The organism is Vibrio hepatarius (assembly GCF_001274785.1).
GTDB classification, from domain to species: domain Bacteria; phylum Pseudomonadota; class Gammaproteobacteria; order Enterobacterales; family Vibrionaceae; genus Vibrio; species Vibrio hepatarius.
In genome coordinates this window covers 1-57,671 of the sequence record NZ_LHPI01000002.1, presented here as the reverse complement: position 1 = coordinate 57,671, position 57,671 = coordinate 1, and the positions used below count along the sequence as shown (strand labels likewise).

The window sequence follows — 57,671 nt, the reverse complement described above, 5'->3', positions numbered from 1 at the left end:
GTGAAGTCGCCAGTTGCCCAACTGGCCTTTTAAGCTGTTCATATTTAGCTTCCTTGTTGGTTATATATCATTCCATTTTCTTATGTATCCAATTGATTAAATCATAATTACCACACTAGAACTAATGCTATATAACCAACGTTTTGTTCTAAAAAAAGCAACATAAAACATAATATCGTTGCATTAAATGAACACGAAAACGTTTACGCCCAAGCGAAAGTAGAATCAGACGATTCAACCATACCAAGAGCAAATACTAAGGACTTTGTTCTGTTACACCGCTTGCGCGGTCAATTGCTTCAACAGGCGATCCATCGCTCGATAACCCAATGCTTCTGCGAGGTGAGCGCGTTCGATGTCCGCCTGCCCTTCCAAATCCGCGATGGTTCGCGCCACTTTGATGATGCGATGATAAGCGCGAATCGATAAGCCTAACCGATGCAAGGCACTTTCCAGAAACTGCGCATCTGGCTTATTTAGCGGGCAATATTTCTCGATTTCTCGGCTGCCAAGCAGCGCATTGGATTTATTTGCTCGGTGTTGCATCCTTGCCCGTGCTTCCAATACCCGCTCTCTGACCACGACCGTCGGCTCACCGCGATCTCCCCCCTCGGCTAAGGTGCCTTTAGGTAACGACGGTATTTCAATCGACATATCAAAGCGGTCGAGTAATGGTCCTGATAAACGACTGAGATAACGTAAAATCGACTGAGGGTTAACGCGTGATTGGTTGCCTTCATAGTAGCCTGTTGGGCTCGGGTTCAGAGCCCCCACCAGCTGAAATCGGGCGGGAAAACGGGTTTTACCCTGCGCGCGCGAAATAATGATTTCACCGGATTCTAGTGGTTCACGCAGTGAGTCGAGCACTTTTCTCTCAAATTCGGGCATTTCATCGAGAAACAGCAAACCATTGTGAGCCAGCGAGATCTCACCCGGTCTTGGAATGGTTCCCCCACCGACCAGTGCCGCCATCGAACTGGAGTGGTGCGGTGATCGAAATGGGCGCTGCTTCCAGTTGTTAACGTTGATTTCTTGCTGCGTGAGCGAGGCGACCGACGCGGTTTCCATTGCCTCCTCATCATCCATCTCGGGTAACAAGTCACACAAGCGAGAGGCCAACATGGTTTTTCCCGTGCCGGGAGGCCCGAGGAACAAAAGATTATGATTACCCGCTGCGGCAATTTCCAACGCGCGCTTTCCTTGCTGTTGGCCGATGATATCTTGCAGATCGCGCTGATTAGACGCTAACTTAGTGCGTTTTTGCGTTTGATGGAGCGTGAGTGACTGCTGGTCACATAAGTCAGCGCACACTTCCAATAAACTTTGTGCCGATTTATGCAAATGCTTACCGACTAGTGCTGCTTGGTCACCGTTCTGCTGTGGCACCACCAAACAACGCTCGGCGCGATTCGCCGCAAGCGCGGCAGGCAACACGCCTTTTACCGAGCGTAGTTCACCCGACAGAGCCAATTCACCAATAAACTCCTTACTTTCTAAGTCTGTCATCGGGATTTGTTGTGACGCCGCCAAAATGCCTAGCGCGATTGGTAAATCAAACCGGCCGCCCTCTTTGGGGAGATCGGCCGGTGCCAAGTTGACCGTGATCCGTTTCGCGGGAAACTCAAACCGTGAATTAATGATCGCACTGCGCACCCGATCGCGCGATTCTTTGACGGTGGTTTCCGGTAAACCGACTAACGTAAATCCCGGCATGCCGTTACTGATGTGCACTTCCACCGTCACATTGGGCGCTTCTACGCCAACCGAAGCTCGACTATGAATTACCGCTAATCCCATAAAACCATCACTTTTTCGCCATTCACTATTTATCTCCTTGATAAATTGTCTAAATCACAATCAAGGTTGTTATATAGCTTGATCAGTTGCTGATAGAATGTGAAAAAAGTATGAGTTTTTGCTTGTCATCTAACGGATATGTGACGTCCCTAGTGTTCGACCTCACTATATCTCTATAGCGAGTACATTAGTAAATACAATCTCTGATACTTACAAGTACGTAGAGTTAAAACTTAGCTTTAAATTGACCGTAAGAAATAATACATCTAGTAATCATCATGCATCTAATAGTCTTGTTGATTTCCCTATAAGCTTATATAAGAAAAGCGACCTAATAAGGTCGCTTTCTCTTTAAATATTTAGTTTAAGACTTACTGGAAAGAAGCTTTTTCTTCAATGCTTCTTCGTATTGTTTGAGTGAGTAGATGAACATGTCAGGCTGCTCTTTTGAACGAATCATACCTGCTTTCTCATAAAAATCTTCACGCCCCTCACGAGCGTGAAGAAATAGAGCGTAAACACCTACGTCCCTAGATGAAAGATATGCTTGACGGATTGCTCGACCAAGAAGCCATTTTCCTAAACCCTGGCCTTGTACAGATTTACATACAGCTATTTTACTAAGTAATATACATGGTACTGAACTGTAAGGAAATTTGCGTCTTTCTTTGTTTGATACGTGCTTCTTATCAAATGAACTACTAGCTAAAGTGAAATAGCCCACTACTTTCTTGGGAATTCCCTCATCATTTGAGACGATACAAAGATGAGGAATCGACACTCTTCTGTCGTGCTCTTTAGCCATATTCTTTGTTAGGTAGTCATTTAAAGAACAAACACCACAATCAAACTGTGAAAAATCATATTTCACGTCAGGGTCATAGCGTTCAACTTCTAGTTTTTGATCTTTACCGTCCAAGATTCCTCCAACGACATTCCAATGATTTCCTGCATCAGATCAGTTGGTTCTGCTGGATTTTCCAGTGCGTCCATTACAGACTCCCACTGACTTGCTTCTATTTGCAATCTTTTATGTTCGCTAATAACTTCTTGCGCTTTAGCTACTGTTGTTTCTGATACAAATTTACTTATTGTAGTATTAGAAAGTAGCGCAGCTTCCTCTAAAACGCTTTTCTCACTTTCAGACAGACGAAACTCAACTCTCTCTTTTTTAAGTGCACTCATTTTTTACTCCTTGCACTGCTTAGTGCGTCGGAAACTCCTAATTTACTTAGTAGATGTTCCAAAGAACTATCTATATACCTATATTTTTGATGAACTATTAATATAACCACTAATTACTATTTAAATGTACGGGTTAACACCGTACATGTTGGAGTCTGGTATGCTTTGACTACAAAGTCAACAACTTTGTACGGGGTTTTACCGTAACTTCACATAGTATAAATAACTCTTAATGAAGGTTTTCACTAAGATGTTGATAGCAATAATGAAGTTATTTTTGGCTTTCAAGAGTAGATGAAGATGATAGTGCCATCTGTGAAACATCTTTAGCGCACACTTCCTAATTACTGTTGACCGATAATACTCTGAAGATCGTATTACGCACCCGATTACGAGATTCTTTGACAGTAGTTTCCGGTAAACCGACTAACGTAAATCCCGGCATGCCGTTACTGATGTGCACTTCCACCGTCACATTGGGCGCTTCTACCCCAACCGAAGCTCGACTATGAATTACCGCTAATCCCATAAAACCGTCACTTTTTCGCCATTCACTATTTATCTCCTTGATAAATTGTCTAAATCACAATCAAGCTTGTTATATAGCTTGATCAGTTGCTGATAGAATGTGAAAAAAGTATGAGTTTTTGCTTGTCATTTAACGGATATGTGTGATACCACTAGAGACGCAAATAATTTCGTACCATATTGCATAAACACAACATTAGAAAACGAAGATGAACTTTACCGCCCGCACTAACGCACTGATTGCCCTGATTATCGTGGTCATTATTGATTCCGCGCGGGGGCTGGTGGGCGAAAGATAACCACAAATTCTAAAAAACCCCCGCACTGAAAAGTCCGGGGGTTTTTTTACAATTAACAGTTCAAAAAATTAAATTAAAACAAAGTTCATCCTGACCAAAGTCGTTCAAAGGTCAGTTATGACAGGAAGAATGGGAGCGCACATGAAGTGCACAAGAAAAAATAATCGCCAATGCGATACACAGGGAGGCTTACGATGACAGGTGCAGAGTTAGTCGTAGCCGCATTGCAGCAGCAAGGGATCAAGACCGTATTTGGTTACCCTGGTGGTGCAATCATGCCAATCTACGACGCATTATACGATGGCGGTGTTGAGCATATACTTTGTCGTCACGAGCAAGGCGCAGCAATGGCTGCAATCGGCATGGCTCGTTCTACTCAAGATGTTGCCGTATGTATGGCCACATCCGGACCGGGAGCCACCAACCTAGTGACTGGTCTAGCCGATGCCTTTATGGATTCCATCCCACTGGTTGCTATCACAGGTCAGGTTGCCAGTTCCCATATCGGTACCGATGCGTTTCAGGAAATGGACGTGATCGGTATGTCACTTTCCTGTACCAAACACAGCTACTTAGTTACCGATATCAACGAACTCGCGCCAACCATGGCCGAAGCCTTCGAAGTAGCAAAAACTGGCCGCCCTGGCCCTGTTATCGTTGATATCGCTAAAGATGTACAGCTGGCTCAAGCTCCTGTTGAACTCCTTCCTCCTTTTACTCCACCTCCTATGCCAGCCGCGACGTCTGGAGCGATTGCTAAAGCGCAAGAGCTATTATCACAAAGCTCCCGCCCGGTACTGTATGTCGGTGGTGGTGTGCAGTTGGGTCATGCGACGCACGCGGTACGCGAGTTCTTACGCCTAAATCCAATGCCTTCCGTAAGCACACTAAAAGGCCTAGGTACGATTGAGCGTCACGACCAACACTACTTGGGCATGCTGGGCATGCACGGCACCAAAGCGGCCAACTTGGTGGTACAAGAGTGTGACCTGCTGATCGCAGTGGGTGCGCGTTTTGATGACCGAGTAACAGGTAAGCTAGATACCTTCGCACCAAACGCGAAAGTTATTCATATCGATATCGATGCGGCAGAAATCCACAAACTGCGTCAGGCGAACGCACCCGTTCGTGGTGAAATTCCACAAGTGTTGTCGCAGCTAGAGTTAGTGAAAGACATCACCCCTTGGGTTAAACACAGTGAAAGCCTACGTAGCGCGTTCAAATGGCGTTACGACCATCCGGGCGAGCTTATCTATGCGCCAGGTCTGTTAAAGCAGCTGTCAGATATGATGCCAGACAGCGCGATCGTGTCGACCGATGTTGGCCAACACCAGATGTGGTCAGCGCAGCATATTCAGCCACGCGAACCGCAAAATTTCATCACTTCAGCCGGTCTTGGCACTATGGGTTTTGGTCTTCCAGCGGCGATGGGCGCTGCGGTCGCTCGTCCTGATGACCAGTCTATCCTTATCACTGGTGACGGTTCATTTATGATGAACGTACAGGAACTGGGCACACTAAAACGCCGCCAGATCCCGGTCAAAATCGTTCTACTCAACAACCAGCGTTTGGGCATGGTGCGTCAATGGCAATCACTGTTCTTTGACGGCCGCCACAGTGAAACGATTCTCGATGACAACCCGGATTTCGTTATGCTGGCAAAAGCGTTCGATATCCCGGGCAAAACCATCACAAAGAAAGAAGAAGTAGAACCGGCGCTTAAAGAGATGCTAGAGAGCAAAACGTCATACATGCTTCACGTACTGATCGACGAAGAAGAAAACGTATGGCCGCTAGTACCGCCAGGTGCTTCAAACAATGACATGCTGGAGAACACGTAACATGGAAAGATATCTACTAGACATCAAAGCGGATGACAAACCGGTACTTTTAGAGCGTGTTCTGCGAGTGATTCGCCACCGTGGTTTCATCATCAAACAGGTAGCCGCGACACAAAATCACGAAAGCAAAGTAGCGAGCGTGGAAATTATCGTAGATAGTGATCGTCCAATCTCTTTCATTACCAATCAGATTGAGAAACTCTGGGATGTTCGCACCGTCGAGGTGACACAAATCGCGAACGACGAACTACCAAATAACAACTTACAACAAAAGATTTGTGCATAAGGAAGGCAATAATGGCTACAAAAACTGCAGATTACATTTGGTTCAACGGTGAAATGGTTCCATGGGCAGACGCTAACGTTCACGTTCTGACTCACGCGATGCATTACGGTACGTCGGTATTCGAAGGCGTACGCTGCTACAACACACCAAAAGGTCCAATTGTCTTCCGTCACCGCGAACACGCACAGCGTCTTAAAGATTCTGCGAAGATCTACCGTTTCCCGATCCCGTTCTCAATCGACGAGATCATGGAAGCGACACGCGAAACACTGCGCCAAAATAAACTGGATAGTGCTTACATTCGCCCGCTCGGCTTTGTTGGCAACGTTGGTCTGGGCGTTTGTCCGCCAGTGGGTACCGAAATGGACCTGATTATCGCCGCGTTCCCATGGGGTTCTTACCTTGGCGAAGAAGCGCTAGAAAAAGGCGTTAGCGCGATGGTTTCAAGCTGGAACCGTGCAGCGCCAAACACCATCCCTACAGCAGCAAAAGCAGGCGGTAACTACCTATCTTCTCTACTCGTCGGTGGTGAAGCTCGTCGTCACGGTTACGACGAAGGTATCGCGCTGAGCGTAGACGGTTACCTATCAGAAGGTGCTGGCGAGAACATTTTCGTTGTGAAAAACGGCGTTATTACCACGCCACCAGCAACCAGTGCAATCCTACCGGGCATCACCCGTGACTCGATCATGACACTGGCGCGCGACATGGGTTACGAAGTTCGCGAAGCGAATATTGCCCGTGAAGCCCTCTACCTCGCGGACGAAGTGTTTATGACAGGTACCGCAGCAGAAGTCGTACCGGTTGCGACAATCGACAAAATTGAAGTTGGCAGCGGTAAACGTGGCCCTATCACTAAAGCGCTACAAGAAGCGTACTTTGGCCTGTTCAACGGCACCACTGAAGACAAGTGGGGTTGGTTGGATTACGTTTACCCGCAAGATGCAAAATAAGGAAGTAGCACAATGCCTAAATACAGATCAGCCACCACCACACACGGACGCAACATGGCGGGTGCTCGTGCCTTGTGGCGCGCAACCGGCGTAAAAGATGAAGACTTTGGTAAACCAATCATCGCGGTGGTGAACTCATTTACTCAGTTTGTTCCTGGTCACGTTCACCTAAAAGACTTGGGACAACTCGTCGCGCAAGAAATCGAAGCAGCAGGCGGCATCGCCAAAGAATTTAACACCATCGCCGTCGACGATGGCATCGCGATGGGTCACGGCGGCATGCTTTACTCGCTACCGTCACGTGAACTGATCGCAGACTCGGTCGAATACATGGTTAACGCGCACTGTGCGGACGCGATGGTGTGTATCTCTAACTGTGACAAAATCACTCCGGGGATGCTGATGGCGTCGATGCGCCTGAATATCCCAGTAATTTTCGTCTCTGGCGGGCCAATGGAAGCGGGTAAAACCAAGCTTTCAGACCAAATCATCAAGCTCGACTTAGTCGATGCGATGATCCAAGGCGCAGACCCGAAAGTCTCTGACGAGCAGAGCGAACAGATCGAGCGTTCAGCGTGTCCAACTTGTGGTTCATGCTCGGGCATGTTCACCGCGAACTCAATGAACTGTCTAACCGAAGCGCTTGGCCTGTCTCAGCCGGGTAACGGTTCTTTACTTGCCACTCACGCAGACCGTAAAGAGTTGTTCGTTAACGCAGGCAAACGCATCGTTGAACTGACGAAACGTTACTATGAGCAAGACGATGAAACCGCGCTACCGCGCAATATCGCAACCAAAGCGGCGTTTGAAAACGCAATGGCGCTGGATATCGCGATGGGCGGCTCAACCAACACGGTTCTGCACCTGTTAGCTGCCGCGCAAGAAGGCGAAGTCGACTTCGACATGACCGATATCGACCGCATGTCTCGTCAGGTTCCACACCTGTGTAAAGTGGCGCCGTCCACGCAGAAGTACCATATGGAAGACGTACACCGCGCAGGTGGCGTGGTCGGTATCCTTGGCGAACTAGACCGCGCTGGTCTCCTACATAACCAATCCAAAACCGTATTGGGTCTGACTTGGGAAGAGCAATTAGCGCAGTACGACATCATGCTGACTGAGTCTGAACAGGTGAAAGAGTTCTACCGTGCGGGCCCTGCAGGTATCCGTACAACCCAAGCATTCTCACAAGACTGTCGCTGGGACACTCTAGACGATGACCGTGCTGAAGGGTGTATTCGCACCAAAGAAAACGCATTTAGCCAAGATGGTGGTCTTGCGGTTCTCAGAGGTAATATCGCGCTTGACGGTTGTATCGTCAAAACCGCGGGTGTTGACGAAAGCATCCTAAAATTTACTGGTCCGGCAGTCGTATTTGAAAGCCAAGAAGACGCGGTAGAAGGCATCCTTGGCGGTAAAGTGAAAGCGGGCGACGTCGTGGTGATTCGTTACGAAGGACCAAAAGGCGGACCGGGCATGCAAGAAATGCTCTACCCAACCACTTACCTTAAGTCGATGGGCTTAGGTAAAGAGTGTGCGCTGTTAACCGACGGTCGTTTCTCTGGTGGTACATCAGGCCTGTCTATCGGTCACGCGTCTCCAGAGGCAGCAAACGGTGGTGCGATTGGCTTGGTTAAAGATGGCGACCTGATTGCGATTGATATTCCAAACCGCAGCATTGCTCTAGAAATTTCTGAGCAAGAGCTTGCCGAGCGCCGTGCGAAACAAGACGAGCTAGGCTGGAAACCCGTTGCTCGTGAACGTGAAGTTTCTTTTGCACTGAAAGCATACGCAAGCATGGCAACCAGTGCTGACAAAGGTGCAGTACGAGATAAATCTAAGCTAGAGGGCTAGCTTATGAGCGATTCTTCAGCCCTCAAACCACAATCTGGCGCAGAGTACCTGCGCCAAATCTTGCGCGCACCTGTGTATGAAGTTGCGACGGTAACCCCGCTGCAAGATATGCCGCGTTTATCGGCGCGCCTGAAAAACCAAGTGCAAATCAAACGAGAAGACCGCCAGCCGGTACACTCGTTTAAATTGCGCGGCGCATACAACATGGTGGCGAGCTTATCCGAGCAGCAAAAAGCCGCTGGCGTAATTGCAGCATCGGCAGGCAACCACGCTCAAGGCATGGCACTATCAGGCACTAAGCTTGGCATTAAAACTACGATTGTGATGCCAAGAACCACACCCGACATCAAGGTCGATGCAGTACGCAGCTTTGGTGGTAATGTGGTGCTTCATGGCAGCAACTTTGACGAAGCCAAAGCGGAAGCAGAACGTTTATCTGAAGTTAACGGTTATACTTTTGTGCCCCCTTTCGACCACCCATTGGTGATCGCTGGGCAAGGCACCATCGGTATGGAAATGCTGCAGCAAAACGGCCATCTTGATTACATCTTCGTCCCTGTCGGGGGCGGTGGTTTGGCTGCGGGTGTCGCGGTATTAGTCAAACAACTGATGCCGGAAATCAAAGTCATTGCGGTGGAACCTGAAGATTCGGCGTGCCTAAAAGCGGCACTAGACGCAGGAGAACCTGTAGTTCTTGACCAAGTCAGCATGTTTGCCGACGGCGTTGCGGTAAAACGCATCGGTGAAGAGACATTTCGCCTATGCCAAAAATACATCGACGGCCACATTACAGTATCGAGCGATGAAATCTGTTCTGCGGTCAAAGACATTTTCGAAGATACCCGTGCGATTGCCGAACCATCAGGTGCGTTAGCCCTGGCGGGTCTGAAAAAGTTTGCTGAAAAGAACCAGCTGGAAGGCAAAAAATTGGGTACGGTACTTTCTGGTGCCAACACCAACTTCCACGGATTGCGTTATGTATCTGAACGTTGCGAACTGGGTGAAAAACGCGAAGGCTTGCTCGCGGTGACAATACCTGAGCGCCAAGGGGCATTCTTTGAGTTTTGTAACCTGATCGGTGGACGTGCAGTGACGGAGTTTAACTACCGCTACAGCGACGACAGCCTAGCGAATATCTTCGTCGGTGTCCGCTTGCAAGGCGGCCAAGAAGAACTGGACCACATCATTCACGATTTGCGTGACGGCGGCTATCCGGTGGTTGACCTTTCTGACGATGAAATGGCGAAACTGCACGTACGCTACATGATTGGTGGTAAACCATCTAAACCACTCAAAGAGCGTTTATACAGCTTCGAGTTCCCAGAATATCCGGGCGCGCTACTGAAGTTCTTGAGCACGCTTGGCACGCATTGGAATATTAGCCTGTTTAACTACCGTAACCACGGTGCCGATTACGGGCGGGTCCTGTGTGGCTTTGAGTTGGATGAAAGTGACTTATCACAATTTTCGGCTCACTTACGTGAACTGGGTTATCAATGCAAAGACGAAACGGAAAACCCTGCGTATAAGTTTTTCCTTTCTTAACCCGCTTTATTGTTCCTAGTCATCAAAGCCAGTCGAGAGACTGGCTTTTTTATCGCCACAATAACCTTAGTAATAATGCGTGATATGCATAGATATAATGCTAAAGTTTCATTTTAGTCATAGTCGTTTTGAGACTACACTCAACAACAGTTTTTAAATATTGCTGCACACAGTGGAGACCACTTATGTTTAACGCTCTGATTCTAAACCAAGAAGAAAAACGCACTATCGCGAGTATCGAACAAATCGACGAAGCCCAGTTACCAGAAGGCGACGTACTTATCGAGGTTGATTACTCGTCACTGAACTACAAAGATGGTTTGGCGATCACTGGTAAAGGAAAAATCATCCGCAACTTCCCTATGGTTCCGGGTATCGACCTAGCAGGCACTGTGCTGGATTCGCAAGACGCGCGCTACAACGCAGGCGATAAAGTGGTTCTGACTGGCTGGGGCGTGGGTGAAAACCATTGGGGCGGCATGGCGCAGCGTGCGCGTCTAAAAGCCGACTGGCTTGTACCACTACCACAAGGGCTAGACAGCAAAAAAGCCATGATGGTCGGCACTGCGGGCTTTACAGCGATGCTGTGTGTTCAGGCGCTACTAGATGCTGGCATCAAACCGGAAGACGGTGAGGTTTTGGTTACTGGCGCAAGCGGCGGTGTGGGTTCCGTTGCGGTCACGCTGTTGGCTCAACTCGGCTACAAAGTCGCAGCGGTTACTGGCCGTGTTGAACAAAATGGCCCTCTTCTGGAAAAACTCGGGGCAAGCCGCATCATCGACCGTGTTGAATTTGAAGAACCAGCGCGTCCACTAGAAAAACAAATCTGGGCTGGCGCCGTGGATACCGTGGGCAGCAAAGTGCTGGCAAAAGTATTGGCACAAATGGATTACAACAGCGCAGTGGCGGCGTGTGGTCTGGCGGGCGGTTTTGACCTACCAACAACGGTCATGCCATTTATCCTGCGTAATGTGCGTCTGCAAGGTGTGGACTCGGTGATGTGCCCGACCGAAAAACGTATCGCGGCATGGGAAAAATTAGTCGAACTACTACCAGAGAGCTACTTTGACCAAGCGTGTACCGAAGTGGAATTGGCAGAAGCGCCGAAATACGCCGAAGACATTACCAACGGTCAAGTGACTGGTCGCGTGGTTATTAAGCTGTAATTATCAGGCTGTAAGTGCAGACCGAACACTAATGACAAAGAGCCAGCACTGCTGGCTCTTTTGTTATCCATTCAGCCCCATGTCTTCAATCCGCTTAGCAATCAAACGGCCGCACTCTTCCTTAACAATACTGCGCAACCATTCCTGTGCAGGAGAATGCTCACAACGTGGATGCCAAATCATCGAATAGTCAAACGGAGTAAACTGGAACGGCAATGGTTTCACCACCAAGTCATACCGCTCGGCAACCAAATAAGCCAAGTCTGCAGGCACGGTGATGATTAACGGCATGGTGTCGACGATCGCCAGCGCTGCTTCGAGGTGATAAGCGCGCAGAACCATTCTTCGCTCTGGGTACTCAACCAAAGCCTGCTCAATTAACGCTTTTACCCCGTCACTAATCGCGATCATAGCGTGTGGACAAGTGAGGTAGTCTTGCAAACTCATCTCGCGATCTGCCAAAGGATGCTGTTTAGACAACAAACACAGTACTCCCACTCGGCCAAGAACTTCACTGCGCAGCGGTTCAACCGGACCAATCGGACGACAGATCGCCAAATCCGCACTTTCGTAAGTCAATTGGTCGTCTAGCCTGTCGTGCTGTAGCGGCAGAAAGTTAAACGAAACTTTGGGCGCTTCTTGATAAATACGCGGTAAAGCAAATGGAAGAATAGTCTGCATCGCGTAATCGGTGGTCGCGATGGTGAAGGTCTGCTCGCAACTACTGGGTTCAAACTCAATCGGCGAGAGGATTTGTCGCAGCGATTCCAACGGCTCACCCAAAGCCCTATCGATCTCAAGCGCTTTCTCGGTCGGAATGAGATGCTGCCCTTGGCGGGTAAAAAGTGGGTCACCAAGCATGTCACGCAGCCGCCCGAGCACTCGACTCATCGCCGATTGGCTTAAGTTGAGCCGATGCGCCGCCTTGCTCACGCTGGATTCTTCAATCAGCACGCGCAAAGCCACAAACAGGTTTAAGTCGCGTCGGTAGATCTCTTCTAATTCCACAAAGTAGCCACTTCTTTTACGGGGTATTAGTCAGATTCTACTCTTTAGGCAAAAAAAATCCCGCCTTTCAGCGGGGAAGCCCAAGAAAAATGGGGATAGTGTCGGAATGTATTTGAGCGTAGTTACAAATGTTGAAGGATGTTGGAAGGTCATCCATCAATGTTCTTGCTCTTCTGATGCTCTCGGCCAGCGATGCATCTCGAGCCAAATCCCTACGACCGTCGCAGCCATGCCAAGTAACGGCATAAACGACGGTTCAGTTGGAGAACGTAAAACAAGGGCGCAGAAAGAGATAAAACACAACACAGAATAGATTGTGAGACGATCTAAAGCTGTCATAATCGCTGCTCCTTGGCTTAATTGTTACCAACTTGTTAACTAAGTTAAAACAAATTGATCTGTTTGCCAAGTGCTTATTGAATATTTTTTCTTCAGCAGTATTATCTACGCCCAGATCAGAGCAAAAAAGATATGACCATGACATTCAATCCAGAGCAGGCAACACATACTCTCGAAGCGGAAGGACTACGCTGCCCAGAGCCAGTTATGATGGTCAGGAAGACAATTCGAACCATGAACGATGGGGATGTGTTGTTGGTGAAAGCCGACGATCCCTCGACAACTCGCGATATTCCGAGTTTCTGTCGTTTTATGGATCATCAGTTGATCGCAGCCCAGACCGATGAACTGCCATACCAATACCTTATCAAGAAGGGTGTTGAGTAACGCGTGTGCGTCAAACAAAATAAAACGGCAGCCTGAGGCTGCCGTTTTTTAATCTTCGTACTCTAGGGTGCGTACTTCTGACTGGAGCTTATTAAGCTGCTTTTGCATCGCACGCATTTCTTCGTGCATCGGGATAATATGCGCAACCCGAATCCATGCCTCGACCGTCAAACCAGTGAGAATAAACGCACCTGCTACAATCGGGATCCACATATCCGTTAGCACCATCGCCAACAAGCACAGCGCCAAACCGAAGGTGAACAAATAACTCTGACTTTTTGGGGACATCCCCATATAACGTGTAAGCATAAACTTGCCCTCTCGCTACACTCTTCATACTTAAACCATCGCCAAAATAACGAAGTTTCAACTAATTCGAGTAACATCATTCACATGATTAAAGTAGCATGACAACGATGACACGAATATGTCAGACGTCACCCTTTGACCAATTTAGCGTCAAAGCGATATCCAGTTCAAACTTTGTGACTTATTGATATTTAAAAGATTATCAATAAGTCACATCGGCTCACGTTACGAGTAGAAGTAAGCACCAACGGCTAACGCCGCAAACAGAGCTGCGGTAATTTTTCGGATCAGCGCCAATGGCATCTTATCTGCTGACAGTTTACCGATCAGAACAACAGGAACGTTTGCTAACAACATACCAATTGTGGTGCCCAGCACCACCAGACTCAGCGCATCAGCGTATTGTGCGCCCAAAATAGAGGTCGCGATCTGGGTTTTATCACCAATTTCGGCCACAAAGAAGGCGATAAAACTGGCAACAAATGGGCCGCGGTTAGAGATCTCTTCGTCGTCATCCAGTTTATCAGGGATCAGTACCCAAGCCGCCATCGCAGCGAAACTGACCACCAGCACCCACTTTAACACTTCAGGTGATAAGTAATCGGCGACCACCACACCCAGCCATGCTGCTAAAGCGTGATTAGCAATAGTAGCGAAAAAGATCGCAGCAATAATTGGAATCGGTTTACGGTAACGACTGGCAAGAAGTAGAGATAGCAATTGGGTCTTATCGCCAATTTCTGCTAAGGCTACGGTTGTAATTGAAATAGCTAAAACGCTCACGACATGCTCATTGGGGCAGGGATAATTATTTAAACCATAGACAAACCTCGTGCCCCACCCCGGTTCACGATGTTTATCTAAGGTCTTGCTAAACCCATCAAGCGATGAGTCTCGAGCGCCATGGTGATTTTGCACCAATTATGTTGACGAACGAACTAAGTGGACAAGGATATCGACTTAGTAAGCTACTCCCCAAAGATGGGCGCTATTTTAGCCACCACTCTGTGTTAGAACAAGTAGTAAAGCGCGCAAAAACTCCCTTTTAAGAAAATTTAGACGAATAAGCCGTTAAATTTCCATTAAAGGAGAAATATGCCTAGGAATTAATCAAGATTAACCCTACTCCCATAACCAATATCTGGGTATACTTGATTGTTATTTTATTCAACCGTAATTACTCTTTATCGCTACTGTTTGAGTGCAAAACTCGGCAGAAAAAACGAACTAATGAGTAACTAGAGAATCGCGCGAACCTGACTTATGCAAAAATACGATATCAAAACCTTCCAGGGAATGATCCTCGCGCTGCAGGATTATTGGGCTCAAAATGGTTGTACCATTGTTCAACCGCTAGATATGGAAGTGGGTGCGGGTACCTCTCACCCAATGACCTGTCTACGAGCGCTTGGCCCAGAGCCAATGTCGACAGCTTACGTACAACCTTCACGTCGTCCGACCGATGGCCGTTACGGTGAAAACCCTAACCGTCTTCAGCACTACTACCAATTCCAAGTAGCGCTAAAACCGTCTCCAGACAATATTCAAGAGTTGTACCTTGGCTCCCTTGAAGTTCTTGGTATTGACCCGCTTGTACACGACATCCGTTTCGTAGAAGACAACTGGGAAAACCCAACACTAGGCGCATGGGGTCTAGGCTGGGAAGTATGGCTGAACGGCATGGAAGTGACTCAGTTCACTTACTTCCAACAAGTTGGCGGCCTTGAGTGTAAACCAGTAACCGGTGAAATCACTTACGGTATCGAACGTCTCGCTATGTACATCCAAGAAGTAGACTCGGTTTACGACCTAACTTGGAACATTGCCCCAGACGGCAGCAAAGTGACCTACGGTGACATTTTCCACCAAAACGAAGTGGAACAGTCGACTTACAACTTCGAGCACGCAGACGTAGATTTCCTATTCAGCTTCTTCGAGCAGTGTGAGAAAGAGTGTAAAGAGTTGCTAGAGCTTGAAAAGCCACTTCCTTTACCAGCTTACGAGCGCATTCTGAAAGCGGGTCACGCATTCAACCTACTAGACGCACGCAAAGCGATCTCAGTAACTGAACGTCAACGTTACATCCTGCGCATCCGCAATCTGACTAAAGCAGTAGCAGAAGCATACTACGCATCCCGTGAAGCACTTGGCTTCCCAATGTGTAAGAAAGAACAAGCGTAAGGGGTAAAGTAACATGGCAAAAGAATTTCTAATCGAGCTAGGTACAGAAGAGCTACCACCAACGCAACTTCGCACCCTAGCTGAAGCATTCGCAGCAAACTTCGAAGCGGAACTAAAAAACGCTGAGCTTGCTCACGAAGGCGTAAAATGGTTCGCGGCACCTCGTCGTCTTGCACTTAAAGTGGCTGCATTGGCAGAAAGCCAATCAGACAAAGTAGTTGAAAAGCGTGGTCCTGCGGTTTCTGCAGCGTTTGATGCTGAAGGTAACCCAACTAAAGCGGCTCAAGGCTGGGCTCGCGGTTGTGGCATCACCGTTGACCAAGCAGAGCGCATGGTAACCGACAAAGGCGAATGGCTACTGTTCAAACAAGAAGTCAAAGGTCAGCCAGCATCTGAAATCGTGGTTGAGCTAGCTGCAAAAGCGCTGGCAAACCTACCGATCGCAAAACCAATGCGTTGGGGCAACAAAACAACTCAATTTATCCGTCCAGTTAAGACGCTAACCATGTTAATGGGCAGCGACCTAATCGAAGGCGAGATCTTAGGTGTCGCTTCTGACCGCACTATCCGTGGTCACCGCTTCATGGGTGAGCAAGAGTTCACTATCGATTCTGCTGAGCAATACCCTGCGATCCTAGAAGAGCGCGGTAAAGTAATGGCAGATTACGAAGCGCGTAAAGCCATCATCCTCGCAGACGCACAAAAAGCGGCAGCAGAAGTTGGCGGCATCGCTGACCTAGAAGATGATCTAGTTGAAGAAGTGACGTCTTTGGTTGAATGGCCAGTCGTGCTTACAGCTAAGTTTGAAGAAGAGTTCCTAAAAGTGCCTTCTGAAGCGTTGGTTTACACCATGAAAGGTGACCAGAAGTACTTCCCTGTCTACGATGAAAACAAGAAGCTGCTACCTAACTTCATCTTCGTATCAAACATCGAATCAAAAGAACCTCGTTACGTTATCGAAGGTAACGAGAAAGTGGTTCGTCCTCGTCTTGCTGACGCAGAATTCTTCTTCAATACAGACCGTAAGCGTCCGCTTATCGACCGTCTACCTGAGCTAGAAACTGCTATCTTCCAAAAGCAACTGGGTACGATTAAAGACAAAACCGACCGCATCACTGAACTTGCTGGCTACATCGCTGAGCAAATCGGTGCCGACGTTGAAAAATCGAAGCGTGCAGGTCTGCTAGCGAAATGTGACCTAATGACCTCAATGGTATTCGAATTCACGGATACTCAAGGTGTGATGGGTATGCACTACGCTCGTCACGACGGTGAAGCGGAAGAAGTAGCAGTCGCACTGAACGAGCAATACATGCCTCGTTTTGCAGGTGATAAACTGCCATCAAACGGCGTTTCAACCGCAGTCGCGATGGCTGACAAGCTAGACACGATCGTCGGTATCTTCGGTATCGGTCAAGCACCGAAAGGCAGCGACCCATTCGCACTACGCCGCGCATCGCTAGGTGTACTTCGTATCATCGTTGAATACGGCTACAACCTAGATCTTGTTGACTTGGTAGCGAAAGCGAAGTCACTGTTTGGTGACCGCTTAACCAACGAAAACGTTGAGCAAGACGTGATTGAATTTATGCTTGGTCGTTTCCGTGCTTGGTACCAAGACGAAGGCTTCAGCGTCGACATCATTCAAGCAGTACTGGCGCGTCGTCCAACTAAACCAGCAGATTTCGACCAACGTGTTAAGGCGGTATCTCACTTCCGTGAACTAGAAGCAGCAGAGTCTCTAGCGGCAGCGAACAAACGTGTTGGTAACATCCTAGCGAAATTCGACGGCGAACTTGAAGCAGAGATTGACCTGGCACTTCTACAAGAAGACGCAGAGAAAGCACTAGCAGAAAGCGTTGAAGTCATGACGGAAGCGCTAGAGCCAGCATTTGCAACCGGTAACTACCAAGAAGCCCTAAGCAAGCTAGCTGACCTACGTGAGCCAGTGGATGCGTTCTTTGATAACGTAATGGTAATGGCAGACGATGAAGCACTTAAGAAGAACCGTCTGACACTCCTGAACAATCTGCGTAATCTATTTCTGCAAATTGCGGATATTTCACTACTGCAGAAGTAATTCTCAGCTGAAATCATTATGTATACACAAGCCCGGCTCTTTGAGTCGGGCTTTATTTTTATCTAAAGCCAAATATTGTGCTTTGCGTCGTAAAAACATTAGGGTAAGGTCAAGTATTACACTAATAGCTGTAACCAATATCAATCCAGATAAGTAGATGTTCAGATAATTGCGTAGGAAAAATCACTGAGAACAAGGCATGAATCGCCGCTAACTAGTGGCTCTAATTACCAGATTCGTAACGCCGTTATCAGTGATTTTAACCAGCAAGAATGAACAAACACTTATTGTGATTGGTATAAATCAGCGTATTACATATAAAGCAAACACAATGAATTAGGTAAAAGTAGCAATGCAGTTTTCTAAGTTTGGTGACAAGTTTAATCAGTATTCCGGTATCACGCAGTTAATGGACGACCTTAATGATGGTCTGCGCACTCCAGGCGCCATCATGCTCGGTGGAGGCAACCCAGCCGCCATACCTGCCATGCTCGAGTACTTTCATCAAGCCAGTGAAGAACTGCTCGCCAGCGGTGACCTCGTCGCCGCGCTGACCAACTACGATGGACCGCAAGGTAAAGACGTATTTGTCAAAGCACTGGCGAAGCTATTTAGAGAGACGTACGGCTGGAACATAACTGAGAAAAACATCAGCCTGACGAACGGCAGCCAAAGCGGCTTCTTTTACCTGTTTAACCTGCTCGCAGGCCAACAAGCCGACGGTTCGCACAAGAAGATCTTATTACCTATCGCCCCTGAATACATTGGTTATGGGGACGCAGGCATCGATGAGAACATTTTTGTTTCTTATCACCCAGAAATTGAGTTGCTCGACAACGGCCTGTTCAAATACCACGTAGATTTTGAAGAGTTAAAAGTTGATGAGTCAGTGGCAGCGATCTGCGCCTCACGCCCAACCAACCCGACCGGAAACGTTCTAACCGACGAAGAGATCCACAAGTTGGATAAGCTGGCGCGTGAGAACAATATTCCACTGATCATCGACAATGCCTACGGTTTGCCGTTTCCAAATATCATTTTCGAAGACGTCGAGCCGTTCTGGAATGAAAACACCATCTTGTGTATGAGCTTATCGAAGTTAGGTCTGCCGGGCGTACGCTGTGGGATTGTGATTGCCAGTGAAGAAATCACTCAAGCGATGACCAATATGAACGGAATCATCAGCCTTGCGCCGGGTAGCGTTGGACCTACTTTTGCCAACCACATGATTGCAAAAGACGACTTGCTCAAACTGAGTACCAACATAATTAAACCGTTTTATCAGCACAAGTCGCAACGTGCGGTGCAACTACTACAAGACGCCATCAATGACCCAAGGTTCCGTATCCATAAGCCGGAAGGTGCGATTTTCCTATGGCTATGGTTCGATGAGCTGCCGATCACAACCATGGAACTCTACAAGCGTCTTAAAGCGCGAGGCGTTTTGATTGTGCCAGGAGAATATTTCTTTATCGGTCAAGAAGATGACTGGGAACACGCGCATCAATGCCTGCGTATGAACTACGTACAAGATGATGAAGCGATGCAAAAAGGCATTGCGGTGATCGCAGAAGAAGTCGCCAAAGCCTACCAACAAGGCTAAATGGAATTAAAAAGAGCGCCAATCGGCGCTCTTTCACTCTTTATATCTTTGCCTTAACTAACGGCTATTAGCCTTCAATCAATTTCTGACCGTTGATGGCAATTTTACGCGGTTGCATCGCTTCTGGAATTTCACGTTCTAGATCGATATGTAGCAAGCCATTTTCCATGCTCGCACCAACCACTTTTACGTAGTCTGCCAACTGGAACTTACGTTCAAAGTCGCGTTCTGCGATACCTTGGTAGACGTAATTTTTCTCGCCTTCTTCTTTGCGTTCACCCTTAACGATCAACATATTATCTTTTTGCATTAGGTCGAGTTGATCTTCTGCAAAACCCGCTACAGCCATAGTGATGCGGTAGTTGTTCTCGTCTTTTTGTTCAATGTTGTATGGAGGGTAACCGCCAGAGCTGCTTTTCGCAGCATTCGCTTCCATCATGTTTAGAAGACGGTCGAAGCCGATTGCGTTGCGGTATAAAGGAGTGAAATCTACAGTTCTCATAATACTATCCTCTTAATAAGCAATAGTCTTAGCCGCGAGTATCCAAAGTTTGCTTTGGTGGCTAAGCGATTCATTACCATTCCACAGACAAACGAGCACAGGGACATGGGGCAGAATCTTGGGTTTCAGATTGTGTGCTGGGAAAGTCGTCCTCACTTGAGCGACGCTTGTTACAGCGATTTCAGAGGCCCAAATCGCTTGGCGCCTCTTCACAACTAGATATATGGATAGGGCAAAATACTTTCAAGGGATTATTTTGATAATTTTTTCAATTCATTATTTTTCAATCATTTAAAAACAAAAAAAGCACCACCCAACGGGCAGTGCTTTCAATTTCTTTAGAGTTTTGAGACGAATCGATTTCGTTTCAGTTCAAGGAAGAGGCGCGGAACATACGAAGGTATGTGAGCACCTCTGACACCGAAATGGAGCGAAAGAGCGAAGTATCAAAGCTCTAAACGTCTAGGTTTGATACCTTGAGTGCGTTCTCTTCGATGAAGTTACGACGCGGCTCAACTTGGTCACCCATTAGCGTAGTGAACAGCTGATCTGCGCCGACGGCATCTTCAATCGTTACTTGCATCATACGACGAGACTCTGGGTCCATAGTGGTTTCCCAAAGCTGGTCAGGGTTCATCTCACCTAGACCTTTGTAACGCTGACGGCTTAGACCACGTTGTGACTCTTTGATCAGCCAGTTCAGAGCTTCAACAAAGCTATCCACTGGTTGAGTACGTTCACCACGTTTGATGTAAGCGCCCTCTTCCAGCAAACCATCCAGCGCTTCTGACAGATCCGCTAGCTTGCCGTACTCTTTCGAGTTGATGAAGTCGATGCTCAGTGCGTATTCGTGTGTCACACCGTGAGTACGAACAACAATCTTAGGTAGGTTCAGACCGAGTTCAGCGTGTTGTTCAACTTCAAAGCTGTACTGGCTCGCGCCCACTTCTTTTGCGTTTAGTTGTTCAATGAGCTGTTTGGTCCACGCTTCCACTGCTGCAACGTCATGGCACTGCTCTGCCGTTAGGCGTGGCGTGTAAAGCAATTCGTGTAGCATCGCGTATGGGTAGCGGCGACTCATGCGCTCCACCAGCTTAATGCCAGCGTTGTATTGTTGAACCAGTTTCTCTAGCGCTTCGCCCGCCAAAGCTGGCGCATCCGCGTTAACGTGTAGAGCCGCGTTATCCAGAGCCAAAGCAACTTGGTACTGGTTCATCGCTTCTTCATCTTTGATGTACTGCTCTTGCTTACCTTTCTTCACTTTGTAAAGCGGTGGCTGAGCGATGTACACGTAACCACGTTCGATAAGCTCTGGCATTTGACGGTAGAAGAACGTCAGTAGCAGAGTACGGATGTGAGAACCATCGACGTCCGCATCGGTCATGATGATGATGTTGTGGTAACGCAGTTTATCTGGGTTGTACTCGTCACGACCAATACCACAGCCAAGCGCGGTGATCAGTGTTGCTACTTCTTGTGAAGACAGCATTTTGTCGAAACGCGCTTTTTCTACGTTAAGAATCTTACCTTTCAGCGGCAGGATTGCTTGGTTTTTACGGTTACGACCTTGCTTAGCTGAACCACCCGCAGAGTCACCCTCCACTATGTATAGTTCAGATAGCGCTGGGTCTTTTTCCTGACAGTCGGCCAATTTACCTGGCAGACCCGCTAGGTCTAGTGCACCTTTACGACGTGTCATTTCGCGCGCTTTACGTGCCGCTTCACGAGCACGAGCCGCATCGATGATCTTACTACAAACGGTTTTCGCTTCGTTCGGGTGCTCAACGAGGTACTCAGAAAGCTTCTCGCCCATCGCCGATTCAACCGCTGATTTCACTTCAGAAGAAACCAGTTTGTCTTTGGTTTGGCTTGAGAATTTTGGATCTGGCACTTTTACCGAGATAACCGCTGTCAGACCTTCACGAGCATCGTCGCCCGACGTCGCTGCTTTGGCTTTCTTCGAGTAGCCTTCTTTGTCCATGAAAGTATTCAGGGTACGAGTCAGTGCCGAACGGAAGCCCGCTAGGTGAGTACCACCATCGCGCTGAGGAATGTTGTTAGTGAAACAGTAGATGTTCTCTTGGAAACCATCGTTCCACTGCATCGCTACTTCCACAGAAATGCCGTCTTCACGCTCAGAGTTGAAGTGGAATACTTTCTCGTGGATTGGTGTTTTGTTGGTGTTCAAGTGCTCAACAAACGCTTGGATACCACCTTCGTACATGAAGTGGTCATTTTTGTCTTCTTCGCGTTCGTCGCTTAGCTTGATTGATACACCTGAGTTTAGGAACGAAAGCTCACGCAGACGTTTTGCTAGGATATCGTAGTGGAACTCGGTGTTTGAGAAGGTTTCTGCGCTCGGCCAGAAACGGATCATCGTACCGGTTTTATCGGTATCGCCCACAACCGCAAGTGGCGCTTGAGGCTCACCGTGACGGTAAGTTTGAGTATGGATATGACCACCACGGTGGATAGTCAATTCTACTTTTTCAGACAGAGCGTTTACTACAGAAACACCTACGCCGTGCAGACCACCAGAGACCTTGTACGAGTTGTCGTCAAACTTACCACCAGCGTGAAGTACCGTCATGATAACTTCCGCTGCCGAGACTTGCTCTTCTTCGTGTAACTCTGTTGGAATACCACGACCATCATCGCTCACAGAGACAGAGTTGTCTTCGTGGATAGTTACAATGATGTCTTTACAGTGACCTGCCAACGCTTCATCAATTGAGTTATCCACCACCTCAAAAACCATGTGGTGTAGACCGGTACCGTCATCCGTGTCGCCGATGTACATTCCCGGACGCTTACGTACCGCATCCAGACCCTTTAGTACTTTAATACTCGATGAATCGTAATTTTCAGACATGAGTTATCTTCCACTATATATTTTGTTCTATTGTGCCATGTTCCACATGGAACATCCTGCCATTTTCATCCAACATGTCGGTGATTTGACTTTCGGTAATAGAACTTACAAAAACTTGTGCCCCCGTCTCTTTTAAGCAGTCGGCAAGACGCTTACGACGTTGGCTATCTAATTCAGAAGCAAAGTCATCAATTAAGTAGATACATTGCTTGCCAGTCATTTCCGTCAGGTGCTGACCTTGTGCAACACGCAGCGCACACACCATCAGTTTTAACTGGCCACGTGACAGCACATCCTCTACCGGCGTACCGTTCACTTTGATTCTCAAATCGGCTTTATTGGGTCCACTAAACGTGTAACCCAGCGACTGATCCCGTTCGAAGTTCTTTTCCAGAATTTCCTGATAAGGGGTATCTTTATCCCAGCCACGGTAATACTTCAATTGAATGTCGAACTCTGGCAGAAAAGCCTGACAAATCTCTTCAGCTTTGGACTTGAGTTGCTCGACATACAGTGAGCGCCACTGGCTGATATTTTCAGCCAATCTTGCCATCTCTTGATCCCAGTAACTGAGTTCTCGATAGCTGGTCGCGGTGTTTAATAACGCATTACGTTGCTTGTTCAGTCGCTTAAAGCGGCCCCATGCGTCATAAAAAGCTGACTCGGTATGAAACACGCCCCAATCAATAAATGCGCGGCGATGTTTCGGTCCATCGGTCAACAAATCGAACCCTTCCGGGTGGATTAATTGCAAGGGTAAAACTTGTGCCAGTTGAGCTAACTTCTGCCCAGACTGACCGCCTATTTTAACCTCTGTTGAGCCATCGCGCTGCTTATTAATGCCGATCGGTAGCTCAAATTGATCCGAGTTCAAAAAACGACCGTGGACAAACAGTTCTTCACAGTCGTTTTGAATCACTCGTCCAGTTAACGAGCTCTTAAATGAGCGGCCATGACCCAACAAATAGATCGCTTCCAGCACGCTGGTTTTGCCACTGCCGTTCGGGCCAATAAGAAAGTTAAAGCCTGATGATAGGTCGATATCACAGGCTTTAATATTCCGAAATTGCTGAATAATAAGACGAGAGAGCGGCATGCTAGAGTCGAATCGGCATTACCACGTACAGAGCACTGTCATCGTCGGCATTTTCAATCAAGGCACTCGCGTTAGCGTCCGACATCGAAATACGCACTTTCTCACAGCGCAGCGTATTTAATACGTCCAATACGTAGCTAACGTTGAAGCCGATTTCGATCGCCTCGCCTTCAAACGTCACATCTAGCATCTCTTCCGCTTCTTCTTGTTCTGGGTTGTTCGCGGTAATGCGCATTTCGCTACCGGCTAAGTTAACACGAACACCACGGAACTTTTCGTTGGACAGAATCGCCGCACGAGAAAATGCCTGACGTAATTCGTCACAACCCGCTTCCAGCGTTTTGGTCGTTTGTTGCGGCATTACGCGGCGATAATCCGGGAAACGGCCGTCAACGAGCTTCGAAGTGAAGACAAAGTTGTTCACTTCCGCGCGAACGTTTGAACTGCCGATTTGCAGCGTCACTGGCTGCTCTGGCGCGTCCATCAGTTTCACCAACTCGAGTACGCCTTTACGCGGTACGATGATTTGGTTTTGCGCAAAATCTGCACCCAGTTGAGTTTGCGATACCGCCATACGGTGACCGTCGGTCGCGACACTGCGCAACGTGCTGCCGTCGATTTCAAACAGCATACCGTTGAGATAATAACGCACGTCTTGGTTAGCCATCGAGAATTGCGTTTTTTCGATCACGCCGCGCAGCTCTGCCTGAGTCAGCGTAATTTCAACTTCGCTTTGCCAATCTTCAATATTTGGAAAATCACTCGCAGGTAACGTAGAGAGCGAGAAACGACTGCGGCCTGAACGCACTTGAACGCGGTCACCTTCCAAAACAAAGGTAATGACTGAATCATCCGGTAAGCCACGACAAATATCGAGGAACTTACGTGACGGCACCGTCACACTGCCCGCTTCAAAATCGCCTTCTAGCGTCACTCGGCTGATCAGTTCCACTTCCAAATCCGTCGCCGTCATCGACAATACGTTATCTTCGACTTTGAGTAGCAAGTTACCCAGGATTGGTAAAGTTGGACGACCACCTAAAGCACCGGATACTTGTTGTAGAGGTTTTAGTAAGTGGCTACGCTCAATGGAAAATTTCATAGGACGCTCTTATCAGATTTCTTTTTGCTTAGACAAACAGAGTAATGACCGGGTACTTATACCCTGATCGCCAGGATATAAGGATACTGTGAATTAAGAAGAAAGGGTACGAATCAAGTTTGAGTAATCTTCTTTGATATCGTGACTCTCTTCACGCAGTTGCTCTATTTTACGGCAAGCGTGCAGTACCGTGGTATGGTCACGACCACCAAAGGCGTCGCCTATTTCTGGCAAACTGTGGTTGGTCAACTCTTTCGCTAACGCCATCGCCAGCTGACGTGGGCGCGCCACAGAACGCGAACGACGTTTTGACAGCAAGTCGGCCACTTTAATTTTGTAGTACTCGGCAACCGTCTTTTGAATATTGTCGATCGTCACCAACTTCTCTTGCAGCGCCAATAAGTCACGCAGTGCTTCACGCACGAAATCGATGGTAATCGGGCGGCCAGTAAAGTTCGCGTTGGCGATCACGCGGTTTAGCGCGCCTTCCAGTTCACGAACGTTCGAGCGTAGTCGCTTAGCTATAAAGAACGCGACTTCATCCGCAAGATGGATTTGGTGATCTTCGGCTTTCTTCATCAAGATCGCCACACGCGTTTCTAGCTCTGGTGGCTCGATCGCTACCGTCAAACCCCAACCAAAACGCGATTTTAGACGATCTTCAACACCGTTGATCTCTTTTGGATAGCGGTCTGATGTCAAAATAATTTGTTGGTTACCTTCAAGCAATGCGTTGAAAGTATGGAAAAATTCTTCTTGAGAGCGCTCTTTATTGGCAAAGAATTGAATGTCATCAATAAGCAGAGCATCGACACTGCGGTAGTAGCGCTTGAACTCTTCAATCGCATTATTTTGCAGCGCTTTTACCATGTCTTGCACAAAACGCTCAGAGTGCATGTACACCACTTTTGCGTCTGGCTTGTTGTCAACAATCGCGTTGCCTACCGCGTGCAACAAGTGGGTTTTACCCAAGCCCGTGCCACCGTATAGGAATAACGGGTTGTATGCGCCACCCGGGTTATCCGATACCTGACGAGCCGCCGCCAAACCAAGTTGGTTCGACTTACCTTCAACAAAGTTCTTGAACTTGTGTTTTGGGTTCACGTTTGAGCGGTGGTTGATGTTCGCGACGGCTTCGGCGTCATCATCCCAAGTCTTATGCACTGGTTTACGAGCCTGAAGCTGTGCTGGAGCCGATGACTCTGCGGCCACATCCGCCGGAGTGCGAGTTGGCACAGGCTTAGGCGCAGAAACACGACGACTGCCAACTTCAAAGCGTAAGCTAGGGACATCATTACCACAGAATTCACGCAACAGGCGGTTGATGTTGTTTAAGTACTTATCGCGTACCCAGTCCAACACAAAACGGTTTGGTGCAAATAAAGTGAGAGTATTGTCATTGAGTTCCGCTTGTAACGGACGTACCCACATACTGAATTCTGTAGCTGGTAGCTCTTCTTGAAGCTGCTGCATACATTGCAACCATAGCGAAGATGACACGGTGCCCCCACTCAAAAGTCGTTATTCGGAAAAGATTGGCAATTTTACCTGTTGATAACCAAGATCGCCAGCGATTGATCGACGATCCAGTGAATAAGATCTAAGTTATTCACATTATTTCCGGGATTATTCGGCGGATCCCCACATATTGCCCCATTTTTACTCACACTTTGATCCACATTTGTGCAAATTTGGCTCGATCCTGAGTCTGGTGATAACTCTGTGCATGAAGTTTTCTGCCAATAGATCTCAGTCTAGATTTTTTGCTTTCTGCTATTGTTTACTTAGCTTATTACACTGCCATCTAGGTTATTGCTCTTGGTTATTTATCTAATTGATTAAAATGACAGTAGTATTTGCAACCATAAATATATGGAGTTTTACTATGAAATACTGGATTAAAGCTGCTGTAGCAGCAATCGCGCTTTCTGCAGCAACGGTTCAAGCAGCTACTGACGTTAAAGTTGGTATGTCTGGTCGCTACTTCCCATTCACGTTTGTACAGCAAGATAAACTGCAAGGTTTTGAAGTTGACCTATGGGATGAGATCGGTAAGCGCAACGATTACAACGTAGAATACGTAACCGCAAACTTCTCTGGTCTGTTTGGTCTGCTAGAAACTGGTCGTATCGATACGATTTCAAACCAGATCACGATGACGGAAGCGCGTAAAGCGAAGTACCTATTTGCTGACCCATACGTCGTTGATGGCGCGCAAATCACAGTGCGTAAAGGTAACGATGAGATCCAAGGTATCGAAGACCTAGCAGGTAAAACTGTCGCGGTAAACCTAGGTTCGAACTTTGAGCAGCTACTACGTAACTACGACAAAGACGGCAAGATCAACATCAAGACTTACGAAACAGGTATCGAACACGATGTCGCTCTAGGTCGTGCTGACGCATTCGTGATGGACCGTCTATCTGCTCTTGAGCTGATCAAGAAAACCGGTCTTCCGCTACAACTTGCTGGCCAACCATTCGAAACGATCGAAAACGCGTGGCCATTCGTCAACAACGAAAACGGCCAAAAACTGCAAGCTGAAGTGAACAAAGCACTAGCTGCAATGCGCGCAGACGGCACACTAGAAGAAATCTCGCAGAAGTGGTTTGGTGCGGACATCACTAAGAAGTAACCACTTACATTTCTTATCCGCATAAACTAGGATAAGTCTCCAAGCCCACTGCCTTGCTTCTTTGCAGTGGGCTTTGCATTTCTACCAAGTACGACTTTTTTAACTGGAATAGGTAATGGGATTCGATTTTAACTACATGCTAGACCTGATGCCGATATTGCTTAAATATCTTGGCACCACAATGGAAATGGCGACGTGGGGATTGGTGTTTTCGCTGATTTTATCCGTCATTTTGGCCAATATTCGTGTTTTTCGAGTTCCCGTTCTTGACCAACTCAGCCAGCTTTATATCAGCTTCTTCCGTGGTACACCGCTGTTGGTGCAATTGTTCCTGCTATATTACGGTTTACCGCAGGTATTTCCGTTTATGGTCGGTCTGGACGCGTTCAGCGCCGCGGTGATCGGTTTGACCCTCCACTTTGCCGCTTACATGGCGGAGAGCATTCGTGCTGCGATCATCGGTATCGACCGCAGCCAGATGGAAGCGAGCTTATCGGTTGGTATGACGACCTCACAAGCCATGCGTCGCGTGATCTTGCCGCAAGCAACCCGTGTCGCTCTGCCTTCGCTAATGAACTACTTCATCGACATGATTAAATCGACGTCGTTGGCATTTACTTTAGGCGTAGCTGAGATCATGGCCAAAGCGCAGATGGAAGCGTCTTCTAGTTTCCGCTTCTTTGAAGCGTTCTTAGCCGTAGCGTTAATTTACTGGGCGGTAGTAGTGATCCTCACTCGTGTACAGATTTGGGCAGAAGCGAAGTTAAATAAGGCGTACGTACGATGATTAAATTAGCCAATATCCACAAACGCTTTGGCGACAGCGAAGTGCTAAAAGGAATCGACATCGATATCAAGCAAGGTGAAATCATCGTGATTATCGGCTCGAGTGGTACCGGTAAGTCGACCTTACTGCGCACGGTCAACTTTCTCGAAAACGCCGATAAAGGCGTGATTACTATCGATGACGTCAGTGTCGATACCGAGAACCACACCAAAGCTGAAGTGATCGCCCTACGCCGCAAGACAGGTTTCGTATTCCAAAACTACGCGCTGTTTGCTCATATGACCGCACGCCAAAACATTGCAGAAGGTCTGATCACGGTGCGTGGTTGGAAGAAAGCTGACGCGTTAAAGCGTGCACAAGAGATTTTGGATGACATCGGTTTGGGCGACAAAGGCGACAGTTATCCAGCGGCACTGTCGGGCGGCCAACAACAGCGTGTTGGTATCGGTCGGGCTATGGCTCTGCAACCGGAATTGCTGCTGTTTGATGAGCCAACTTCGGCACTTGACCCTGAATGGGTTGGCGAAGTTCTCCAATTAATGAAGGAGTTAGCGACCAAACATCAAACGATGCTGGTGGTGACTCACGAAATGCAATTTGCCAAAGAGGTCGCGGATCGCGTGATCTTTATGGCGGAAGGCAACATTGTTGAGCAGGGATCTCCACAGGATATCTTCGGTAATCCACAGGATCCACGCTTGAAGAAGTTCCTTCGACAAGTCGGTGCTGAGTAAAGATCACTCGAGAAGATCGTTCGATCCTTGAGATTTTGTTCACACTACGTATAATCGCTCGGCCGGAATTTAGCAGTCGCTCAATGATTGACACTTTGTGTGACTGTGATTACAATTCCGCCTCTTTGTTGAGAGGCGTCGGTTTGTCCTCTTATTTTATATAAAGAAGATGCAATGCCCACGCCGGGTTAACATTGACCTAAAACTACTGATCAGTAAAGGTAATTATCATGAAACGCACTTTTCAACCTACAGTTCTAAAGCGCAAGCGTACTCACGGCTTCCGTGCTCGCATGGCAACTAAGAACGGTCGTAAAGTAATCAATGCACGTCGTGCTAAAGGCCGTGCGCGCCTGTCAAAATAATCATTAGTTTATTTTGAATACGTACGCGTTCAATCGGGAGTTACGTTTGTTAACTCCCGAGCATTATCAAAATGTCTTCCAGCAAGCTCATAGAGCCGGCTCACCTCATTTCACTATTATTGCTCGCAACAACAACCTATCACATCCAAGATTGGGTTTAGCCGTTCCGAAAAAACAGATTAAAACTGCTGTTGGTCGAAATCGCTTTAAACGTCTCGCTCGTGAAAGCTTTCGTAATAAACAACACCAGCTTCCTAACAAAGATTTTGTTGTTATTGCCAAGAAAAGCGCGCAAGATTTGAGCAATGAAGAAATGTTCAAATTGTTTGATAAGTTATGGCAGCGTCTGTCTCGCCCCTCTCGTGGGTAGCAATCGGCTTCGTCCGACTTTACCAAGGCCTCATTAGTCCGCTCATCGGACCGCGTTGTCGTTTTACTCCAACCTGTTCTACTTATGCCATAGAAGCGTTGAAAGCTCACGGTTTTGTAAAAGGGTGTTGGTTATCAAGCAAACGTCTATTAAAATGCCACCCTTTGAATGAAGGCGGGTACGACCCCGTTCCACCAGTCCAAAAACAAGACAGAGATAAATAACGATGGATTCTCAACGTAATATCCTGTTAATCGCGCTAGCACTGGTTTCTTTTCTATTGTTCCAGCAATGGCAAGTTGCAAAGAATCCGACGCCTCAGCCGGTTGAGCAGGCTCAATCAAGCAGTACTCTACCTGCACCATCATTTGCTGACGAGCTAGATCCAGCTCCGACACAGCAAGCTTCTGCCAAAACGATTACCGTGACAACTGATGTATTGACTCTGTCGATTGATGCGGTTGGTGGTGATGTTGTCCACGCAGACCTAAACCAATACTCAGCAGAACTAGATTCTTCAGACCCGTTCGTTCTTCTTAAAAACGAACCTGGTCACCAGTTTATTGCACAAAGTGGCTTAGTTGGTCCTCAAGGTATCGACCTAAGCAGCTCTAACCGCCCTCATTACGCGGTAAGCGCAGACAGCTTTGTACTTGCAGACGGTCAGGATGAACTTCGTATTCCAATGACTTACTCTGCAAACGGCCTAGAGTACACTAAGACGTTCATCGTAAAACGTGGCAGCTACGCTTTAGACGTTGAATACAACGTCGTCAACAATTCGGGTACCAACGCAACATTTGGTATGTACGCACACCTACGTCAGAACCTAATGGACGATGGCGGCAGCATCACAATGCCAACTTACCGTGGCGGTGCTTACTCGACCGAAGAAACACGTTACAAGAAATACAGCTTCGACGACATGCAAGATCGTAACCTGTCTCTACCTCTACCAGATGGTCAGGGTTGGGCAGCAATGATCCAGCACTACTTCGCGTCAGCGTGGATCCCACGTAACGAAGCAGGTACAAACCTATACACTCGCGTTATCGGCAGCCTTGGCGATATCGGCGTTCGTATGCCAAACAAAACCATCGCGAACGGCGACAGCGCGCAATTTACTGCGACGCTATGGGTAGGTCCAAAACTTCAAGACCAAATGTCAGAAGTCGCGCCTAACCTAGACCTAGTAGTCGACTACGGCTGGCTATGGTTCATCGCTAAACCACTTCACATGTTGCTATCGTTCATCCAGAGCTTTGTTGGTAACTGGGGTGTGGCAATCATCTGTCTGACTTTTATTGTTCGTGGTGCTATGTACCCACTAACAAAAGCGCAATACACCTCGATGGCGAAAATGCGCATGCTACAACCTAAGCTGCAAGCAATGCGTGAGCGTATCGGCGACGACCGCCAACGCATGAGCCAAGAGATGATGGAACTGTACAAGAAAGAGAAAGTGAACCCGCTGGGTGGCTGTCTTCCTTTGGTTCTACAAATGCCAATCTTCATCGCACTATACTGGGCTCTGATGGAATCGGTAGAACTACGTCACTCGCCGTTCTTCGGTTGGATTCACGACCTTTCAGCGCAAGACCCTTACTACATCTTGCCGCTACTGATGGGTGCGTCAATGTTCCTAATCCAGAAGATGAGCCCGACAACAGTCACTGACCCAATGCAGCAGAAGATCATGACCTTTATGCCGGTTATGTTTACTTTCTTCTTCCTGTTCTTCCCGTCAGGTCTGGTTCTATACTGGTTGGTATCGAACATCGTAACGCTTATCCAGCAATCGCTAATCTACAAGGCGCTGGAAAAGAAAGGCTTGCACTCTAAGTAACAGCCAATAGTGAATCAAAGGCGGCCAAAAGGTCGCCTTTTTTATTTGAGCTGATTACAATTCAACTCATTGTTTATTTGCCAAGCTATGGCACTCAATATCGACAGGCACAACTATGACAACTGATACCATTGTTGCTCAGGCGACCGCTCCGGGACGTGGTGGTGTAGGCATTATCCGCGTCTCTGGACCACTGGCGTCTAAAGTCGCGCTAGAAGTGACAGGCAAAGAGCTGCGTCCTCGCTACGCAGAGTACCTGCCTTTTACCGCGCAAGACGGCACCCAACTAGACCAAGGCATTGCGCTGTACTTCCCTAACCCGCATTCATTTACTGGCGAAGACGTACTCGAGCTACAAGGCCACGGCGGCCCAGTTGTGATGGACATGCTGATTAAACGCATTGTGCAGATTCCAGGTATCCGTACCGCAAGACCGGGCGAATTCTCTGAACGTGCGTTTTTAAACGATAAACTCGACCTCGCGCAAGCAGAAGCGATTGCAGACTTGATTGACGCCAGCTCAGAAGAAGCGGCCAAATCTGCGCTTAAATCACTGCAAGGGGCGTTCTCTCAGCGCATTCATACGCTGGTGGAATCTCTGATCCATCTGCGAATCTACGTTGAAGCAGCGATAGACTTCCCTGAAGAAGAGATCGACTTTTTAGCCGACGGCAAAGTGTCTTCCGACCTGCAAGCGATCATCGACAACCTCGCAGCGGTACGTCGTGAAGCCAACCAAGGCGCGATCATGCGTGAAGGGATGAAAGTCGTTATCGCTGGTCGTCCAAACGCGGGCAAATCGAGCCTGTTGAATGCCTTGTCTGGTAAAGAGTCCGCGATCGTAACCGATATCGCCGGTACCACCCGTGACGTGCTACGCGAGCATATTCACATCGACGGCATGCCACTGCACATCATCGACACAGCAGGCCTGCGTGACGCGTCAGACGAAGTCGAAAAAATTGGTATCGAACGTGCGTGGGACGAGATAGCCCAAGCCGACCGCGTGCTGTTTATGGTTGATGGCACTACAACTGACGCCACCGATCCTAAAGAGATTTGGCCAGACTTTGTCGATCGTCTTCCAGACGACATGGGCATGACAGTGATCCGCAATAAAGTTGATCAAACTAAAGAAGAATTAGGCATCTGCCACGTTAACTCGCCAACCTTGATCCGCCTGTCAGCCAAAACTGGCGAAGGGGTCGATGCGCTACGCAGCCACTTAAAAGAGTGCATGGGTTTTTCGGGTGGCAACGAAGGAGGCTTCATGGCGCGTCGTCGTCACTTAGAATCACTGGAAAAAGCCGCGGAGCACCTCGACATCGGCCAACAGCAGCTCGAAGGTTATATGGCAGGTGAAATCCTTGCAGAAGAGCTACGTATCGCTCAGCAGCACCTGAGTGAAATCACGGGGGAATTCAGCTCTGACGACCTACTAGGACGCATTTTCTCTTCTTTCTGTATCGGTAAATAATTTATAACGCGGCCAATCGGTCGCGTTTGTTTTTATAAAGGACATAGCATGATTCATATCATTACAGGCAGTACCTTAGGTGGTGCGGAGTATGTGGGTGACCACCTCAGCGACCTTCTGCTAGCAAAAGGCTTTGAGACGACGATTCACAACACGCCAGACCTTGCAGAGATTGAGCCAAACGGTACCTGGCTGGTGATCACCTCAACTCATGGTGCCGGTGAGTACCCTGATAATATCCAGCCATTTATCCAAGCACTGCAAGATACACCGCCACGAACTAGTGAACTAAAGTTTGCTGTGATTGCGATTGGCGACTCTAGCTACGATACGTTTTGCGCGGCGGGTAAGCATGCCCATGCCCTATTAGAAGACATCGGTGCGACGCCGATTTCCGACTGTTTTACTATCGATGTACTGAGTCATGACGTGCCTGAAGACGCGGCAGAAACGTGGTTAACTGAGCATATAGAGCACTTCTAACCTCCATTGAGAGCCGCAAATGCGGCTCTCATTCCCTCCTCTGTGCATAACTAATGCCACTCTCATTGAACTAAATGCTGCTTTATTGAACAAATCATCTGTGGATAAAACTAGTAAGATCCAGTGATCTTCCTTTAGTTATCCAAGTAACAACTTAGATCAGAATTACCCCCTGTGAATAAGTGCCATTTTTGATCCCAGGTAATCCTCATCATGATCAAGCTGAGATCACAGAATATGATCACTCTAAGATCCATGATCTTGTTGATCATTTTTAGGTTATCCACAGAGATCGTCGATCCTAATAGTAGATCTAATAAAAGATCATATATATAGATCTTATATATATAAGCCTTTCAGCCCTTTAGATGAAAAGTCTCAAAAGCATTTTCACGCCCTAGGAAAGAGGGTAGAATAGCGCTCTTTTATCTTTCTATAGCTTGATTGAATACCTGAGGTCAGTTCATGCTCTATCACGAAAACTTTGACGTCATCGTTGTTGGTGGCGGACACGCAGGAACGGAAGCCGCACTAGCATCTGCACGTACAGGACAAAAAATCCTGTTACTGACGCACAATATCGATACATTGGGTCAAATGTCATGCAACCCTGCCATTGGTGGTATCGGTAAAGGCCACTTGGTCAAAGAAGTGGATGCAATGGGTGGTTTAATGGCCCAAGCAATTGATCACGCTGGTATTCAGTTCCGTACACTCAACGCGTCGAAAGGGCCTGCTGTTCGAGCGACGCGTGCTCAAGCTGACCGCGCACTGTACAAAGCGTATGTACGTGATGCATTAGAAAATGCACCGAATTTAACCCTGTTCCAACAATCCGTTGATGATTTGATTGTCGAGCAAGATACCGTTGTCGGGGTTGTGACTCAGATGGGTCTGAAGTTCCACGCCAAAGCTGTGGTGTTGACGGTCGGTACTTTCCTCGGCGGTAAGATCCACATCGGCATGGAAAACTTTTCCGGCGGTCGAGCAGGGGATCCTCCTTCGATCGCTCTTGCGGATCGTCTTCGTGAACTGCCGTTCCGAGTTGATCGACTCAAAACTGGTACACCACCACGTATCGATGCTCGCAGCGTCGATTTCTCGCAATTAGAAGCGCAGCACGGTGATAATCCAACACCAGTATTCTCATTCATGGGGAACCGCAGCCAGCATCCGCGACAAATTCCGTGTTTTATTACTCATACCAACGAGCAAACTCACGATGTGATTCGCAATAACTTGGATCGCAGCCCGATGTATGCCGGTGTGATCGAGGGTATTGGCCCACGTTACTGCCCGTCGATTGAAGACAAAGTGATGCGTTTTGCAGACAAAAACAGTCACCAGATCTTCATCGAACCTGAAGGTTTAACGACACACGAACTCTATCCGAACGGTATTTCCACCAGCTTACCGTTTGATGTCCAAGTCCAGATCGTTCGCTCAATGAAAGGATTTGAAAACGCACACATCGTTCGTCCAGGTTACGCCATTGAGTACGATTTCTTTGACCCGCGTGACTTAAAACAGACTTACGAAACCAAATTCATCCATGGTCTGTTCTTTGCTGGCCAGATTAACGGTACAACCGGTTACGAAGAAGCGGCGGCTCAAGGTCTGATGGCAGGTATGAACGCGAGCTTGTACAGCCAAGGCAAAGACGGTTGGAGCCCACGCCGAGACCAAGCATACATGGGCGTATTGATCGATGATCTGTCGACCATGGGTACCAAAGAACCGTACCGCATGTTTACTTCGCGTGCGGAGTACCGCTTGTTGCTACGTGAAGACAATGCCGACCTTCGTTTGACCGCTCAAGCGCGTGAACTTGGTTTGATTGATGATGTTCGATGGGCACGCTTCAACGAGAAGATCGACAACATCGAGAAAGAACGTCAACGTTTGAAAGACGTTTGGATGAATCCGAAATCAGCGGGCATCGATGCACTGAATGCGCTGCTGAAAACGCCAATGATCCGCGAAGCAAGCGGTGAAGATCTGTTGCGTCGTCCAGAGATGACCTATGAGCAGCTCACGCAGTTGGAAGCTTTCTCGCCAGCACTTGAAGATCAACAAGCCGCTGAGCAGGTTGAAATTCAGGTCAAATACGAGGGTTACATCAAGCGCCAGCAAGACGAGATCGAGAAATCGCTACGTCATGAGCACACCAAACTGCCAGTGGATCTTGATTACACGAATGTCAAAGGGTTATCGAACGAAGTTAGCGCCAAGTTGAGCGAAGCCAAGCCTGAGTCTATCGGTATTGCTTCTCGTATTTCAGGTATCACACCTGCGGCGATTTCGATTTTGTTGGTGCACTTGAAAAAACACGGCCTGTTGAAAAAAGGCGAGGATGCAGCGTAATGAGTCTACTGCGTGAAAAACTGGATGCCTTAATCGCACAAACGGAATTAGACGTGTCAGACAAGCAGCGCGAGCTGCTTGTGGGTTACGTTGCGATGCTCGACAAATGGAACAAGGCGTACAACCTGACTTCGGTTCGCGACCCGCAAGACATGCTAGTGAAACATATTCTTGATAGCATCATTGTTAGTACTCACTTACAAGGTGAGCGCTTTATTGATGTGGGCACCGGCCCGGGTTTACCAGGTATCCCATTGGCGATCATGAATCCGGATAAAGAATTTTACTTGCTTGATAGCCTCGGCAAGCGTATCCGTTTCATCAAACAAGTCCTGCACGAACTGAAGATTGAAAATGTGACACCGATTCAAAGTCGAGTGGAAGAGTTTCAACCAGAAGAGAAATTTGATGCGGTGCTGAGCCGAGCTTTCGCTTCTATGATAGATATGGTGTCTTGGTGCCATCATTTGCCAAAAACAGACACGGGTTTATTCTTGGCGCTGAAAGGGCAATTACCGCACGATGAGATTGAGCAATTACCTGACTGGTGTTCTGTGACCGACATCAAAGCTTTGCATGTTCCTGAATTGGAAGGCGAGCGTCATCTAGTAATCTTATCGCGCAAGGAATAACAGCGAGGTTCATTGTGGGTAAAATCGTAGCAATCGCCAACCAGAAAGGTGGGGTTGGTAAGACAACAACATGCATCAACTTAGCCGCCTCTATGGCTGCGACTAAGCGTAAAGTCTTGGTGATTGATCTCGATCCACAAGGAAACGCAACGATGGCTAGTGGGGTCGATAAGTATCAAGTCGACGCCACGGCATATGAATTATTGGTTGAAGACGTGCCATTTGATGAAGTGGTGTGTCGCAAAACGTCTGGGAATTACGACCTCATTGCTGCCAACGGCGATGTGACTGCCGCCGAGATCAAACTGATGGAAGTGTTTGCTCGTGAGGTGCGTTTGAAGAACGCATTGGCATCAGTTCGTGATAACTATGATTTCATCTTTATCGATTGTCCTCCATCTCTAAATCTTCTTACAATCAACGCTATGGCCGCAGCTGATTCGGTCTTGGTTCCGATGCAATGTGAGTACTTTGCGCTCGAAGGTTTAACCGCGTTGATGGATACAATCAGTAAGCTGGCAGCCGTGGTGAATGAAAACCTCAAAATTGAAGGTTTACTCCGCACCATGTACGACCCGAGAAACCGTCTATCGAATGAGGTTTCTGACCAGCTGAAAAAACACTTTGGCAACAAGGTGTACCGCACTGTTATTCCTCGTAATGTACGTTTGGCCGAAGCGCCAAGCCATGGTAAACCTGCCATGTACTACGACAAATACTCAGCAGGCGCAAAAGCATATTTGGCCTTAGCCGGTGAAATGCTACGCCGCGAAGAAGTACCTGCATAAACCTAACAAAGGAACTCTGACACATGTCTAAACGTGGTTTGGGTAAAGGGCTCGACGCTCTGCTGTCGACCAGCTCTCTCGCTCGTGATAAACAGCAAAGTGCTCTGCATAGCCAAGAATTGTCGTCTGATGGTGAGCTAACCGATCTAAGTATCAACAGCTTAAAACCAGGTGTCTACCAGCCGCGCAAAGACATGTCAGCCGAAGCATTAGAAGAACTGGCGGCGTCGATTGAGTCGCAAGGCATTATCCAGCCAATCGTGGTGCGTCAGGTTGATTTTGACAAGTATGAGATCATTGCCGGTGAACGCCGTTGGCGCGCAGCGCGCAAGGCGGGCTTAAAGCAAGTCCCTTGTGTGATCAAAAACGTTGAAGATCGCGCGGCGATCGCGATGGCGTTGATCGAAAATATCCAACGTGAAGATCTTAATGCTATCGAAGAAGCACAGGCATTGGATCGTCTGCAAGAAGAGTTCTCGCTGACCCACCAGCAAGTGGCTGATGTGATTGGTAAATCGCGTACCACGGTGAGTAACTTACTGCGCCTGAACCAACTCGAACCAGAAGTCAAAGCGCTGGTCGCTGAGAAAGTCTTAGAAATGGGACATGCTCGCGCTTTATTGGCACTGGAAGGTGAGCTACAAATTGAAGTAGCAGGGCAAGTGGCGAAAAAGCAAATGACGGTTCGACAAACCGAACAGTTTGTTAAAAAGTGTCTCCAGCCACAAACTGAAGACAAAAACGAGCCTCAAGACACCGAGGCACAACAAATGTCACAAAAACTCAGTGAAATGCTCGGTGCAAATGTGGTGATAGTGCGTTCGAAGGGTGGCAAGTCGAAAATGACGATTAGTCTTGATGAGCCTCACAAATTGGAGCAACTAATTGCCAAGCTCGAGAGCTAAATGAGATAATTGATCTCAATCAATTATGTAAAAAACGATTTTTTGTGCGAAAGTTGTCGGTTTGTAAACAAAATTGTAACTTTTTCCAGTGTTTTAATTGCATTCAAGTGCACTGACCGTATAATTTTCGCCAATTTCCCAGCAGAGGTAGTAAGGCTGTGGATTTTACTAGAGGTACGAATACATGGTAGCTGCGTTAGCTAGACCAGGACGAGAGCTTGCTAAGCAATTGTTAATGATCGAGTTTGGCGCGGTTACACTATTGGCGGCAGGAATGGCTGTGGCTGTGAATGCTGAATGGGGAATTTCGGCGCTAGTTGGTGGTGGCATCTTTGTCATTGCCAATGCGGTTTTTGCGCTATGTGCTTTTATGTTTAGTGGAGCCCGTGCTGCAAAGCGAATTACGGCCTCCTTCTACACCGGCGAAGCACTGAAAATCCTTATCACAGTTGTGTTGTTTACGGTTGCCTACATGTATATGCAAGTGGAACTTGTTCCGCTTAAGCTAACCTATTTGCTGGCTCTAGGTATTAATATCTGTGCGCCAGTGCTATTCATTAACAACAAAAAATAGGATGAGTTATGGCTGCGCCAGGTGAAGCGCTAACGTCGTCCGGATACATTGCCCACCACCTATCGAACCTTTCATTAGGTAAGCTAGGTTTAGTGGAAGAAGCAAGTTTCTGGAACGTACATATCGATAGCCTGTTTTTTTCTTGGTTTACTGGTTTAATTTTCCTCGGAATTTTTTACAAAGTAGCGAAGAGAACAACAGCGGGTGTACCGGGTAAGCTTCAGTGTGCTGTAGAAATGATCGTTGAATTTGTCGCGGATAACGTCAAAGACACGTTCCATGGACGCAACCCACTGATCGCGCCTTTAGCACTGACTATCTTTTGTTGGGTATTTTTGATGAACGTGATGGACTTAGTTCCTATCGACTTCTTACCATACCCAGCAGAGCATTGGCTAGGTATCCCTTATCTTAAGGTTGTACCGTCTGCTGATGTGAATATCACCATGGCTATGGCTCTAGGCGTTTTCGCTCTGATGATTTACTACAGCATCAAAGTGAAAGGTCTAGGTGGATTCGCTAAAGAATTGGCACTGCATCCATTCAATCACCCAGTGATGATTCCGTTTAACCTACTAATTGAAGTGGTATCGCTACTTGCGAAACCTCTATCACTTGGTATGCGTCTATTCGGTAACATGTTCGCGGGTGAGGTTGTATTCATTCTTTGTGCGGCAATGCTACCATGGTACTTGCAATGGATGGGTTCACTACCGTGGGCGATATTCCATATCTTGGTTATTACGATCCAGGCTTTCGTGTTCATGATGTTGACAATTGTTTACCTGTCAATGGCACACGAAGATTCTGATCATTAATTTTTTTAAAGCTTTTTATTTGGGCAATTAGCCAACAACTATAAATTGGAGATAGTAATGGAAACTTTACTGAGCTTTTCTGCAATCGCCGTAGGTATTATCGTCGGTCTTGCTTCTCTTGGTACAGCGATTGGTTTCGCACTTCTAGGTGGTAAATTCCTTGAAGGTGCAGCACGTCAACCAGAAATGGCTCCTATGCTACAAGTTAAGATGTTCATCATCGCTGGTCTACTTGATGCGGTTCCAATGATCGGTATCGTAATCGCACTACTATTCACTTTCGCGAACCCATTCGTTGGTCAACTAGGTTAATCACGTTTTCGTCCAGGCAAACACTTGTTTGTCATTGATTAACACTAAGTCCAAATAGAGGGGTAGCTGTTGTGAATATGAACGCAACTCTGCTAGGTCAAGCAATTTCGTTTGCACTGTTTGTGTGGTTCTGCATGAAGTATGTATGGCCGCCGTTGATGCAAGCGATTGAAGAACGTCAGAAGAAAATTGCTGATGGTCTTCAAGCAGCAGAACGTGCTGCAAAAGACTTGGATCTAGCACAAGCAAACGCTTCTGATCAGTTGAAAGAAGCGAAGCGCACAGCAACTGAGATCATCGAGCAAGCGAACAAGCGTAAAGCTCAAATTCTAGATGAAGCTCGCGAGGAAGCTCAGACTGAACGTCAGAAAATCCTAACGCAAGCAGAAGCTGAACTAGAAGCTGAACGTAACCGCGCGCGCGATGAGCTGCGCAAACAAGTTGCAACTCTGGCTGTAGCTGGTGCTGAGAAGATTCTTGAACGCGCTATCGATAAAGATGCGCAGAAAGATATTCTCGACAACATTACTGCAAAACTTTAAGTCTGGGGGCGCATATGTCTGATTTGACTACTATCGCACGCCCCTATGCTAAAGCAGCTTTCGACTTTGCTGTAGATAAAGGCCAACTTGACCAATGGGGTCAGATGTTGTCTTTTGCTGCTGAAGTCGCAAACAACGAACAAATGAAAGAGCTACTTACGGGTTCTGTTTCTGCTGACAAACTAGCAGAAATCTTTGTCGCAGTTTGCGGTGAGCAAGTTGATGCTCATGGCCAAAACCTTCTTAAGGTAATGGCAGAGAATGGCCGTCTAACGGCCCTTCCTGATGTAAGTGAACAGTTCATGGCTCTGAAAAAAGAGCACGAGAAAGAAATCGATGTTGAAGTCATTTCAGCGTCTGAGCTTTCAGATGAGCAACTAGCAAACATCAGCAGCAAACTTGAGCAGCGTTTAGAACGCAAAGTTAAGCTGAATTGCAGTGTAGATGAGGCCCTACTTGGTGGGGTGATTATTCGAGCCGGAGACTTAGTCATCGATAACTCAGCGCGTGGTCGTTTGAACCGCCTGAGCGATGCATTGCAGTCTTAATGGGGATTGAACATGCAACTTAATTCCACGGAAATCAGCGATCTAATCAAACAACGTATCGAATCTTTCGAAGTTGTTAGTGAAGCTCGCAACGAGGGTACTATCGTATCGGTAAGCGATGGTATCATCCGCATCCACGGCCTAGCGGACGTGATGCAAGGTGAAATGATTGAATTACCGGGTGGTCGTTATGCACTGGCACTTAACCTTGAGCGTGACTCGGTTGGTGCGGTTGTAATGGGCCCATATGCTGACCTTAAGGAAGGCATGAAAGTTACAGGTACTGGCCGCATTCTTGAAGTGCCAGTTGGTCCAGAATTGCTAGGTCGCGTAGTAAACACGCTAGGTGAGCCTATCGATGGCAAAGGTCCAATCGAAGCGAAATTGACTTCACCTGTAGAAGTGATCGCACCAGGCGTAATCGACCGTAAATCGGTAGACCAACCTGTGCAAACTGGTTACAAATCTGTTGACTCAATGATCCCAATCGGTCGTGGTCAGCGTGAGCTTGTAATCGGTGACCGTCAGACTGGTAAAACAGCGATGGCGATCGATGCGATCATCAACCAGAAAAACTCTGGTATTTACTCTATCTACGTAGCTATCGGTCAGAAAGCATCGACTATTGCTAACGTAGTTCGCAAACTAGAAGAGCACGGCGCACTATCTAACACTATCGTTGTTGTTGCATCGGCTTCTGAATCTGCTGCGCTACAATACCTAGCGCCATACGCAGGTTGTGCGATGGGTGAGTACTTCCGCGATCGCGGCGAAGACGCACTGATTGTTTACGATGACCTATCTAAACAAGCGGTAGCTTACCGTCAGATCTCTCTACTACTAAAACGTCCACCAGGCCGTGAGGCATTCCCAGGTGATGTATTCTACCTTCACTCGCGTCTACTAGAGCGTGCAGCTCGTGTAAGCGAAGAGTATGTAGAAAAATTCACTAACGGTGAAGTGAAAGGTAAGACTGGTTCTTTGACTGCTCTTCCTATCATCGAAACTCAAGCAGGTGACGTTTCAGCATTCGTACCGACTAACGTAATCTCGATTACCGACGGTCAGATCTTCCTACAAACTGAGCTATTCAACGCAGGTGTTCGTCCAGCGGTTGACCCAGGTATCTCAGTATCTCGTGTAGGTGGTTCAGCGCAAACGAAAATCATCAAGAAGCTATCAGGCGGTATCCGTACTGCACTAGCTCAGTACCGTGAACTAGCGGCATTCGCACAGTTCTCGTCTGACCTTGATGAAGCGACGAAGAAACAGCTAGACCACGGTCAGAAAGTTACAGAACTAATGAAGCAGAAGCAGTACGCTCCAATGTCTGTATTTGACCAAGCTCTAGTTATCTTCGCGGCAGAGCGCGGCTATTTAGCAGATGTTGAACTAAGCAAACTGCTAGATTTTGAAGCGGCTCTACTATCGTACGCTCGCGGTCAATACGCTGAATTTGCAGCTGAGATCGACAAGACGGGTGCATACAACGATGAAGTTGAAGCTCAGCTTAAGAAGCTGACTGACGACTTCGTAGCAACCCAAACTTGGTAATAGGTCGGTGGCAGTAATATGCCACCAACTAATGGAGAGTAACGATGGCCGGCGCAAAAGAGATACGTAATAAAATCGGTAGTGTTAAAAGCACTCAGAAAATTACGAAAGCGATGGAAATGGTAGCAGCTTCAAAAATGCGTCGTTCTCAAGATGCAATGGAAGCTTCTCGTCCATACGCTGAAACAATGCGTAAAGTGATCGGTCACGTAGCAAACGCGAACCTAGAGTACCGTCATCCGTACCTAGAAGAGCGTGAAGCGAAGCGAGTTGGTTACATCATCGTTTCTACAGACCGTGGCTTGTGTGGCGGCTTGAACATTAACGTGTTCAAGAAAGCTATCAATGACATGCAAGCTTGGAAAGAGAAAGGTGCTGAAGTTGAACTAGCAGTTGTTGGTTCTAAAGCAACAGCTTTCTTTAACAACAGTGGCGCGAAAGTAGCTGCTCAGGTTTCTGGTCTGGGTGATCAACCTAGTCTAGAAGACCTAATCGGTTCTGTAAGCGTAATGCTGAAGAAATACGATGAAGGTGAATTGGACCGTTTATACGTAGTGTTTAACAAGTTTGTGAACACTATGGTTCAAGAACCAACGATCGATCAATTGCTACCTTTGCCTAAATCTGACAGCAAAGAGATGCAGCGTGAGCATTCATGGGACTACATCTATGAGCCTGAACCACAACCTCTATTGGATGCACTTCTAGTGCGTTACGTAGAGTCTCAGGTTTACCAAGGTGTGGTAGAGAACCTTGCTTGTGAGCAAGCGGCTCGAATGATTGCGATGAAGGCTGCAACGGATAACGCAACCAACCTGATTGAAGATCTAGAACTTGTGTACAACAAAGCCCGTCAGGCTGCGATTACACAAGAACTGTCGGAAATCGTTGGTGGTGCTGCTGCGGTTTAAGTTTAGGTAAAACGAAATAGTTTAGAGGATTAACGATGGCTACAGGTAAGATCGTACAGATCATCGGTGCGGTAGTCGACGTAGAGTTCCCACAGAGCGAAGTACCTAGTGTATATGACGCTCTAAACGTAACGGACTCAAAAGAACGTCTAGTTCTTGAAGTTCAACAACAGCTAGGCGGTGGCGTAGTTCGTTGTATCGTAATGGGTAGCTCTGATGGTTTACGTCGTGGAGTTGAAGTAGTAAATACTGGCGCTCCAATTTCAGTACCAGTGGGTACTAAGACCCTAGGTCGTATCATGAACGTTCTAGGTGACGCGATTGACGAGCGTGGTGAAATCGGTGCAGAAGAGGTTTACTCTATTCACCGTGAAGCACCAAGCTACGAAGAGCAATCAAACGAAACAGCTCTACTAGAAACTGGCGTTAAAGTAATCGACCTAGTTTGTCCATTCGCTAAGGGTGGTAAAATCGGTCTATTCGGTGGTGCAGGTGTAGGTAAGACCGTTAACATGATGGAACTTATCAACAACATCGCACTACAACACTCTGGTCTATCAGTGTTTGCTGGTGTTGGTGAGCGTACTCGTGAAGGTAACGATTTCTACTACGAGATGCAGGAAGCGGGCGTTGTAAACGTTGAGAAGCCTGAAGAATCGAAAGTAGCGATGGTTTATGGTCAGATGAACGAGCCACCAGGTAACCGTCTACGTGTTGCACTGACTGGTCTAACAATGGCAGAACGTTTCCGTGACGAAGGTCGTGACGTACTTCTGTTCGTTGATAACATCTACCGTTACACGCTTGCAGGTACTGAGGTATCAGCACTGCTAGGTCGTATGCCTTCTGCGGTAGGTTACCAGCCAACTCTTGCAGAAGAGATGGGTGTACTACAGGAGCGTATCACGTCAACTAAGCAAGGTTCTATCACGTCTGTACAGGCTGTATACGTACCTGCGGATGACTTGACTGACCCGTCTCCAGCAACAACGTTCGCGCACTTGGATGCAACGGTTGTACTTAACCGTAACATCGCAGCTATGGGTCTATACCCAGCGATCGACCCATTGGATTCGACTTCTCGTCAGCTAGACCCACTAGTAGTAGGTCAAGATCACTACGACATCGCGCGTGGCGTTCAGCAGACACTTCAGCGCTACAAAGAGCTGAAAGATATCATCGCAATCCTAGGTATGGACGAGCTATCTGAAGCAGATAAGCAAGTTGTATCTCGTGCACGTAAGATTGAGCGTTTCCTAACTCAGCCTTACCACGTAGCGGAAGTATTTACTGGCGACCCAGGTGTTTACGTACCTCTTAAAGAGACTCTACGTGGCTTCAAAGGTCTACTAGCTGGTGATTACGATGACATTCCAGAGCAAGCGTTCATGTACTGCGGTACTATCGACGATGCTATCGAGAATGCGAAGAAGCTATAAGGCTAACTAGGAGGCGATATGGCACCAATAACCTTTCACCTAGATGTAGTCAGCGCTGAGAAGAAAATCTTCTCTGGTCGCGTAGAAACATTTCAGGTGACCGGTAGCGAAGGTGAACTTGGTATTTTCCATGGTCACACTCCGTTACTGACCGCTATTAAGCCTGGTATGGTGCGTATTGTGAAACAGCACGGCCACGAAGAAATCATTTACGTTTCTGGTGGTATGGTAGAAGTTCAGCCTGGTACAGCTACTGTACTGGCTGATACAGCTATCCGTGGTGAAGAGCTAGACGCAGCGAAGGCAGAAGAAGCCAAGCGCCGCGCTGAGGAGAAAATTCAGAATCAGCATGGTGATATGGACTTCGCTCAAGCGGCCAGTGAGCTGGCGAAAGCCATTGCTCAGCTACGTGTTATCGAGCTGACAAAGAAACGTCGCTAAACCTTTAGTAGCGTTTTAAAAATGATAAAGGCGGTCATTAGACCGCCTTTTTGCGTATTTTTTGCCAGAAATTGTAGTTGTGCAATTAACACTTGCTGTTCTAGCCTCTAGAATACACAGCAGTTTTTATTCCATAGCGAAAGGTAAACCAATGAAATTTAGCGCGGTCATCCTCGCGGCGGGTAAAGGTACCCGCATGTACTCAAATAAACCTAAAGTACTGCATACACTAGCGGGTAAACCTATGGCGAAGCACGTAATCGATACTTGCTCTGGCCTGGGTGCGCAAAATATCCATTTGGTTTACGGCCACGGCGGCGACCAGATGCAAGCTGAACTGGCGAATGAGCCAGTAAACTGGGTGCTGCAAGCTGAGCAACTCGGTACTGGCCACGCGGTGGATCAAGCGTCGGCGAAATTTGAAGACGACGAAAAGATCTTAGTGTTGTACGGCGATGTACCTTTGATCTCTGAAGAGACGATCGAGAGCTTACTCGATGCTCAGCCAACGGGCGGTATCGCGCTGTTAACTGTGGTTTTGGATAACCCTACTGGCTATGGTCGTATCGTGCGTAAGAACGGCCCTGTGGTCGCTATCGTAGAGCAAAAAGACGCGACTGAAGAGCAGAAGCTGATTAAAGAAATCAACACAGGTGTGATGGTGGCGACTGGTGGAGACCTTAAGCGCTGGCTATCAGGTCTGAACAATAACAATGCCCAAGGCGAGTACTACCTAACCGACGTGATCGCAGCGGCGCACGATGAAGGTCGCGCAGTTGAAGCAGTTCATCCGGTGAATCCGATCGAAGTCGAAGGGGTGAATGACCGCGCACAGCTGGCGCGTCTTGAGCGTGCGTTCCAATCGATGCAAGCGAAGAAACTACTTGAGCAAGGCGTAATGCTACGTGACCCAGCACGCTTTGACTTGCGTGGTGCGTTGCAGTGCGGCATGGACTGTGAAATCGATGCCAACGTGATCATTGAAGGTAACGTGACTCTCGGTGATAACGTGGTGATCGGCACGGGATGTGTACTCAAAGATTGTGAAATCGACGATAACACCATTGTACGTCCTTACAGTGTGATTGAAGGTGCGACGGTTGGTGAAGAGTGTACGGTTGGTCCGTTTACTCGTCTGCGCCCTGGTGCGGAGATGCGTAACGACTCTCACGTCGGTAACTTTGTCGAAGTGAAGAATGCTCGCATTGGCGAAGGTTCGAAAGCGAACCACTTAACTTACCTCGGTGATGCTGAAATTGGTCAGCGTACCAACATTGGTGCGGGTACGATTACCTGTAACTACGATGGTGCGAATAAACACAAGACAGTCATCGGCAATGACGTGTTTGTCGGCTCAGATAGCCAGCTGGTGGCTCCGGTATCGATCGCAGACGGTGCGACTATCGGTGCTGGTACGACACTAACTAAGGATGTCGCGCAAGGTGAGTTAGTGATTACTCGCGCTAAAGAGCGCAAAATTACTGGTTGGCAACGTCCAGTTAAGAATAAGTAATTCAAGATTGAAAAAAGCCGCTCTTATAGGAGCGGCTTTTTTATTGCTACGTATTAGTGACTAGGAATTGCAATGCGTTTTTCCAGCCAGCGCACCGCTTGTGATACACATAAAATCAGCACTAAATATTCAATAACTAAGAAAGTGTAGATTTCGAGAGGTAAGTACTCATTCACCACTAACTCGTTGGCACGTCTGGTCAGGTCGCTCAAACCAATCACACTCACCAAAGAACTCATCTTCAGAATATAAACAAACTGATTCCCTAGTGGTGGCAAAATTTGTCGAAACGCTTGTGGCAGGATCACCAAGCGCATTTTTTGCCAGTAATTGAGTCCTAACGACTCCGCCGCTTCATGTTGGCCGCGCGCGATAGCCTGAATCCCGCCGCGAAACACTTCGGCCATAAACGCGCTCTCAGCGATGGTTAACGCGATAACCCCTGCCCAGAAATGATTCAATGAAATATCAAGCAAGGTCGGCATGCCGTAGTAAACCCAAAGCAGCAGCACTAAAACCGGAATCGAACGGATTACTTCCACATAGATTCTATTGAGAGCGTTGAGTGGTTTAGAGCTTGATAGTGCGGGCAGGGCGACAATCAAACCTATCGTCATGGCAAACAACATGCTGATTAATGAGACCGAAATCGTATCCGCGAAGCCAGCAATCAGAAACTTTAGATTGGTTTGTCCCTGCTGAGTGGAAGGGTCAAGCACATACCAGCCCCATTGATAATCCGCACAGCCTGTGATGAGCAATGGCAAAAATAGCCATAGATATCGACAATTCACGCTTCTTTCCCTAGCTTGACTAAAAAATATCCTTTGTTGCTGCTATGTTATCAAGGAAGCGTTTGTAAATCTTAAACGGAACTTATATTAAGGAAAAACAATGAAAAAACTTCTGTTAGCGCTAGGACTTTCTTTACTTGCTGTGAGTGGTTTTGCCAATGCCAAGAGTCGACTGCACGATATTTTGGACGCCGGGGTACTGCGTGTTGGCACCACTGGGGATTGGAATCCAATGACGATGAAAGATCCCGCGACCAATAGTTACCGAGGGTTTGATATCGATGTTACAAGCGAGCTGGCTAAAGATCTGGGGGTGAAGGTCGAGTATGTCGCGACGGATTGGAAAACACTGGTGAATGGGATCACCGCGGGTAAGTATGACGTTACGGGAAGTGCGTCACTGAATATGTCGCGTGCCAAAGTTGCCGGTTACAGCCAGCCTTACTTTTACTTAGCCTTTGTACCTGTCGTGCAGAAAAAAGACCTAGATAAGTTCTCCGATTGGAGTGATTTTGATAATGCAGACGTAAAAGTTGCGGCAACGTTGGGCACGGTACAAGAAAAGATGGTCAAAGAGTTCTTCCCTTCTGCTACCCATATCGTGATTGAAGCGCCAGCGCGTGATTTCCAAGAGCTACTGGCGAAACGAGCAGACGTCTCCGTGACGTCAAACGTTGAGGCGGCAACCTTAGTTGAGAAGTTTAGACAACTCGCGATCGTGCCAGTTAAAGAGCCTCGTCGCCCGACACCTATTGCGATGTTACTTCCTCAAGACGACCAGGTCTGGATTAATTACATTAACCATTGGGTAGAGCTGAAGAAAACCCAAGGGTTTTTTAAACAAACTGCAGAGAAGTGGGGGTTAAAAAGCCTCTAGTCCTGAATAGAAAAAGAGCCGCACACGCGGCTCTTTTCATTTTTAGGATGAGGATTATTCTTCGCTCACGACGCGGGCGTTGTCCGGAACGGTGAACTGCTCTGATAGTTCGCGGTTTGACAGAACATAACCAAACCACAATCCACCCATACACAGTACAATCGCGATACCTGTCACCATCTGCGCCTGACTGGCTAAAGCCGCAACCAGCGCGCTTGATAAGCTACTGACGCTAATCTGCAGGCTATTTTGCAAACCAGCAGCGGTCGCAGGGCTCTGTTTTGCGCTGGCTAGTGCACGGTTTACCACGATAGGGTAAAGCGCACCGTTAGCGACGGCAATCAAACAGAACGGCGCAAGAATCGGCCAAATAGAACTCAGCTCCCACTGAGAGGCGATAAAGATCAGTAGCGACGAGACGCTAAACAGTCCGATCAACTGACGCAGAACTTTTTCATCGCCATATTTATTGACGCCAACCTTACCGAGATAACCACCGGCCATAAATGCGATAGTTTGCGGAATAAAACTTAAGCCAATGTCTTTCGCTTCATAGCCAAGCTGAGCCATGATCTCTGGCATGCCAGTCAGGTAAGCAAAGAATGCCGCCGAAGCCGTCGCGAACATCAACACGTTACCCAAGTAAGACTTTGAGCCGACTAACGCTTTGATATCGGTAGCGATGCTGGTTTGTTTTTCTTCGACTGTTTCGTTGTCTTGAGCCATCGTCGCCATTACTAGGACGATACCCATTACCGTCAGAGCGATAAAAATACTGAACCAACCAAAACTATCTGCCAATAACACACCAAGTTGTGGCGCCAATGCTGGCGATAGTGCGACAAGCGGCATAATGGTGGCAAAAATCTGTTGGCTGCTGCTGGAGTATCGCTTGATGACCATTGCTTGCCAGATCACCGCTGGTGCACAAACACCAATGGCTTGCACAAAGCGTAGCGTCAATAGTTGCCAAACTTGGTCACTGAACGCGAGGCCAAAAGAGGCAACAGTAAATAGCGCTAAACCTGCTGCTAAGGTATTGCGATGGCCAAACTTATCAGAAGCCAAGCCCCACAACAGTTGTCCTAGTGCCATACCGACTAAGAAAACCGTCAACGACAAAGCAATTTGCTCTGGTCCGGTCGCAAAGTCGACTTCCATCGCCTTGAATGCTGGCAGATACATATCGGTTGCGATAAAGCCGAGCATTGACAGCGCTGCTAAATAAAAAAGCTGTAATTTTGAAATCTTCATCGTTATTCCATTCAAAATAATTGATTGATGTTTGTTCGTTGGCGCCAACCTTTTTATTAACTTCGCCATTGTATTTTTCGCTTTTAATAAAATAAAACGCTAAAATTTGTGGTTATGAATCAAAAATTTTGAAAGGTGAGTCATGAGTGCGTTTTCACAGTCTTCGCTCGAGCTCGTCGATACTGTGGCTAGACTAGGCAGCTTCACCGCTGCGGCCGATGTTTTGCACAAGGTGCCATCTGCGATCAGCTACAGCATCAGGCAAATCGAGCAAGACCTCGATGTGGTGTTGTTTCGCCGTTTACCGAGAAAGGTAGAGCTGACGCCAGCAGGCGAGCTATTCATTGAACAGGCAAGAACCATGCTGCGCCAGATGGAAGAGGTCAAAGCGCAAACGCGCCGCGCGGCACATGGTTGGCAAAAAACACTCAAACTTACCTTGGATAACGTGGTTAAGCTGGAACGTTTAAAACCTTTGATTGAAGATTTCTATTCCACCTTTCCTCATGCTGAACTGCAAATCAATATGGAAGTTTTTAATGGCTCTTGGGAAGCGATCTCACAAGGAAGGGCGGACATCGTGATCGGTGCCACCTCAGCGATTCCGGTTGGCGGTGATTTTGAGGTCAAAGATATGGGCATCCTCGACTGGGCGTTTGTTATGTCTTCATCACACCCTTGTGTGCGAGAGCAAAACCTCGGAGAGGAGTTTATCAGTCAGTATCCTGCGATCTGTCTGGACGATACATCTAACGTGCTGCCAAAGCGCCATACGGTTCATTACCCAGACCAGCGCCGCTTACTGTTACCGAATTGGTACAGTGCGATTGAATGTTTGAAGAATGGGGTCGGTGTCGGCTACATGCCTCGACATATTGCCCAACCGCTAATTACTGAAGGTTTGCTGGTGGAAAAAATTCTACCTGAGGATAAGCCGTTTAGTCACTGTTGCCTCGTTTGGCGCAAAGATGACAACCATAAAATGATCGATTGGATGGTGAATTATCTCGGCTCGAGTGAGCAGTTGTATCAGGATTGGTTGCAGTCCTAACAAAAACGCCAGCTAAGTTCAGCTGGCGTTTGAGTTAATGGTTTTGGTTAAGGGCGCTCAAATACCGTAGCGATGCCCTGGCCAAGACCAATACACATGGTGGCCAGACCGTATTTTGCGTCTTTGGCTTCCATAAGGTTGATCAGCGTAGTCGAGATACGTGAACCTGAACAGCCTAGTGGGTGACCAAGAGCGATCGCGCCACCATTAAGGTTCACTTTTTCATCCATCACGTCCAAAAGGCCAAGGTCTTTGGCACAAGGAAGTGATTGAGCAGCGAACGCTTCGTTTAGCTCAACGACGTCCATATCGTCAATCGACAAGCCCGCACGTTTGAGCGCTTTTTGAGTCGCGGGTACAGGACCGTAACCCATGATAGACGGATCGCAGCCAGCGATTGCCATACCTTTGATGCGCGCGCGGATAGTGAGACCGAGCTCGTTGGCCTTTTCTTCACTCATGATCAGCATGGCTGACGCGCCATCAGAAAGGGCTGAAGATGTGCCCGCAGTGACCGTACCATTGGCTGGGTCGAATACTGGACGCAGCTGTGATAGCCCTTCAACCGTGGTTTCCGGACGAATCACTTCATCGTAATCGAGAGTAAATAACGTGCCATCAGCAGCGTGACCTTCGGTCGGTAAGATTTCACTCTTGAAGCGGCCTTCGACAGTCGCCGCGTGAGCACGTGCGTGTGAGCGAGCGGCAAACTCATCTTGCTGCTGGCGACTAATACCGTGCAATTTGCCCAGCATTTCTGCGGTTAAACCCATCATGCCTGCTGCTTTTGCGACATTCTTTGCCATACCCGGGTGGAAATCGACACCGTGGTTCATAGGCACATGCCCCATATGCTCCACGCCACCGATTAGGCAGATTTCAGCGTCGCCAGTCATAATAGCTCGCGTGCCATCGTGCAGCGCTTGCATTGATGAACCACAAAGACGGTTGACGGTAACTGCACCAATTTCAATCGGAAGACCAGCGAGCAGCGCAGCATTACGTGCAACGTTAAAGCCTTGCTCTAGCGTTTGTTGAACACAGCCCCAGTAAATATCTTCAATCTCACTTGGATTGACTTGCGGGTTACGCGCCAGAATCCCTTTCATTAGGTGTGCCGATAAGTCTTCAGCTCGCGTATGACGGAATGCGCCACCTTTTGAGCGCCCCATTGGTGTACGTAGACAATCTACAACGACAACATTTCTTGTATTTAAAGTCATTTGCTATCCCTCCTTAGATAGAGCCTTGCTGTTGTGCGCCATAAAAGGTTTCACCTTTGGCCGCCATATCGATAAGCATTTGTGGAACGTGGTACATCGCACCCAGATCCTCATACTGTTTCGCCATTTCAACAAATTCAGCAATACCCACACTATCTAGGTAGCGGAATACACCACCGCGGAATGGAGGGAAGCCCAATCCGTACACCAGCGCCATGTCAGCTTCTTGCGGAGAAGCGATGATCTTCTCTTGCAGACACAATACCACTTCGTTGATCATCGGAATCATCATGCGCTGAATGATCGTTTGGTCGTCGAACGTTTGTGATTGCGCACAGACGTCAGCGAATACGGAAAGCACCTCTTCAGAGTAAAGTTTCTTCGGCTTGCCTTTCTTGTCAACGGTGTAGTTATAGAAGCCACTGCCGTTTTTCTGACCATATTTGTTTGCGTCATACAGAGCGTCAATTGCGTCACGACCTTGTTTACCCATGCGCTCAGGGAAACCTTGTGCCATCACCGCTTGTGCGTGGTGCGCGGTATCGATACCGACCACATCCAGCAGATAAGCAGGACCCATTGGCCAACCAAACTTACGTTCCATCACTTTATCGATGTGCGTGAAGTCAGCGCCGTCGCGCAGCAACATGCTAAAGCCACCGAAGTACGGGAAAAGCACGCGGTTGACAAAGAACCCAGGACAGTCATTGACCACGATTGGCGATTTGCCCATTTTGGCTGCGTAAGCGACCACACGATTAATGGTTTCGTCTGACGTGTGCTCACCGCGGATAATCTCGACTAGAGGCATGCGATGCACTGGGTTAAAGAAGTGCATACCACAGAAGTTATCTGGGCGTTTGAGTGATTTCGCCAACAAGTTGATTGGAATGGTCGAAGTGTTTGAGGTAATCACCGTGTTTTCATTTACTTGCTGTTCGACTTCGCTCAGGACTGAGGCTTTCACTTTCGGGTTCTCGACCACCGCTTCAACGATCACGTCTGAGTTCTCGATGCCTGCGTAGTGAAGACTTGGAGTAATAGAGGCAAGGATTCCCGCCATTTTGAAACCATCGATACGACCACGTTCTAATTGCTTGTTGAGCAGTTTAGACGCTTCATTCATACCCAGATCTAGTGATGCTTGAGCAATGTCTTTCATCACTACTGGCACACCTTTTAACGCGGACTGGTAGGCAATACCGCCACCCATAATGCCTGCGCCCAATACCGCCGCTCGTTGAGTGTCTTGGTTCGCGGCTTTGGCTGCTTTCTTAGCAATGCTTTTGATGTACTGGTCATTGAGGAACAAACCAACTAGCGATTTTGCTTCTTCAGATTTTGCCAGTTTCACAAAGTACTTACGTTCAACGTCCAGTGCTTCATTGCGAGCAAAGCGAGCCCCTTCTTCGATGGTGTTCACTGCTGTCATTGGTGCAGGGTAATGTGGACCTGCTTTTTGTGCCACCAAGCCTTTCGCCATGGTGAAACTCATCATCGATTCAAGTTTGCTGAGTGTCAGTGGCGAAGTCTTTTGTTTGCGGCGAGCTTGCCAATCAAGTTTTTCGTTGATGGCTTGAGTTAGAGTCGTTAGCGCCGACTCGTAAAGAACATCGGTCTCAACGACGGCATCAAGTAATCCGAGCTTGAGTGCTTCATCCGCGCGGCATGCTTTACCTTGGGTGATGATTTCCATTGCGTTGTCTGCGCCGACAACACGAGGTAGGCGTACACAACCACCAAAGCCAGGCATAATCCCTAGTTTAGTTTCTGGCAGGCCGATACTGGTGGTTTTATCACCAATGCGCATGTCGGTAGCGAGTACACACTCACATCCACCGCCCAGAGTGTGACCTTTGAGAACTGCGAGGGTTGGGACTGGCAGATCTTCAAGTTTATTGAAGATGCTATTGGCAAATTGTAGCCAAGTGTCGAGCTCGGCTTCGGTTTTAGCGAACAAACCTAAAAATTCGGTTATGTCGGCACCGACGATAAATGAGTCTTTGTCTGAGGTCAGCAAAAGCCCTTTCAAACCAGCGTGGTTTTGCAGAGCATCAAGTGCTTTATCGAGTGACTCTAGCGTAGCTAAGTCTAGCTTGTTGACGGAGTTTGGAGAGCAGAAACTCAGTTCAGCAATACCGTCTTGTACTTCCTTTACCGTAAGGGTGTTGGCTTGGTAAATCATTGTCTATCTCCATGACATACAATCGTGGATTGTGCGTTTGTCTTTCTATCCTGAGAGTGTTCACGTATGTGGAATGATCAAACCGAAAAGTTGTTATTTTTCTAGTTTCTGGTTTGACCAGTAATTTCAGTTTGGACCTGTCAAAAGTTAAATTCAATACATTTTTTAAACAAGTGTTTAACATTGTGCGCTGTGGCAGATCTTAGGCGACGCTCTAATGCCTCTCGTGATAAACTCTTTCAACCACTTAACACCCGCACATACTATGAATGACCAGCCTTATCTGATCCCAGCTCAGTCCGTTCAATTTGAAGAAGAAATCAAAAAGAGCGTCTTCATTACGCACTTGGCTCACACTCCGTCGATCGATAGTGCGAAAGCGTTTGTCGAGCAGATAAAGACCAAACATGCGGACGCACGCCATAACTGTTGGGCATTCGTCGCTGGGCGGGCAGAAGACTCGATGAAGTGGGGACTCAGTGATGATGGTGAACCTTCGGGTACGGCGGGAAAACCAATGTTGGCACAGTTATCCGGTTCGGGAGTTGGAGAAATCACCGCCGTCGTGACACGTTATTCTGGTGGGATAAAGTTAGGTACGGGTGGCTTAGTTAAAGCGTACGGTGGCGGGGTTTCGCAAGCTCTCAAGCTGCTTCAAACAATTGAGAAAAAAATAACCACTCAGTTGCAACTAGAGTTAGACTATGCGTTTATGCCTATAGTCCAGTCTCTCATCACTCAATTTGAGGCACAGGAAGTGTCTGCAGACTATAGTGATCAGGTTAAATTAGTCGTGGATATTGAGCAGCGCAAGGTCAACGACTTTACACAGGCAGTAATCAACAAGAGTGGCGCTAAAGCTCTGGTTACGCCTTTAAAAGCAAATTAAATATTCAGGAAGCCGGAAGTTTAACTTCTATCTATAGTCAGTCTATCAATGCAATTTCGTTCAATTATTCGCATCGTCGGGCTTTTGCTCGCACTGTTTAGTGTATCTATGTTGGCGCCCGCTTTGGTCGCTTTGATATACCGTGACGGCGCTGGTGTGGCATTTGTTACCACTTTCTTTGTTTTGCTCTTTTGCGGGGCATTGTGTTGGTTCCCTAACCGACGCTTTAAGCACGAGTTGAAAGCGCGTGATGGCTTCTTGATCGTGGTTCTCTTCTGGACGGTATTGGGGAGCGCGGGTTCAATTCCATTTTTGCTCTCTGACAACCCTAACGTTTCGGTCACTGACGCTTTTTTTGAATCGTTTTCCGCCCTTACCACAACCGGCGCGACGGTCATTGTCGGCCTAGACGACCTTCCTAAGGCAATTCTGTTTTACCGTCAGTTTCTGCAGTGGTTTGGTGGTATGGGGATCATCGTATTGGCCGTGGCGATTCTTCCTGTACTGGGTATCGGTGGTATGCAGTTGTACCGTGCCGAGATCCCTGGGCCTGTTAAAGACAGCAAGATGACACCGAGGATTGCCGAAACTGCTAAAGCGCTTTGGTATATTTACCTCAGTCTGACGATTGCTTGTGCGATGGCATTTTGGTTTGCGGGCATGACCCCTTTTGATGCGATCGGCCATAGCTTTTCAACCATCGCGATTGGTGGCTTTTCAACTCATGATGCCAGTATGGGCTATTTTGACAGTTACGCGATTAACCTGATTACCGTCGTATTTCTCTTAATATCTGCGTGTAACTTCTCTCTGCACTTTGCCGCGTTTGCCTCTGGTGGCGTTCATCCTAAGTATTACTGGAAAGACCCAGAATTCCGTGCGTTCCTTTTTATCCAGTTACTACTGTTTGTGGTGTGTTTCGTGATGCTACTTAACCACCATTCTTACGACACTTATTATGACGCGTTTGACCAGGCGCTGTTCCAGACAGTTTCTATTTCGACCACGGCTGGATTTACCACGACAGGATTTTCAGAGTGGCCACTGTTTTTGCCAGTATTGCTATTGTTTTCATCTTTCATCGGTGGATGCGCGGGCTCAACAGGTGGCGGCATGAAAGTTATCCGTATCTTATTGCTGACGCTACAAGGGGTTCGTGAGTTAAAACGTTTGGTACACCCAAGAGCGGTGTATACCATCAAAGTCGGTGGTACAGCTCTTCCTCAACGCGTCGTCGATGCGGTTTGGGGGTTCTTTTCTGCTTATGCGCTGGTCTTTGTTGTGTGCATGTTAGGACTCATTGCGACCGGGATTGATGAACTGAGTGCGTTTTCAGCCGTTGCGGCAACATTAAATAACTTAGGTCCGGGGCTCGGCGAAGTTGCGTTGCACTTTGGTGACATCAATGACAAAGCGAAATGGGTACTGATCGTTTCAATGCTATTCGGTCGACTAGAAGTCTTTACCCTGTTAATTCTATTAACGCCAACGTTCTGGCGTAGTTAAGGAGCTCAAGTGAAAAAAGCTTTATTTCTATATTCTTCACGCGAAGGTCAAACCAAAAAGATTCTTAACTATATAGAGGGTGAGCTTAGCAACTTCGAATGTGAGCTGGTTAACCTACATACATTAGACGCAATAGATTTCAGCGTTTATGACAGAGTGCTGATTGGGGCTTCGATCCGATACGGACATTTAAATAAGAAACTCTATCAGTTTATCGAGAACAATCGACAACAACTGGAAAATCACACCAAGGTGGCATTTTTCTGCGTTAACTTAACCGCGCGTAAGGAAGACCAAGGTAAAGATACCCCTGAAGGCAGCGTTTACATTCAGAAGTTTTTAAAGAAATCGCCTTGGCAACCAAAGTTAATCGGTGTATTCGCCGGGGCTTTATATTACCCGCGCTATGGTTTCTTCGACAAAATGATGATTAAACTGATTATGACGCTGACCGATGGTGAAACGGATACTACTAAAGAAGTCGAGTACACCAATTGGAAAAAGGTCTCTCTTTTCGCGAAAAAATTCGCTGAGTTGTAGTCGAAACGTATGCTTTTAAAGCGTTCGGATCAATAAATGACCGAACGATAAAAAAAACAAGAAAAATGTAGAAAAAGGGTTGCCAAGATAATTTCGATCTCTATAATGCCCCCTCGCTGACACGGGAACGCTTCGAAGCTGATGTTTCGGAACGGTTAATACCGAGTTAGCGAGTCACTTAGCCAAGTCGAATGACTTGAAGAAAGTTTGAAAAAAGTGGTTGACACTAAACTTTATCTCGCTAAAATGACCGTCCGTTTTGAGTAAGACTCGAAACAAGCTCTTTAACAATATAAACCTATCAATCTGTGTGGGCACTCGTTGATGATAATCCAATTAGAAACTTCGGTTTCAAATTAGGTTTCAATGATACGAAGTGAC

Annotated in this window: 55 protein-coding genes and 1 pseudogene (1 of these 56 running past the window's edge); 38 read left to right on the top strand and 18 right to left on the bottom strand. The window is 47.5% G+C overall.

Annotated features, from left to right (window positions below; genetic code table 11):
• The 5 genes and pseudogenes from AKJ31_RS05190 to AKJ31_RS22510 all read right to left on the bottom strand — a co-directional run.
• A protein-coding gene (locus tag AKJ31_RS05190) for a DUF3100 domain-containing protein (RefSeq protein ID WP_053408047.1) crosses the window boundary here: on the bottom strand, nucleotides 1–42 show its 5' end (the start). 801 nt of this gene lie to the left of the window's left edge; the window shows 42 of its 843 coding nt (coding positions 1–42); its start codon is at nucleotides 40–42; its stop codon lies beyond the left edge, outside the window.
• Nucleotides 43–273: 231 nt separating this feature from the next.
• On the bottom strand, nucleotides 274–1,797 hold the full coding sequence (locus AKJ31_RS05185) for a YifB family Mg chelatase-like AAA ATPase (protein ID WP_053408046.1): 1,524 nt from the start codon (nucleotides 1,795–1,797) through the stop codon (nucleotides 274–276).
• Nucleotides 1,798–2,161: 364 nt separating this feature from the next.
• Nucleotides 2,162–2,716 (bottom strand): GNAT family N-acetyltransferase, encoded by a 555-nt coding sequence (locus AKJ31_RS05180; RefSeq protein WP_053408045.1) that lies wholly within the window; start codon nucleotides 2,714–2,716, stop codon nucleotides 2,162–2,164.
• Nucleotides 2,692–2,982: a type II toxin-antitoxin system TacA family antitoxin gene (locus AKJ31_RS05175; protein ID WP_053408044.1), complete on the bottom strand. Its 291-nt coding sequence runs from the start codon at nucleotides 2,980–2,982 to the stop codon at nucleotides 2,692–2,694. Before AKJ31_RS05175 ends, AKJ31_RS05180 begins: the two co-directional genes overlap by 25 nt.
• A gap of 370 nt (nucleotides 2,983–3,352) precedes the next feature.
• A pseudogene (locus AKJ31_RS22510) lies at nucleotides 3,353–3,511 on the bottom strand (magnesium chelatase domain-containing protein); the annotation flags it as partial.
• Nucleotides 3,512–4,003: 492 nt separating this feature from the next.
• Between AKJ31_RS22510 and ilvG the strand changes: the two are divergent.
• From ilvG to acuI, 6 genes are all read left to right on the top strand, one after another.
• Nucleotides 4,004–5,650: an acetolactate synthase 2 catalytic subunit gene (gene ilvG, locus AKJ31_RS05170; protein WP_053408043.1), complete on the top strand. Its 1,647-nt coding sequence runs from the start codon at nucleotides 4,004–4,006 to the stop codon at nucleotides 5,648–5,650.
• Between the two features lies 1 nt (nucleotide 5,651).
• Complete coding sequence (gene ilvM, locus AKJ31_RS05165; protein WP_053408042.1) at nucleotides 5,652–5,936, top strand: acetolactate synthase 2 small subunit; 285 nt, start codon at nucleotides 5,652–5,654, stop codon at nucleotides 5,934–5,936.
• 11 nt (nucleotides 5,937–5,947) lie between these two features.
• Nucleotides 5,948–6,889 carry a branched-chain-amino-acid transaminase gene (ilvE, locus tag AKJ31_RS05160; RefSeq protein WP_053408041.1) on the top strand — a complete coding sequence of 314 codons (942 nt, stop codon included), beginning with the start codon at nucleotides 5,948–5,950 and terminating at the stop codon, nucleotides 6,887–6,889.
• A 12-nt stretch (nucleotides 6,890–6,901) separates the two neighbouring features.
• Complete coding sequence (ilvD, locus tag AKJ31_RS05155) at nucleotides 6,902–8,743, top strand: dihydroxy-acid dehydratase (protein WP_053408040.1); 1,842 nt, start codon at nucleotides 6,902–6,904, stop codon at nucleotides 8,741–8,743.
• Nucleotides 8,744–8,746: 3 nt separating this feature from the next.
• Complete coding sequence (gene ilvA, locus AKJ31_RS05150) at nucleotides 8,747–10,288, top strand: threonine ammonia-lyase, biosynthetic (RefSeq protein WP_053408039.1); 1,542 nt, start codon at nucleotides 8,747–8,749, stop codon at nucleotides 10,286–10,288.
• Between the two features lie 185 nt (nucleotides 10,289–10,473).
• Nucleotides 10,474–11,454: an acrylyl-CoA reductase (NADPH) gene (gene acuI, locus AKJ31_RS05145; RefSeq protein WP_053408038.1), complete on the top strand. Its 981-nt coding sequence runs from the start codon at nucleotides 10,474–10,476 to the stop codon at nucleotides 11,452–11,454.
• A gap of 63 nt (nucleotides 11,455–11,517) precedes the next feature.
• Here acuI and AKJ31_RS05140 read toward each other — a convergent pair whose 3' ends face one another.
• Both AKJ31_RS05140 and AKJ31_RS05135 read right to left on the bottom strand, forming a co-directional pair.
• Entirely contained in the window at nucleotides 11,518–12,462 is a 945-nt protein-coding gene (locus tag AKJ31_RS05140; protein WP_053408037.1) for a LysR family transcriptional regulator, read from the bottom strand.
• 156 nt (nucleotides 12,463–12,618) lie between these two features.
• A complete protein-coding gene (locus tag AKJ31_RS05135; protein ID WP_053408036.1) occupies nucleotides 12,619–12,804 on the bottom strand; it encodes a hypothetical protein in 186 nt (61 codons plus the stop codon).
• Nucleotides 12,805–12,939: 135 nt separating this feature from the next.
• On the opposite strand from AKJ31_RS05135, the gene tusA reads away from it, so the two are divergent.
• On the top strand, nucleotides 12,940–13,188 hold the full coding sequence (tusA, locus tag AKJ31_RS05130) for a sulfurtransferase TusA (protein ID WP_053408035.1): 249 nt from the start codon (nucleotides 12,940–12,942) through the stop codon (nucleotides 13,186–13,188).
• A 48-nt stretch (nucleotides 13,189–13,236) separates the two neighbouring features.
• Here the strand turns inward: tusA and AKJ31_RS05125 are convergent, their stop codons facing one another.
• Both AKJ31_RS05125 and AKJ31_RS05120 read right to left on the bottom strand, forming a co-directional pair.
• Entirely contained in the window at nucleotides 13,237–13,497 is a 261-nt protein-coding gene (locus tag AKJ31_RS05125; protein ID WP_053408034.1) for a hypothetical protein, read from the bottom strand.
• Nucleotides 13,498–13,722: 225 nt separating this feature from the next.
• Complete coding sequence (locus AKJ31_RS05120; RefSeq protein ID WP_053408033.1) at nucleotides 13,723–14,280, bottom strand: TMEM165/GDT1 family protein; 558 nt, start codon at nucleotides 14,278–14,280, stop codon at nucleotides 13,723–13,725.
• Between the two features lie 480 nt (nucleotides 14,281–14,760).
• On the opposite strand from AKJ31_RS05120, the gene glyQ reads away from it, so the two are divergent.
• The 3 genes from glyQ (at nucleotide 14,761) to AKJ31_RS05105 (ending at nucleotide 19,361) form a co-directional block, all read left to right on the top strand.
• Nucleotides 14,761–15,678 (top strand): glycine--tRNA ligase subunit alpha, encoded by a 918-nt coding sequence (gene glyQ / locus AKJ31_RS05115; protein ID WP_053408032.1) that lies wholly within the window; start codon nucleotides 14,761–14,763, stop codon nucleotides 15,676–15,678.
• Nucleotides 15,679–15,691: 13 nt separating this feature from the next.
• Entirely contained in the window at nucleotides 15,692–17,758 is a 2,067-nt protein-coding gene (gene glyS / locus AKJ31_RS05110; RefSeq protein ID WP_053408031.1) for a glycine--tRNA ligase subunit beta, read from the top strand.
• A 352-nt stretch (nucleotides 17,759–18,110) separates the two neighbouring features.
• Nucleotides 18,111–19,361, top strand: a complete 1,251-nt coding sequence (locus tag AKJ31_RS05105) for a valine--pyruvate transaminase (protein ID WP_053408030.1) — start codon at nucleotides 18,111–18,113, stop codon at nucleotides 19,359–19,361.
• A 67-nt stretch (nucleotides 19,362–19,428) separates the two neighbouring features.
• Here AKJ31_RS05105 and AKJ31_RS05100 read toward each other — a convergent pair whose 3' ends face one another.
• The 5 genes from AKJ31_RS05100 to dnaA all read right to left on the bottom strand — a co-directional run bounded on the left by AKJ31_RS05100 (nucleotide 19,429) and on the right by dnaA (nucleotide 26,433).
• Complete coding sequence (locus tag AKJ31_RS05100; protein WP_053408029.1) at nucleotides 19,429–19,863, bottom strand: Hsp20 family protein; 435 nt, start codon at nucleotides 19,861–19,863, stop codon at nucleotides 19,429–19,431.
• Nucleotides 19,864–20,317: 454 nt separating this feature from the next.
• Nucleotides 20,318–22,735, bottom strand: a complete 2,418-nt coding sequence (gyrB, locus tag AKJ31_RS05095) for a DNA topoisomerase (ATP-hydrolyzing) subunit B (protein ID WP_053408028.1) — start codon at nucleotides 22,733–22,735, stop codon at nucleotides 20,318–20,320.
• 13 nt (nucleotides 22,736–22,748) lie between these two features.
• Nucleotides 22,749–23,831: a DNA replication/repair protein RecF gene (gene recF, locus AKJ31_RS05090; RefSeq protein ID WP_053408027.1), complete on the bottom strand. Its 1,083-nt coding sequence runs from the start codon at nucleotides 23,829–23,831 to the stop codon at nucleotides 22,749–22,751.
• Nucleotide 23,832: 1 nt separating this feature from the next.
• A complete protein-coding gene (dnaN, locus tag AKJ31_RS05085) occupies nucleotides 23,833–24,933 on the bottom strand; it encodes a DNA polymerase III subunit beta (protein ID WP_053408026.1) in 1,101 nt (366 codons plus the stop codon).
• A gap of 93 nt (nucleotides 24,934–25,026) precedes the next feature.
• Nucleotides 25,027–26,433 (bottom strand): chromosomal replication initiator protein DnaA, encoded by a 1,407-nt coding sequence (gene dnaA / locus AKJ31_RS05080; RefSeq protein ID WP_053408025.1) that lies wholly within the window; start codon nucleotides 26,431–26,433, stop codon nucleotides 25,027–25,029.
• Nucleotides 26,434–26,818: 385 nt separating this feature from the next.
• Between dnaA and AKJ31_RS05075 the strand changes: the two genes are divergently transcribed.
• From AKJ31_RS05075 to glmU, 23 genes are all read left to right on the top strand, one after another.
• Nucleotides 26,819–27,568: an amino acid ABC transporter substrate-binding protein gene (locus AKJ31_RS05075; RefSeq protein WP_053408024.1), complete on the top strand. Its 750-nt coding sequence runs from the start codon at nucleotides 26,819–26,821 to the stop codon at nucleotides 27,566–27,568.
• A 115-nt stretch (nucleotides 27,569–27,683) separates the two neighbouring features.
• On the top strand, nucleotides 27,684–28,355 hold the full coding sequence (locus AKJ31_RS05070) for an amino acid ABC transporter permease (protein WP_053408023.1): 672 nt from the start codon (nucleotides 27,684–27,686) through the stop codon (nucleotides 28,353–28,355).
• Nucleotides 28,352–29,089, top strand: a complete 738-nt coding sequence (locus AKJ31_RS05065; RefSeq protein ID WP_053408022.1) for an amino acid ABC transporter ATP-binding protein — start codon at nucleotides 28,352–28,354, stop codon at nucleotides 29,087–29,089. The genes AKJ31_RS05070 and AKJ31_RS05065 overlap by 4 nt, the downstream gene beginning before the upstream one ends.
• A gap of 230 nt (nucleotides 29,090–29,319) precedes the next feature.
• Complete coding sequence (rpmH, locus tag AKJ31_RS05060) at nucleotides 29,320–29,454, top strand: 50S ribosomal protein L34 (protein WP_005378825.1); 135 nt, start codon at nucleotides 29,320–29,322, stop codon at nucleotides 29,452–29,454.
• Between the two features lie 46 nt (nucleotides 29,455–29,500).
• A complete protein-coding gene (gene rnpA, locus AKJ31_RS05055; protein WP_245639027.1) occupies nucleotides 29,501–29,824 on the top strand; it encodes a ribonuclease P protein component in 324 nt (107 codons plus the stop codon).
• Entirely contained in the window at nucleotides 29,791–30,048 is a 258-nt protein-coding gene (gene yidD / locus AKJ31_RS22505; protein WP_072161243.1) for a membrane protein insertion efficiency factor YidD, read from the top strand. The genes rnpA and yidD overlap by 34 nt, the downstream gene beginning before the upstream one ends.
• Before the next feature lie 2 nt (nucleotides 30,049–30,050).
• Nucleotides 30,051–31,670 (top strand): membrane protein insertase YidC, encoded by a 1,620-nt coding sequence (gene yidC, locus AKJ31_RS05050; RefSeq protein WP_053408020.1) that lies wholly within the window; start codon nucleotides 30,051–30,053, stop codon nucleotides 31,668–31,670.
• A gap of 115 nt (nucleotides 31,671–31,785) precedes the next feature.
• Nucleotides 31,786–33,147, top strand: coding sequence for a tRNA uridine-5-carboxymethylaminomethyl(34) synthesis GTPase MnmE (mnmE, locus tag AKJ31_RS05045; RefSeq protein WP_053408019.1), 1,362 nt, complete (start codon nucleotides 31,786–31,788; stop codon nucleotides 33,145–33,147).
• A gap of 48 nt (nucleotides 33,148–33,195) precedes the next feature.
• The gene (gene mioC / locus AKJ31_RS05040; protein WP_053408018.1) at nucleotides 33,196–33,630 is read left to right on the top strand and encodes an FMN-binding protein MioC; all 435 of its coding nucleotides are present in this window, start codon (nucleotides 33,196–33,198) and stop codon (nucleotides 33,628–33,630) included.
• Between the two features lie 465 nt (nucleotides 33,631–34,095).
• Complete coding sequence (mnmG, locus tag AKJ31_RS05035) at nucleotides 34,096–35,994, top strand: tRNA uridine-5-carboxymethylaminomethyl(34) synthesis enzyme MnmG (RefSeq protein ID WP_053408017.1); 1,899 nt, start codon at nucleotides 34,096–34,098, stop codon at nucleotides 35,992–35,994.
• Nucleotides 35,994–36,626 carry a 16S rRNA (guanine(527)-N(7))-methyltransferase RsmG gene (gene rsmG, locus AKJ31_RS05030; RefSeq protein WP_053408016.1) on the top strand — a complete coding sequence of 211 codons (633 nt, stop codon included), beginning with the start codon at nucleotides 35,994–35,996 and terminating at the stop codon, nucleotides 36,624–36,626. Before mnmG ends, rsmG begins: the two co-directional genes overlap by 1 nt.
• Nucleotides 36,627–36,640: 14 nt before the next feature.
• The gene (locus AKJ31_RS05025) at nucleotides 36,641–37,414 is read left to right on the top strand and encodes a ParA family protein (protein WP_053408015.1); all 774 of its coding nucleotides are present in this window, start codon (nucleotides 36,641–36,643) and stop codon (nucleotides 37,412–37,414) included.
• Between the two features lie 23 nt (nucleotides 37,415–37,437).
• Nucleotides 37,438–38,319 (top strand): ParB/RepB/Spo0J family partition protein, encoded by an 882-nt coding sequence (locus AKJ31_RS05020; protein ID WP_053408014.1) that lies wholly within the window; start codon nucleotides 37,438–37,440, stop codon nucleotides 38,317–38,319.
• 184 nt (nucleotides 38,320–38,503) lie between these two features.
• A complete protein-coding gene (locus AKJ31_RS05015; protein WP_053408013.1) occupies nucleotides 38,504–38,893 on the top strand; it encodes a F0F1 ATP synthase subunit I in 390 nt (129 codons plus the stop codon).
• A gap of 8 nt (nucleotides 38,894–38,901) precedes the next feature.
• On the top strand, nucleotides 38,902–39,711 hold the full coding sequence (gene atpB / locus AKJ31_RS05010; protein ID WP_053408012.1) for a F0F1 ATP synthase subunit A: 810 nt from the start codon (nucleotides 38,902–38,904) through the stop codon (nucleotides 39,709–39,711).
• A 57-nt stretch (nucleotides 39,712–39,768) separates the two neighbouring features.
• Complete coding sequence (gene atpE / locus AKJ31_RS05005; protein WP_002540812.1) at nucleotides 39,769–40,023, top strand: F0F1 ATP synthase subunit C; 255 nt, start codon at nucleotides 39,769–39,771, stop codon at nucleotides 40,021–40,023.
• Nucleotides 40,024–40,094: 71 nt separating this feature from the next.
• Nucleotides 40,095–40,565 (top strand): F0F1 ATP synthase subunit B, encoded by a 471-nt coding sequence (gene atpF / locus AKJ31_RS05000; RefSeq protein ID WP_053408011.1) that lies wholly within the window; start codon nucleotides 40,095–40,097, stop codon nucleotides 40,563–40,565.
• Nucleotides 40,566–40,579: 14 nt separating this feature from the next.
• Nucleotides 40,580–41,113, top strand: a complete 534-nt coding sequence (atpH, locus tag AKJ31_RS04995) for a F0F1 ATP synthase subunit delta (protein WP_053408010.1) — start codon at nucleotides 40,580–40,582, stop codon at nucleotides 41,111–41,113.
• Nucleotides 41,114–41,125: 12 nt separating this feature from the next.
• A complete protein-coding gene (gene atpA, locus AKJ31_RS04990) occupies nucleotides 41,126–42,667 on the top strand; it encodes a F0F1 ATP synthase subunit alpha (RefSeq protein WP_053408009.1) in 1,542 nt (513 codons plus the stop codon).
• A gap of 44 nt (nucleotides 42,668–42,711) precedes the next feature.
• Nucleotides 42,712–43,578, top strand: coding sequence for a F0F1 ATP synthase subunit gamma (gene atpG / locus AKJ31_RS04985; protein ID WP_053408008.1), 867 nt, complete (start codon nucleotides 42,712–42,714; stop codon nucleotides 43,576–43,578).
• A 35-nt stretch (nucleotides 43,579–43,613) separates the two neighbouring features.
• Nucleotides 43,614–45,017 carry a F0F1 ATP synthase subunit beta gene (atpD, locus tag AKJ31_RS04980; protein ID WP_053408007.1) on the top strand — a complete coding sequence of 468 codons (1,404 nt, stop codon included), beginning with the start codon at nucleotides 43,614–43,616 and terminating at the stop codon, nucleotides 45,015–45,017.
• 18 nt (nucleotides 45,018–45,035) lie between these two features.
• On the top strand, nucleotides 45,036–45,458 hold the full coding sequence (locus AKJ31_RS04975) for a F0F1 ATP synthase subunit epsilon (protein ID WP_053394321.1): 423 nt from the start codon (nucleotides 45,036–45,038) through the stop codon (nucleotides 45,456–45,458).
• Nucleotides 45,459–45,609: 151 nt separating this feature from the next.
• Nucleotides 45,610–46,971 (top strand): bifunctional UDP-N-acetylglucosamine diphosphorylase/glucosamine-1-phosphate N-acetyltransferase GlmU, encoded by a 1,362-nt coding sequence (gene glmU, locus AKJ31_RS04970; protein ID WP_053408006.1) that lies wholly within the window; start codon nucleotides 45,610–45,612, stop codon nucleotides 46,969–46,971.
• A 53-nt stretch (nucleotides 46,972–47,024) separates the two neighbouring features.
• Here glmU and AKJ31_RS04965 read toward each other — a convergent pair whose 3' ends face one another.
• A complete protein-coding gene (locus AKJ31_RS04965; RefSeq protein WP_053408005.1) occupies nucleotides 47,025–47,765 on the bottom strand; it encodes an amino acid ABC transporter permease in 741 nt (246 codons plus the stop codon).
• Between the two features lie 100 nt (nucleotides 47,766–47,865).
• Between AKJ31_RS04965 and AKJ31_RS04960 the strand changes: the two genes are divergently transcribed.
• Nucleotides 47,866–48,642, top strand: a complete 777-nt coding sequence (locus tag AKJ31_RS04960; RefSeq protein ID WP_053408004.1) for a transporter substrate-binding domain-containing protein — start codon at nucleotides 47,866–47,868, stop codon at nucleotides 48,640–48,642.
• Nucleotides 48,643–48,696: 54 nt separating this feature from the next.
• Here AKJ31_RS04960 and punC read toward each other — a convergent pair whose 3' ends face one another.
• Complete coding sequence (gene punC, locus AKJ31_RS04955; RefSeq protein WP_053408003.1) at nucleotides 48,697–49,896, bottom strand: purine nucleoside transporter PunC; 1,200 nt, start codon at nucleotides 49,894–49,896, stop codon at nucleotides 48,697–48,699.
• A 142-nt stretch (nucleotides 49,897–50,038) separates the two neighbouring features.
• Between punC and punR the strand changes: the two genes are divergently transcribed.
• Entirely contained in the window at nucleotides 50,039–50,947 is a 909-nt protein-coding gene (gene punR, locus AKJ31_RS04950; RefSeq protein WP_053408002.1) for a DNA-binding transcriptional activator PunR, read from the top strand.
• Nucleotides 50,948–50,994: 47 nt separating this feature from the next.
• Here the strand turns inward: punR and fadA are convergent, their stop codons facing one another.
• A complete protein-coding gene (gene fadA / locus AKJ31_RS04945; protein WP_053408001.1) occupies nucleotides 50,995–52,170 on the bottom strand; it encodes an acetyl-CoA C-acyltransferase FadA in 1,176 nt (391 codons plus the stop codon).
• 13 nt (nucleotides 52,171–52,183) lie between these two features.
• Nucleotides 52,184–54,355 carry a fatty acid oxidation complex subunit alpha FadB gene (gene fadB / locus AKJ31_RS04940; RefSeq protein WP_053408000.1) on the bottom strand — a complete coding sequence of 724 codons (2,172 nt, stop codon included), beginning with the start codon at nucleotides 54,353–54,355 and terminating at the stop codon, nucleotides 52,184–52,186.
• Between the two features lie 265 nt (nucleotides 54,356–54,620).
• On the opposite strand from fadB, the gene AKJ31_RS04935 reads away from it, so the two are divergent.
• Genes AKJ31_RS04935 through hemG form a run of 3 tightly spaced genes read left to right on the top strand, consistent with a single transcriptional unit; the run spans nucleotide 54,621 to nucleotide 57,290 of the window.
• Nucleotides 54,621–55,244 (top strand): YigZ family protein, encoded by a 624-nt coding sequence (locus tag AKJ31_RS04935; protein ID WP_053408074.1) that lies wholly within the window; start codon nucleotides 54,621–54,623, stop codon nucleotides 55,242–55,244.
• A 48-nt stretch (nucleotides 55,245–55,292) separates the two neighbouring features.
• A complete protein-coding gene (locus tag AKJ31_RS04930; protein ID WP_053407999.1) occupies nucleotides 55,293–56,750 on the top strand; it encodes a TrkH family potassium uptake protein in 1,458 nt (485 codons plus the stop codon).
• Between the two features lie 9 nt (nucleotides 56,751–56,759).
• The gene (hemG, locus tag AKJ31_RS04925) at nucleotides 56,760–57,290 is read left to right on the top strand and encodes a menaquinone-dependent protoporphyrinogen IX dehydrogenase (RefSeq protein ID WP_053407998.1); all 531 of its coding nucleotides are present in this window, start codon (nucleotides 56,760–56,762) and stop codon (nucleotides 57,288–57,290) included.
• Nucleotides 57,291–57,671: the final 381 nt, after the last annotated feature.

Excerpts from the sequence above, each read along its gene's own strand:
- rpmH (WP_005378825.1), top strand. The coding sequence starts at position 29,320 with ATGAAACGCACTTTTCAACCTACAGTTCTAAAGCGCAAGCGTACTCAC.
- ilvD (WP_053408040.1), top strand. The coding sequence starts at position 6,902 with ATGCCTAAATACAGATCAGCCACCACCACACACGGACGCAACATGGCG.
- AKJ31_RS05125 (WP_053408034.1), bottom strand. The coding sequence starts at position 13,497 with ATGCTTACACGTTATATGGGGATGTCCCCAAAAAGTCAGAGTTATTTG.
- atpG (WP_053408008.1), top strand. The coding sequence starts at position 42,712 with ATGGCCGGCGCAAAAGAGATACGTAATAAAATCGGTAGTGTTAAAAGC.
- atpB (WP_053408012.1), top strand. The coding sequence starts at position 38,902 with ATGGCTGCGCCAGGTGAAGCGCTAACGTCGTCCGGATACATTGCCCAC.
- acuI (WP_053408038.1), top strand. The coding sequence starts at position 10,474 with ATGTTTAACGCTCTGATTCTAAACCAAGAAGAAAAACGCACTATCGCG.
- ilvM (WP_053408042.1), top strand. The coding sequence starts at position 5,652 with ATGGAAAGATATCTACTAGACATCAAAGCGGATGACAAACCGGTACTT.
- AKJ31_RS04960 (WP_053408004.1), top strand. The coding sequence starts at position 47,866 with ATGAAAAAACTTCTGTTAGCGCTAGGACTTTCTTTACTTGCTGTGAGT.
- punR (WP_053408002.1), top strand. The coding sequence starts at position 50,039 with ATGAGTGCGTTTTCACAGTCTTCGCTCGAGCTCGTCGATACTGTGGCT.
- glyS (WP_053408031.1), top strand. The coding sequence starts at position 15,692 with ATGGCAAAAGAATTTCTAATCGAGCTAGGTACAGAAGAGCTACCACCA.
- dnaN (WP_053408026.1), bottom strand. The coding sequence starts at position 24,933 with ATGAAATTTTCCATTGAGCGTAGCCACTTACTAAAACCTCTACAACAA.
- AKJ31_RS05185 (WP_053408046.1), bottom strand. The coding sequence starts at position 1,797 with ATGGGATTAGCGGTAATTCATAGTCGAGCTTCGGTTGGCGTAGAAGCG.
- fadA (WP_053408001.1), bottom strand. The coding sequence starts at position 52,170 with ATGACTTTAAATACAAGAAATGTTGTCGTTGTAGATTGTCTACGTACA.
- ilvE (WP_053408041.1), top strand. The coding sequence starts at position 5,948 with ATGGCTACAAAAACTGCAGATTACATTTGGTTCAACGGTGAAATGGTT.
- AKJ31_RS05075 (WP_053408024.1), top strand. The coding sequence starts at position 26,819 with ATGAAATACTGGATTAAAGCTGCTGTAGCAGCAATCGCGCTTTCTGCA.
- yidC (WP_053408020.1), top strand. The coding sequence starts at position 30,051 with ATGGATTCTCAACGTAATATCCTGTTAATCGCGCTAGCACTGGTTTCT.
- AKJ31_RS05105 (WP_053408030.1), top strand. The coding sequence starts at position 18,111 with ATGCAGTTTTCTAAGTTTGGTGACAAGTTTAATCAGTATTCCGGTATC.
- glmU (WP_053408006.1), top strand. The coding sequence starts at position 45,610 with ATGAAATTTAGCGCGGTCATCCTCGCGGCGGGTAAAGGTACCCGCATG.
- glyQ (WP_053408032.1), top strand. The coding sequence starts at position 14,761 with ATGCAAAAATACGATATCAAAACCTTCCAGGGAATGATCCTCGCGCTG.
- ilvA (WP_053408039.1), top strand. The coding sequence starts at position 8,747 with ATGAGCGATTCTTCAGCCCTCAAACCACAATCTGGCGCAGAGTACCTG.
- AKJ31_RS05175 (WP_053408044.1), bottom strand. The coding sequence starts at position 2,982 with ATGAGTGCACTTAAAAAAGAGAGAGTTGAGTTTCGTCTGTCTGAAAGT.
- atpE (WP_002540812.1), top strand. The coding sequence starts at position 39,769 with ATGGAAACTTTACTGAGCTTTTCTGCAATCGCCGTAGGTATTATCGTC.
- yidD (WP_072161243.1), top strand. The coding sequence starts at position 29,791 with ATGGCAGCGTCTGTCTCGCCCCTCTCGTGGGTAGCAATCGGCTTCGTC.
- atpH (WP_053408010.1), top strand. The coding sequence starts at position 40,580 with ATGTCTGATTTGACTACTATCGCACGCCCCTATGCTAAAGCAGCTTTC.
- AKJ31_RS05015 (WP_053408013.1), top strand. The coding sequence starts at position 38,504 with ATGGTAGCTGCGTTAGCTAGACCAGGACGAGAGCTTGCTAAGCAATTG.
- punC (WP_053408003.1), bottom strand. The coding sequence starts at position 49,896 with ATGAAGATTTCAAAATTACAGCTTTTTTATTTAGCAGCGCTGTCAATG.
- atpA (WP_053408009.1), top strand. The coding sequence starts at position 41,126 with ATGCAACTTAATTCCACGGAAATCAGCGATCTAATCAAACAACGTATC.
- mnmE (WP_053408019.1), top strand. The coding sequence starts at position 31,786 with ATGACAACTGATACCATTGTTGCTCAGGCGACCGCTCCGGGACGTGGT.
- fadB (WP_053408000.1), bottom strand. The coding sequence starts at position 54,355 with ATGATTTACCAAGCCAACACCCTTACGGTAAAGGAAGTACAAGACGGT.
- rsmG (WP_053408016.1), top strand. The coding sequence starts at position 35,994 with ATGAGTCTACTGCGTGAAAAACTGGATGCCTTAATCGCACAAACGGAA.
- tusA (WP_053408035.1), top strand. The coding sequence starts at position 12,940 with ATGACATTCAATCCAGAGCAGGCAACACATACTCTCGAAGCGGAAGGA.
- AKJ31_RS05020 (WP_053408014.1), top strand. The coding sequence starts at position 37,438 with ATGTCTAAACGTGGTTTGGGTAAAGGGCTCGACGCTCTGCTGTCGACC.
- recF (WP_053408027.1), bottom strand. The coding sequence starts at position 23,831 with ATGCCGCTCTCTCGTCTTATTATTCAGCAATTTCGGAATATTAAAGCC.
- AKJ31_RS04930 (WP_053407999.1), top strand. The coding sequence starts at position 55,293 with ATGCAATTTCGTTCAATTATTCGCATCGTCGGGCTTTTGCTCGCACTG.
- atpD (WP_053408007.1), top strand. The coding sequence starts at position 43,614 with ATGGCTACAGGTAAGATCGTACAGATCATCGGTGCGGTAGTCGACGTA.
- mnmG (WP_053408017.1), top strand. The coding sequence starts at position 34,096 with ATGCTCTATCACGAAAACTTTGACGTCATCGTTGTTGGTGGCGGACAC.
- AKJ31_RS05065 (WP_053408022.1), top strand. The coding sequence starts at position 28,352 with ATGATTAAATTAGCCAATATCCACAAACGCTTTGGCGACAGCGAAGTG.
- AKJ31_RS05070 (WP_053408023.1), top strand. The coding sequence starts at position 27,684 with ATGGGATTCGATTTTAACTACATGCTAGACCTGATGCCGATATTGCTT.
- gyrB (WP_053408028.1), bottom strand. The coding sequence starts at position 22,735 with ATGTCTGAAAATTACGATTCATCGAGTATTAAAGTACTAAAGGGTCTG.
- AKJ31_RS05100 (WP_053408029.1), bottom strand. The coding sequence starts at position 19,863 with ATGAGAACTGTAGATTTCACTCCTTTATACCGCAACGCAATCGGCTTC.
- AKJ31_RS04935 (WP_053408074.1), top strand. The coding sequence starts at position 54,621 with ATGAATGACCAGCCTTATCTGATCCCAGCTCAGTCCGTTCAATTTGAA.
- ilvG (WP_053408043.1), top strand. The coding sequence starts at position 4,004 with ATGACAGGTGCAGAGTTAGTCGTAGCCGCATTGCAGCAGCAAGGGATC.
- mioC (WP_053408018.1), top strand. The coding sequence starts at position 33,196 with ATGATTCATATCATTACAGGCAGTACCTTAGGTGGTGCGGAGTATGTG.
- AKJ31_RS04975 (WP_053394321.1), top strand. The coding sequence starts at position 45,036 with ATGGCACCAATAACCTTTCACCTAGATGTAGTCAGCGCTGAGAAGAAA.